We start from the raw sequence: 57,671 nt of genomic DNA, 5'->3' as shown, positions 1-57,671 counted from the left end.
TATCAATGTAAACAATCATATATTTCCTAATTTTAAAATCAAGCATGCAAATTTACTACACGTGATAACTATTTTTTTATTATAAAAAGTATTAAAAATACTAAGACATTTAATGCTATAGAGCATGTACTTAACAACAAGCCATTTATTACATGTTCATTATGTATTTGGCTAATAGACTTTACAGGAGACTCCCTTTCAAACTTTATGCGCTCAGTAAATGAATCGTCCATACGAATATAACGAAAAAGAACATAACCCATACCGCTCACAGTAAAAATTAAGCCTAACCAACCTGATGCCACCCATGGCATAAAGGCAATAAAACCAAATAAGTAGCACAAAAAATATAAACGGTTACCCATGTAGTCTGTGGCTACTTTTAGAATTATTTGTTCTCGTTTATTTTTGGGGATTCGTTTTGTAAAAAGCAGCCTTTGTTGGGCATCTAAGCTCATATGCGCGTAATCATCCGGATGACGACTCGATATGTCTTTTTTATTTTTTGCATTCATTCATATATTATCCATTAAAAAACCAATAATAAACCAATAATAAACCAATAAAAAAATCCATATTACGAGCAGCCTTCAAGTTGACCTACTTGATTGTTATTCACTCAATTTCATTTTCAGTTAAATTTACTATTTGTATAAATACGATTTAATATTTCATAAACAATACGGGAATATAAATGATAATGCGTTGAATCGTTGGGGATATAACTGACCGTTTTGATAAAATAAATTTCACCTGTTTTATTAAAAAATGATTGTAGAGCGAGTTCAACCGACTCTTTTATTTTATCAACAGACACCGCACTACTCAAACCAACATTCATTGCTTTTAACTTAATAAACTGGATACTTTTAACTTCGATGTCAGATAGTTCAATTTGCAAATAAGCATCAAACCCGCCACCGCATTGGAGCGCGCCAGTATAGATATTATCGCCATTATTATAAATTCTCAAAATAGCCCTTACCGCTTAAATATTTTTTAAACAAACCAGAAAAATATAATAATTAACGTGATTATAACTACTTTAATTCGCATTTTATTTTTGTTTAAACCATAAAAAAATGCAGGGTAATATAACGCAGCTAATGGAATTGATAACCAGACCAACATAGGCAATATAGAACTACTTACTTCTGAGTGAGGTTGTTTAGCCATATAGCTCACCCAAAAATAAAGAGTAATACTCTGCATAACAGCAAATACGCTATAAGTAGTGACTCGAGCACGCCTACCTTTTAAAATATCGGCTACGTAGGCTGCAATAGCCGGTATAACAAGCCAACAACTTAAAAATGAGGCAATCCATATAGGATCGTCGCCTCTTAAAGTACCAACAGGAATACCGCTTTCTATACCTCTCAATATCCACAATGCCAGTATTGATATAAATAGACAGGCTGTTGCCGAAAACCCTCTAATCAAAAAATCAATGAAGATCGCAGTACCCGACTTATTACATTGCATGTAGTGACCTTATGATAAAAATAATACCTGATTACTGATTACTGATTACTCATTACTGATTACTGATTACTGATTACCGATTACCGATTACCGATTACCGCCAAGCGTGCTGTGTAAAAACTTCCAAGCGCGATGGTATTTAGCGACTCGGCTAAGATCGTTTTCGTTAACAGTGTCTAAACGTAATATATTTATATTGTCTTCAATGTCAGCAATTTTTATTTTAGTTGCAAGGCTATTCGTTTTTACACGTTTAATAAATAAGTCGTAACTTTCACCTTTAATCTTGGAGAGGCATTGAACGGCATTAACTATATTCGATGGTATGCCTTGTGCTAGCAAGTCGTCAGCTGTGTAATCAGAATCCTCAATCACGTCGTGAAGTAATGCAACCGCCCTTTCTTCATCTGTGTCCATTTTTGCCATTAAACGCAGCGGGTGTAGAATATACGTTTGACCCGCTTTATCTTTTTGCCCCGAATAAGCTTTAAGCGCTATAGCTAATGACTTTTCAATTATATCCATTTTTTATTCAACCCTATTCCAACATAAAGTGAGCGTAATAAATGCAATGCAACGGGGATATCACCTTACTTATTAACTGTATTACTCGGTAAAGTTAACTGTTGCAGGGCATTTATAAGTAGCCACGCTGTATTGTAAGCCTATCTCAAAATTATTGTATGCGTATTGCACCAAAACTAAGTTATCTTTTACTGCATCATTTTTTGCTTTTTTTAATAAACAAAGCGGCTTACCATTTATACCCGAAGGTATGTAATCAGCAATAATAGGCCCTTGTGAATAGCTATAACGAGAACGTTCTAAACAGGATTCTAATTTAAGGCTGTCATCATCATTAAATGTATTTAAGTTGTATACTTTTAAATTTGCAGAGCCTGGTTCTTCATCGACTAGGCACACTGAAGAACAGCCTCCAAGTATGACTAAGGTTAACAATCCAAACAACTTTTGCATTTTAAGACCTATATATTTAATAAATAATTGGTTTATTTGAATACGAAATAAAACGGATTTATTATTTTATTAGGTGTTTTGCGCAATATTATCCCAGTCAGAATCATTATCAAGGCACCACGTTAAACCGCGTCTACGTTCCATAATAAGGCTCATATTAAAGTTGTCGTTAGATTTAGCGTTTAAATTAAAGTGCCTAGCGCACCACATGGCTCTGTAATATAAATCTCTCATTGAATAAACTTCTTCAAAAGGACGTAGTTGAATATTTTGGTTAAATTTTTCAGGGCCTTCTTCATTTTGTAAATTTGGGCAGTAATCAATCATATCATCAGGGATTGGCTTATTAATACTCAGCTCATCAAATTTACTCATAACCCAAATTAATGACCAAAGAGACTCCAAATACCAATGTAAGTTAACTTTGTCTTGCTCCTCTATAGTGTCTTGCGATAACGCTAAAATAGCTATTTCAGCGTCAGACAATGTGCTTGTTAAGTTATTATCATTAATATATTTTTTTATATCTTCGATAGGCGCATTAAAAGCAATATTAATCATCGCATTCATAATAAGTGCACGGTCTATAATTTCTTGCGGACTCCTCATGGTGGTTAATTCGCAAGAGGGCAACCAATCACACACTTCGCCATTTAAACTCAAAATTATTTTTTCGTTTTCGGTCTTTATTTTATTTAAATCCACGTCTATTAATCCTTATTAAACTTAACTGTAAGTAATGCTGAATAATTAAATCCAGCGATGCAATTTTATATTCACCTTATCACTTTTAAAGCTAACACCTTCTGATAAAAGCTTTTCACGTTGCTCTTGGTATTTATCGCTTCCCTCAGGGAACGATATTTTACCTTGGCTATTTACAACGCGATGCCATGGAATACTCGAATCTTTAGGCATCATTTTTAATAAACGACCAACCAAACGTGAATTTTGAGGATAACCTGCAAGCGCAGCTACCTGTCCGTAGCTTGCCACAGAGCCTGCTGGTATTGAGCCAATGACAGTAAAAATAAGTGTTTCTTTATCAATATCCATTGTTAACTGGTCCTGGAGTATTCCTTACTTAATTGTTTAAATTGATCCCAAATAGTACGCGCTACAGGACCATGATGAATTGCATGTTGCCGAAACGCTCTAATTTGCGCACTAAACTTATGCTCTCTATCTGTTATATGTATTTCTTGTAGTAAGCCCGCTTTAATTTCGGGAGCGCAATGCGCTAAACTCATCATTGCCCATCCAGCACCCGAAAGTAAAAATGATTTTAAAGTTGATACGTCGTCTATTTTCATCATTGCAGAGCCTTTTGAGTACGATAACCTATCGCTATCTATACTCAAATCGCTTTCAAACATGGCTAAACAGGGATATGTTTGTAGCTCGGTATAGGTGAGTTTTTGAGGGAGCACACCTTTAGCACTTACAATACCTATATCAAGCCTGCCTATTGGCACACTTTCTAAATCGCCTGTTGCATGAAATAAGTCAAACCATGGACCAATGCCTAGCTCGGCTTGACCACTATTAACTTGCTCTAATGAGATAAAGCGCTTTCCGCTCGTTAAACTAAATTCAGTGCTAGTAAATAATCCAAAAGTATTACTTATGATCTCATTATAACTTTGCATATGACAAAGCTGTTCATAACAAATTCTAAACTGCGGTTCATTTCCTAATGATAATTCCTCAGCAAGTTTGCCCAACTCGTCGTTAGCATGCAGTAAGTGCAAAGCCTCTCGGTGAAAAATTCGCCCTTTTTCAGTAAGCTGTAATCTGTACTTACTTCTATCTAGTAACTCAAAGCCTATTTTAGATTCTAAATTTTTGATTGCTAAAGTGAGCGCTGGTTGTGTTTTATGTAGCTTTAAAGCTGCTCCGCTCAGGCTTGCGCTTTGTACTATCGCATCTAAAATTATTAATTGATTCAGCTTCATACACTGCCCCACAACATTATAAATAAAACTTATTGAGTTTCTAAAATTTAATGATTTTTATTTTATATGTTTGCAGCGTATGCTGCACTTAATTATTTTGCCACCATTGCCACGGAGAAACATGAAACTCTTTCGCCTATGTTTATTAACAACGACCTTACTTAGCTTAATAGCCTGTTCTGAGCCTGAAAAACAAGTTAAAGAAGAGCCCATTCGCCCTGTTAAATTATTTAACATAGGTCATGATTCGCAAATAAACATTCGTAGTTTTCCTGCTGAAGTAGTTGCAAACCAAGGCTCATACCTTGCCTTTAGGGTAAATGGCGAACTTATTAAGTTTCCTGTACTTGCTGGCGAGCACGTTGAGAAAGGCGATTTGTTGGCAAAACTTGACCCTGAAGATTTTCAGTTACAATTTGACGAACGTAAAGCGCGCTTTGAGCTGGCAAAATCTCAACTTGGGCGTATTGAACAATTGTTTGAGAAAAAAATCACAAGCCAATCAGAATTAGATGAAGCCACTGCCAATATGCAAATTGCTGAGTCTGCATTTAGAATTGCCGAAACAAACCTTGAGTACAGTGAACTTCGCGCGCCATTTTCAGGTACGGTTGCTAAAGTATTTGTTAAAAACTTTGAAAACATTCAAGCTAAGCAAAATATATTACGCCTAGAAACACGCGATTTAATGGATGTAGAAATTCAGGTACCAGAGAAAATAGTCGCTCGCTTACAAAAAGGAACCGACTACCACCCAACCGTAAAATTTGATGGCTTTGACGATAAAGAATACACACTTGATATTAAAGAGTGGGATACCCAAGCAGACCCAGCAACACTTACTTACCAAGTTGTTTTTTCGCTTCCTTTACCCAAGGACTTTAATTTACTTGCCGGCATGACGGGTCGTGTACTAATTGACTTAAGCAAAGTTACTAGCTCACAAGTTGCCTATACTATTTTACCGATTGAATCAGTTTTTTCTGAGCCACAAGAGTCAATTAAAGATAATGCTTATGTATGGATATTTAATCCTCAAACAAGTGAAGTTCGCAAACAAGCGGTAAAAGTAGGTCAACTACATCGCGATGGTATTGAAGTGTTAAGTGGTATTGAAGAAGGTCAAATTGTGGTTTCTGCAGGTGTTCATTCATTAAAAGAAGGCATGAAAGTAAGAGCATGGAATAAAGAGCGAGGCTTATAATTATGAGTTTTGCACAACTCTCTATTGAGAAAAAAGTAATTAGTTGGATGTTTACGCTACTGTTATTAATTGGCGGTAGTGTTTCGTACTTTGATTTAGGGCAATTAGAAGACCCTGAATTTACACTTAAAAAAGCCATGGTTATTACTATGTACCCTGGCGCGTCACCACAACAAGTTGAAGAAGAAGTTACTTTTCCAATCGAAAATGCAATACAACAACTTCCCTATGTAGATTACGTAACGTCTATTTCATCGAATGGTAAATCGCAAATTTCTGTCGAAATGAAAAGCACTTATCGAAAAGAGCAGCTTCGCCAAATTTGGGATGAAATGCGTCGTAAAATTAATGACCTTTCCCCTTCATTACCTAGTGGTGTTTATCCTAGTACTATTTTGGATGACTTTGCTGACGTGTACGGTGTTATGTATTCGGTAACTGGCGATGGCTATTCGTATGACGAACTTAAAGATTACGTAGACTTTTTAAAGCGTGAACTAGTCCTTGTTAAAGGTGTAAGTAAAGTAACAATTGCTGGAGAGCAACAAGCGCAAGTAATGGTAGAAGTTTCTACCCGTAAATTAGCTCAATTAGGCATTGCGCCAAGCCATATATTTCAGTTATTACAATCACAAAATACAGTTTCAAATGCCGGTAAAATTCGTGTAGGCGATGAATCAATTCGCTTGCACCCTACCGGTGAATTTAAAGATGTAAAAGAACTCGAAACGTTACTCATTTCAAAGTCTGGTGCAAGTGAGCTTATCTATTTAGGTGATGTAGCAACGGTTTTTAGAGAATACGCCGAAGTCCCTAGTAACATTATTCGTTTTAATGATAAGCAAGCACTTTTAATCGGTATTTCGTTTACCTCGGGCGTTAACGTAGTTGATATTGGTAGACATATAGATGAGCATTTAGCATCACTTGAATACCAACGCCCACATGGTATTGATATAAGTTCGGTGTATAACCAACCTAAAGAAGTCGAAAAATCAGTTGATGGGTTTATTGTCAGCCTGCTCGAAGCTATTGCAATTGTTATTGTGGTACTGCTGTTATTTATGGGTTTAAAAAGCGGTATTTTAATTGGTGGGATTTTACTTCTTACCGTATTAGGTACGTTTATATTTATGAAATTGTTTGCCATCGATTTACAACGTATATCGTTAGGCGCCCTTATTATTGCCCTCGGTATGCTAGTAGATAACGCAATTGTGGTCACCGAAGGCATACTTATAAACCTTAAACGGGGTCAAACAAAGTTAAAAGCAGCAATTAACATTGTAGAACAAACTAAATGGCCATTATTAGGTGCCACTGTTATTGCCGTTACTGCTTTTGCGCCAATTGGTTTGAGTTCTGATGCCAGTGGTGAATTTGCTGGTAGCTTGTTTTGGGTATTGTTTATCTCACTTTTATTAAGCTGGATAACGGCAATAACACTAACGCCATTTTTTGCTAATTTAATGTTTAAAGAAAACGAGTTTAAAAACGAAAAAGGCCAAGAAGACGAAGACCCATATCAAGGTATTATTTTTAACACCTATAAGACTATTTTAGACCTATCTTTACGCTTTAGAAAAACGACGCTTATTTTAATGGTTGTTTTACTTTGTAGCGCAGTTGTTGGCTTTGGCTCTGTTAAACAGTCGTTTTTTCCAGCTTCTAACACTCCTATGTTTTATGTTGATTACTGGCAACAACAAGGGTCTGATATTCGCTCAACACTTGACGGTGTTAAGCAACTTGAAACCTATTTACAAAATGAAGATTTAGTTGAAGAAGTAACCAGTACCATAGGTCAAGGCGCACCGCGTTTTATGCTTACTTACGCGCCAGAAAAATCATACCCTGCATACGGACAATTAATAATACGTGTTGCTGATAGAGAAGCCGTTGCTGTTATTATGCAAAAAGTACGCGACTACTCGATAAACCATGCGCTATCAGCTCAATTAAAAATTAAACCGATGGAAATTGGTCCCTCTACTGATGCAAAAATAGAAGCACGTTTTTCGGGTCCTGATCCTGTTATTTTAAGGCAGTTAGCAGCTAAAGCTGAAGAATTGTTAGGTAATGACGATGGGGCATTTAATATACGTAATGATTGGCGTGCTCGTACTAAAATGATTCGTCCACAATTTAATGAGCAAAAAGCGCGGCGCTTAGGTATTAGTAAATCAGATCTTGATGATGTTTTACTAACAAGCCTTTCAGGTAAACAAGTTGGCGTGTATCGCGATGGTACGCAGTTATTACCTATCATTACCCGTTCACCTGAAAACGAGCGCTTAAATGTAGAAAGCGTACACGATCTACAAATATATAGCCCTGTACTGGCTGTGTTCGTTCCCGTAACACAAGTAGTTGATGAGTTTGTTGTTGAGTGGGAAGACAGCCTTATAATGCGCCGAGATCGTAAACGAACAATCACGGTAATGGCTGACAACAATGTATTAGGCGACGAAACACCAGCAAAACTATTTGCTCGTATTCGTGCTCCTATAGAAAACATTGAACTACCACACGGATATGAACTTGAATGGGGCGGCGAATTTGAATCATCAAGCAAAGCACAAAAAGCAATTTTTGGCTCACTACCGCTAGGTTATTTAGCCATGTTTGCAGTAACCGTATTACTGTTTAACTCTGTAAAACAACCTCTCGTTATTTGGGCAACTGTGCCACTTGCCATTATTGGCGTGAGTGCTGGGTTACTGGTGATGAACACACCATTTAGCTTTATGGGTCTATTGGGGCTATTAAGCTTAAGTGGTATGTTAATTAAAAATGGTATTGTGTTGGTTGACCAAATAAATCTAGAGCTTCGTGAAGGAAAGCAACCATATCAAGCCGTATTTGACTCCGGTGTGAGCCGAGTGCGCCCTGTAGCTATGGCAGCTATAACCACTATATTGGGGATGATACCACTGTTATTTGATGTGTTTTTTCAATCAATGGCAGTAACTATTATGTTTGGGCTAGGTTTTGCCACCATACTTACATTAATTGTAGTACCGGTGCTTTATACCGTTATATTTAGAATAGATTATGAACCACGTAAATAGTTAGCCCTATAATTAAAAAGCATTAAAAAATGCCACTGACTTAAGGTCAGTGGCATTTTTATTTAATACCAATCTGCTTATATATGGGGTCTATTTAACAATAAGAAAATTGCGCTAGAACTAGGCAAAAACTTTTTGTATCTAGTGTTCTAAATAAAAAATTTTAACAACGTTGTAGAGTGATTTAATTCGATAAATTGTTCAAATATTTATGCAGGTTGGTATAAATCATGTGAAATAAGAAAGGCTACTTATTTAGTGGTCAATTAAATTAACCGCAACACTTTTTGTACTTTTTAGCGCTACCACATAAACAGGGGGCATTGCGCTCTGGTACTTTATCAAATACTTGTGGCGTTGACTTACTAAGTGCAAAGTCTAGTTCACGAATATCTTCTGGTTCTTGTTCTTTAACTTCAATTGAAGCAAAGAGCGAATGCTCTGCTAATAAGGCTTCTATTTCTGAGCATCGTTCTGCCGAGTTTACAATTAACGTTAACGGGTGCAGCTCTGTGCCAACCTTTGCGGTACGTTTTGGTGCAAATCCATTACTGTTATTTTTACCCATTATGTCGGGCTTACCCATAAAGAAAAATTTTGACATGTTACTTCTATAACCTTTCTACATTATTAAGACGGCGCATCTTAACAGTTTATCCAACATATAACTAAGCCGTACTGGTAATGCGCAATATAAAACAGGCTTTAAGAGAGATAAGAGCAATTTAACAACACAACCACGATTTTTAGTGCCTTTCCCTACTAGTTGAACTTAGTATGGTTTGCTAGACAAACATGAAATTCATAATATAGTTAGGTTTATATACGGGTTAAAAATCTATCGTATTGTGTTTATTATCTCAACATTTAGGAAAAGCGTTGGAAAATTTTAAAATTGCGATACTAATAGCAGGCAGTATTTTTATACTTTTTGGCTATCTACGCTTTATAAGCGACGATAATGGTAACGTAAACTTGAACAACTACCGATTTACAGGTGGTATAGGGCTAGTGTTTTTAGGTATGATTAACGGGACACGCGACATAGTTAAACGCTTGCGCTCAAAAAACGCACTATCAGCATTTGCTATCTATTTTGGTATGCTTTTACTTTATATTGGCTTTTATATTTAAGCCGTAACCAATGCAACATTTAATAAGTGATCACCTTTGACTGCAAAAAAATTTCTCTATGAATCACTTATATTCTTCCTTTTCTTACCACCGTATATTTTAATGAAATGGGATGAAAAGGTCGATCCTTCTTTTATTGCTAGCGGTACTTATGATTTCTTTTTAAAAACGTTATTTCCAATACTTACAATTATTTTAAGTATTATTACATTTATTTTTTTAAATAAAAAATACAACGACAGTTATATTTTAAGAGGTAATATTAAAGATCTTATTTCTGAATACGGAAAATTACGTAGTTTACGCGAAGCACTAGGAGTCCCTCTGTTACTTTATTTATGGATGTCGGCTTCGATTTGCCTCTTACCGAAAATTTTTACTCACTACCAAGGTGGTGATTCATGGCAGCGAGAATATCAACTAATAAAAGTAGATAAATGCCCAAGGTTTTATGAATATGAATGTTCAGAATTGACGGTTCTAGATTTAACAACGTACAGAAAACGTTCATTTAGGTGGTATGCAGATAAGCATAAACTGGTTAGCTTACAAAACAAAAAACTAACCTTTGTGGGCGTTAAAAGCCCACTCGGATTTGTTGTTGATGAAATACAGTGGTAATTTTTCAGGATAAACTATTTTTTTAGAGTTAATATTTTTCGCGTATTCGTTTTAGAGTCTACCGGCTTATCGTTTTTAATACTTTTAGGTTTACCAACATACGTGGTTGAGCGCTTTTGATAAGGTGCGTTACTGCGCTCATTTTTACGTTCGCTATTAGCGTTACCACGCTCAGAGTTACGATTTGTATTTCGCTCAGTACTACGATCACTATTTCGGTCGCTATTATTAAAGCGTCGTGGGTTTTCTCCCTGAAAATCACGCTTTTTAGGTGCTGAAGCTACATTAACTTCTGATTGCTTATTAGTATCAAGCGAGTGCTCTTGGGTTTTACCAGAATCAGAAATTGAATCGTTTATTTGCGCCATTTCAATATCTGATAAATGACGCCACTGCCCTACTTTTAAACCTTTAAGTGTTACGTTCATTATGCGCGTACGTTTTAAGGTTACAACTTCGTAGCCTAAGTATTCGCACATACGGCGTATTTGACGGTTTAAACCTTGAGTAAGGACTATTTTAAATTCTTTAGGGCCACTTTGCGTAACTTTACATTCTTTAGTGACTGTATCTAAAATAGGCACACCATTCGCCATTTTTGTAACAAATTGACGATTAAGCGGTTTATCTACCGTAACAACGTATTCTTTTTCGTGATTATTGCCCGCACGCAAAATTTTATTAACAATGTCGCCTTCATTGGTTAAAAATATAAGCCCTTCAGACGGTCTATCTAAACGCCCTATTGGGAATATACGCGTAGGATAATTTACCGCTCGTATAATATTACTTTGAATTTTACTCTCGGTAGTACACGTTATGCCAACCGGTTTATTGTAGGCAATGTAAACGCGCTTCGGCGTGGCTTTAAGAGGCTTACCATCAATTAATACAACATCGGTAGCGGCTACTTTTACACCCATTTCTGGTGAGTAGCCATTAACGCTGACACGACCTTGCTCAATATATTTATCGGCTTCGCGGCGTGAACAAAATCCTGTTTCACTAATAAATTTATTTAAACGTTTTAATTCAGTCATGGCACTTATAGCGTAGTAATTTTTAAGGCGAGTAGTGTAAACCACCCACACTATTTTTTCGCCCCTAATTTAATATTTATAGGTGTTTAAGCATTAATTTTTGCTTTAGTTAATTTTCGCCATACAAATTCAAGCGGACCTTGGCTAAAATAGCGGCTGTATATAAATGTAAATAGCAATTGCAGTGCAACTAAAGCCGTTGCTACTAACCAGTAATCTATTCGATTAAAGCTAAGTACCCAGTGGGTAAATAGCACTTTATATAACAATAATTGCATGAGTGTTTGGCTAATATATAAAGTAAATGCTAGGCGCCCTGCTTGTTGAATAAGCTTACCTACGTGTGCGCTGTTATTGCAAAACTTAACAACTAAATGAATATAAAGTGCAGCCATACCAAGGGCCGCAAACATATTTATTAACTCTTGAATTGCATACATAAAGCCACTGTTGTATTGCGAAATACAGAGCCTAAATACACTAAAAATAATACTCACAATTACAGCAACGGTTAACTGCTGCGAGTTCAATCCTTTACTAAATACGTCTTGTTTATATAAATAAATACCAATAAGCATAATACCTACGCACATCCACATAGTCATTATTGGCACTATAAATATCATTAATGCATTCATACTAATGTTCGAAATAAAGTAATCAATGTAGTGAGGGTTATATAAAGAGATGAAATCTTCAGAGTTACGGTAAATAATATCAGCAGGGGCGCTATACATAACAAGCCCTGTAGTTACTCCTCCCAATAAAATAAACGCTGTTCCACGTTTTAAGAGTAGTTCGTTGTCGCTTTCTAAATATTTAAGGGCATACCAACCAGACACACCATAAACGAATAAAATATCACCAGCCCAAAGTAAAAAACCATGCGCTAAACCAAATAATATTAACCAGTAAAGCCTGCTTTTTAATTGCACATCAGACTTATAACGTTGCCATTGAATATAAAGCCCCGCTCCAAAAAGCAAACTAAATAAGGTTCTAAAACGACCATCTACAAACAAAGTGCTAAAGATGTGAATAATTGAGTCGCTAACAGGAGGATTAGTTAAAGAGGTATACCCGTATTCAAAAAAGCCGAAGGCGTAAGCATTCATGTAAACCAAGCCGAGCACGGCAACGCCGCGAATAAAGTCCATATTATAATTGCGCATTAAAGCTATTATCCGTTAAATATTATTCTTATAACTGTCAGCCCAATCGACTGCATCTTGGTAAAGTTGAGGTAATGTATCACTGTCTATATTTAATAAGAGCATGGCTTGTTCTAGTGCCCACCAACTTCCACTTTCATATGCTTTAACAACATTTAAAATGTAGTAAAGTTTATTTTTATCATTAAGCAATGCCGCTTTTATTTCATCAGGAAAAGGTAACTTTTCTACTAATAGGCTCATTGGTTGATCAAGTATTGCATCGAGTAACGAAAAAAGCCCGGTTAAAAACGCTTCTCCAACGAGATGTTTAGCTACCCTTTTGGCTATTAATTCGCAAAAACGTGCTCGGACTACACAAACTTGCATTAATTCTGCAGGCTTTTTACCCGCAGTATGCGCAGTTACAATTAAGCTTACAAACTTCTTTATACGGTCGTGTCCTAAGTAAACCAAGGCTTGCTTTAATGACGATATTTCACTTTGAATAGGGAAAACACCGCTGTTAATTAGGCGTAATAATTTATAAGCAAGTGCAGCATCGAGTTCAAACAAACCAGAAATAACTTTTATATCAGGGCTTTGTTTCATTATTTCAGCATAAATAGCCACAACCAACCCATAATTATAATCAATATCGTTTTGCGTTATCATGGTTGGTTTTGCAAAAAAATAACCTTGGAAGTAATCAAACCCCATATCGTAGGCAAGTTGGTAATCTTCTTGAGTTTCTAATTTTTCAGCAAGTAATTTAATTTTTTTATTTTTCTGAAGGCTTTTAACGATTGTAGTTATTTCATTTAGAGGCGTTATTTTTATATCAAATTTAATTAATTTGATTAACTTTAAAAAACGATCCCACTGTGGTTTATACACAAAATCGTCTAGTGCTAGTTTGTAATTACTATTAAAAAGATCGCAGCATAAAGCATAATTATCGTCGCTTGGCTCTATTGTTTCTAGCAGTTCTATTACAACATCTTGGCTGGGTAAAAAAGCGCATAAGTCTAGTTTTAAAGACTCTGGTCCAATATTGATCAATGCTTTTTTACCCGACGTTATATGCCGAGTACCTAAATTGAGCTGGTTTTCCATAATAAGTCGAGCTGTTGCTTGACCTTCGGCTATATCAGGGAAATAGTTTTTAGGGCTATCACGAAAAAGTAGCTCATAGGCTACTACTTTTTGACGACGATTGAATATTGCTTGCCTTGCAACAAATACAGACACATTACCTACTTCTTAGATTTTATATAATACTAAGTAATTAAACCTTAAATCGATAAAATTGTCACTCAACTTTCTAACTTACGTAACAATTTACTGGTATAAGGTTGTTATATAATCAGCAGCCACTTGTGGCCATGAAAAACGCGCTTGTTCTGCGCTTTCCTTTATTTTAAGCCATTTTTTAGGATCCTGCTTTTTAATTAAGAGTGTTTCGTTTAAACAAGTAAGTAGGTTACTCGTTTGAGTTGCTAAGGTGCCGCCAATAAAACTAAAACCATTTTCATTATGCTTTACGGTATCTTTTAACCCGCCAACACTATGAACTAGGCAAGGTTGCCCTGCACGCATTGCCAACATTTGGCTAATACCACAAGGTTCAAACGAGCTTGGCATTAAAAATAAATCACCTAATTGATACATCAAGTCACCAACGCCCTGACCATAACCTTTTAAAAATAAAAGATTTGGATTACGCGCCATTGCTTTTGTAAAAATTAATTCAAGTTCACTATCCCCTGAACCCAATATAATAAGTCGCCCATTAAAGCTATTAATAACCTTACACACGTTATCTATGGCTAACTTACCATCGACTGGTTGACATAATAGCAATACTTTTTGATCTGTGAGTCGCCCAACACTGGTTACTAATGGTCCATTGCTAGGTAAAGCTTTAAATTGCTGTAACCGTTGATGAGCAATATAGTAACTACTTTGTAGTTGCTCATTATTCGCCATCCAGTTAAATAAGGTATTTTCGATACTTTGATATAAAGTATTTAAATCAGCTTTTTCTTCATTACGTTCAGGGTATTCACAGCCATTTAAAATACCAATTAACTTACCTTGCTTGGCTGCATTTTGTAGGTCTTGTTCGAGCCCTTCACCACCAAAAAAACCATGTTCATAATTACTGGGGTTAAGCACTTCTTGGCTATATGTTGGTGATACAACATGTACTTTATCGCATAAATTAATGGCACTTCGCATTGGGTTAAAACAATTAGGATAGCGAGGGTCACATAAATACTGACCATTATAACTAAGTGAAGGAAACCATGCTTCTAAGCTAGAATCATCATGCTTAAAAGGTCTTATGCCTTGTAATGCAATATTGTGCACTGTGTAGGCAATATGTAAATTAATAAGTGAGCTATAGCGAGCTTCAAACTTGAGTAAAACAGCTACACATGCGCTGTGCCAATCGTGTAAATGTAAGGCATTAGGTCGCGTAAGTAAGCCTTGCAATAAAGCTTCACAAACGCCAGCATTAAATAAAGCAAATTTAGTTGCATCAGTCGCAAACGGTCTACCTGGTGCGTCGTTGCAGTACACACTACCAGAGTCACTAAACAATGGATGGCTAATAACAATTTGGCTTACATTATTTTGTGTTTGTTCTATTTTATAAAGTTTTAAAATATGTGATTGTGCATGAAATGCAACAGTTACTTCACCAATATAAACACGCTTAAGGTGGACAAAGCCATAATCGGGAATAACTACATCAACTGTTATACCTTGTTCTGCAAGTGCTTTTGGCGCATCACGTACTACATCTGCCACTCCGCCTACTTTTGCGCCTGGTAACGCGTCGTTTTCTGCTGCAACCATTAATACATGCATTAATTTACTTCTTCCTTTATTTCTGTGTGGGCTTGCTCAATTAAGAGCAAGCCTTATTGCCGTGCTTATTTTTTAGCTTATTGTTTAAGCTAGCTTTTTATTCTCACGCGATTGACGTTCTAGCTTTTTAGCAAGCTCGATGAGCATATCACGGGTAACAAGTACTATGCCTTTTTTAGATACTCTAAAGCCATTTTCTTGATCTGCTTGGCGGTCGTAACCTATTTCAAGCCCTGCTGGTATTTCACAGCTTCTATCTATTATAGCGCGCTTGATTTTGCAACCTCGGTTTATAACAGCACCTGGTAAAATAACTGACTGCTCTATAGTACAAAAAGAACGTACATGTACGTTAGAAAACAATAATGACTTTCTAACTAACGAACCCGAAACAATACACCCACCAGATACAGTAGAGTCAACAGCCATACCACGTCTATCGTCATCATCAAAAATAAATTTAGCTGGTGGCAGTTGTTCTTGGTAAGTCCAAATTGGCCATCGTGGGTCGTATAAATCAAGCTGAGGTTCTGGCATTACTAATTCCATATTCGCTTCCCAAAACGAATCTAGCGTTCCGACATCACGCCAATAAGGTTGCCCTTCTTGCTCTGGATCTCTAAATGGGAATGCAAACACATTATGCTCTTCAATAATGGCTGGAATAATATCGTGCCCAAAGTCACGACCTGAACCTTCAGTTTCGGCATCTTTTTTAAGTTGTTCAAATAAAAACTCTGTATTAAATACATAGTTTCCCATTGAAGCTAAACATATACCTGGCTTTCCTGGTACTGAGCTTGGGATTGCCGGCTTTTCGTCAAAACGTCGAACGCGGCTTTCTTCATCTACGGTCATAACACCAAAAGTATCAGCGGCCTCTTCTACTGGCACTTCTAAACAACATACCGTCATATCAGCACCATTTTCGACATGTTTAGCTAATAAAGCACCATAATCCATTCTATAAACATGATCACCTGACAAAATCATCACATACTTAGGTAACTCATGACGAATAATATCTATATTTTGAAAAACCGCATCGGCTGTCCCACAATACCAATCATCACCTTGACGCTGTGAAGCAGGTAATATTTCAACCGACTCACCCAACTCCTTTTTAAAATGCCCCCATGCTCTATTTACATGACGTATAAGCGAGTGAGATTTGTATTGTGTAGCAATACCCACGCGCCTTACACCTGAGTTAATACAGTTTGATAACGGAAAGTCGATAATTCGATGTTTACCACCAAAATATACTGCAGGTTTTGCACGCCAATCTGTTAATTCGTGTAATCGTGAACCACGACCACCAGCAAGTATTAACGCATAAGTTTCTCTTGTTAGGCTACTTATGTAGCGGTTTTCATAATTAGGCATAATACTCTCTCCATTTAGTCTAGGCTTTTAGTGGCATGGCTTTTAGTTGTCGTTAAGTCTGTTTCACTAATATTGAGTGGTTCTAAGTGCCAAATATCGTCACTGTATTGGCTTATAGTTCTATCACTTGAAAACATCCCACTTGCGGCTGTATTCAAAATACTCATTTGTGTCCAATAAGTTTGATCTGCGTAAGCTTTATCAACCTCTTTTTGGGCTGCCACATAACTTTCAAAATCGTGCGCTACAAGCCATGGATCGTGTGGGCTCTTAATTGCATTTGTTATATCGTCAAATAAGCATGGTTCGAATAAGTTAAAATGGCCGCTTTCGAGTAGTTGCATTACATTATTTAAATCACTATTTTGAGCAATTAAGTGCTCTGGATTGTAGCGCGATTTAATATCGTCGATTTGATGTGCTTCTGCGCCAAACAAAAAGAAGTTATCAGCGCCTACAGCATCTCTAATTTCTATGTTTGCCCCATCAAGCGTACCAATGGTCAGGGCTCCATTCATCATGAACTTCATGTTACCTGTGCCCGAAGCTTCTTTACCCGCTGTTGAAACTTGCTCTGATAAATCGGTTGCAGGGCAAATAACTTCCATAGCAGTTACATTATAATTAGGTAAAAATGCAACACGTAAATAAGGTGCAGCAAGCGGATCTTTATTAATAACCTCGGCTACATTATTAATTAACTTAATAATTTTTTTAGCCATGTAATAGCCTGGTGCTGCTTTACCACCTAAAAGTACACAACGTGGCACTAGCCCTTTTGTATCGCCACGGCGAATACGGTCGTATAAATGAATTACATGCAACACGTTTAATAACTGGCGTTTATATTCGTGAATACGTTTTACCTGTACGTCAAACATCATCGACACATCAAACTCGATACCACACCGTGCTTTAACTAAATCAACTAAGCGTTGTTTGTTTTCACGTTTAGCAGATTGCCACTGTGCATGAAATGCTTTGTCATCAAAAAAACGTCGTAGTTGGCTAATTTGAGCAAAATCACCCACCCAATCATTACCAATTTTATCGCCAATAAGTTTACTTAAAATAGGGTTACAATGTGCAAGCCAACGACGTGGTGTTACACCATTTGTTTTGTTATTAAATTTATCAGGCCATAATGCGTAAAATTCTTTAAACAAACCTGCTTTTAATAACTCGGTATGCAATGCTGCTACGCCATTTACAGAATAGCTGCCTACTATAGCTAAATACGCCATGCGTATTTGTGGCTCATCGCCTTCTTCAATAAGTGACAACGCACGCTGTTTATTTACATCCCCAGGCCAATGTTGTGCAACTTGTGCTAAAAAGCGGGCATTTATTTCGTAAACTATTTCTAAAATACGCGGTAATAGTTTTGAAAATAACGATACAGACCATTTTTCGAGTGCTTCGGGTAATAATGTATGGTTTGTGTATGCCATTGTTTTGGTCGTTATTTGCCAAGCATCATCCCAATCAAGTTCGTAATCATCAATTAAAATACGCATAAGCTCAGCAACAGCAATGCTTGGGTGCGTATCATTTAACTGAAAAACATGAAAATCAGAAAAATCGCTGAAGCTCTCGCCATGTTGTGCAACCCATTGATCAACTATGTCTTGAATACTCGCAGATGATAAAAAGTATTGCTGGCGTAACCTAAGCTCTTTACCATTTTCGCTGCTATCATTTGGGTAAAGCACCATCGTTATTTGCTCAGCCAGGTTTTTTTGCGCAACCGCTTCTGAATAACTACCTGCGTTAAACTCTGTTAAGTTAAATTCATCTGTCGCCTCTGACTTCCACAAACGCAGTGTATTAACAATATTGTTTTTATATCCAGGAATTGGAACATCGTAAGGCACTGCTAATACATCGTGTGAGCTCATCCATTGACGATGCTCACGACCATACTTATCAGTATAGCTTTGCACGTAACCACCAAATTTAACGCGTTTAGCATGCTCTGGGGCGCTAAGCTCCCACGGATGCCCTTCACGTAACCAGTTATCTGGTTGCTCAATTTGATTCCCATCTTTTATAGATTGGTTAAACATACCGTATTCATAACGTAAGCCATAACCAATAACGGGTAATGCTAAACTTGCACAACTATCTAAAAAGCATGCTGCTAAACGCCCAAGTCCACCATTACCAAGACCAGCATCGTGCTCTGCATCTTCTAATGTTTCTATTGTTGTACAATATTCTTGTAACGCAGCCGCTACTTGGTCGTCTAAATCTAGGTTTAATATTGCATTGCCAAGTGCACGACCCATTAAAAACTCTAGAGATAAATAAGCTGTTTTTCGGCGCTTTTCTTGTTTAATTTGCTGATTAGTTTCTCTGCATCGTGCAACGAGCCGATCGCGAATAGTCAGTGCTAAAGCGTGGTATAAATATAACCTTGATTCGCCAACCTTATCGCGCCCAAGTGTGTAATAAAAATGCCGTGTTAAGTCGTCCTTTAGCGTGTTTTCATCAATAACTGGACCTTCTTGCCAACCCTTTACTACACACACTTGTTCATCTTGTTTAGCCATGACCTACTTCCTCTAAGTTTGCACTGAATACCCAGCTACTTTGTGCAGAAATTTCAACCATCGCATCGTTGTTACTACTCACAGATGCATTATTTACACTTGATAAAACCATTTGCCAAGGCGCGCTAATTGGTGACGGCGGCAATTGACACAAAACTGTTTTGTTACTTGCGTTAAAAACGATTAATAGCGCGTGTTTATTTTGCTTATCTAGTAAGCTATACATTAAAAACTGCCTAGCATCTTCATGCCAATGTTCATCAGTCATGGTAGTACCTTTTTCGGTAAACCATTTAACGGTAAAGCGCTCGTCTATATCATCTAAAAACACACTATGTTTAAACGCGCTATGGGCACGTCTAATTTTTAGAGCATCGTCTATAAAACGAGTTAAAGCGTGGTTTAATTGCGAATCCTTCCATGCAAGCCAACTAGTACGATTATTTTGGCAATAAGCATTGTTATTTCCACCTTGAGAATGCGCCATTTCACTTCCAGCCGAGAGCATTGGCACGCCTTTGGATAGAATAAGCGTGAGCAGAAAGTTTTTTTGCTGCTGCAGGCGAAGTGCTGTTATTTTAGGATCGTTAGTAAACCCTTCTACACCACAGTTAAAAGAATGGTTGCCACTGTGACCATCACGATTTTGTTCACCATTTGCCTCATTATGTTTTTCTTCGTAACTCACTAAATCGGCAAGCGTAAAACCATCATGACTCGTTATAAAGTTAATACTATTTAGCGGACCTCGTTCACTGTGCTCAAAAATATCAAACGAGCCATGCAAACGCTTAGCTACGTTAGCAATAATACCTTGTTCACTTTTCCAAAAGCGTTTTATTACATCACGATACTGATCGTTCCATTCTCGCCAAGGCGAAGGAAAAGCGCCTAATTGATAACCGCCAGGCCCTATATCCCATGGTTCACTAATTAGTTTAACTTTGTTTAAAATTGGATCTTGAGCAACCGCTTGTAAAAAGGTGTGAGACGCACTAAACCCTGATTGCGAACGACCTAAAATAGTTGCTAAATCAAACCTAAAACCATCAACCCCCATTACTTCAACCCAGTAACGTAAACTGTCGAGCACAAGTTGCAGCGTTTTAGGGTGATCGATATTAATTGTATTGCCACAGCCTGTATCGTTTATATAAACATTTGGCTTATCTGTTACTGTGCGGTAATACGCTAAATTATCAAAGCCTCTTAGCGATAAAATAGGACCATCAGTGCCCGCTTCTGCGGTATGGTTATAAACAACGTCTAAAATTACTTCTATGTCTGCATCATGAAGTTCTTTAACCATTTGTTTAAATTCGTTTATATCGTCGTTTATCAAATAGTCTTTGTGCGGAGTAAAAAAGTTAAGCGTGTTATATCCCCAATAATTTTGCAGCCCCTTGCCAGTCAAAAATTGCTCACTAATAAATGCATGCACCGGTAATAATTCAACAGCAGTAACACCAAAGCTATGTAAGTGCTCAATAAAAGTAGGATGACTCAAACCTAAAAACTTACCTTGTAGCGATTTAGGTATTTTAGGGTGGCGACACGTTGTGCCTTTAACATGGCATTCGTAAATAACAGTATTAGACCATCTGTGGTTTGGTTTTTTATGAGCATATAATGTAGGCGCCGCTACTTTAGATTTTGGTATATCAATGGCATTATTTACATTACTTTTAGTGCCTATTGGCATTTGTCCGTAATGGCGTTCACTCCAAGTAAACTCGCCAAATAAGTCTTTAGCGTATGGGTCTATGAGCAGTTTATTTTCGTTAAATAATAACCCTTTTTGAGGGTTATATTCTCCTTCAACTCTAAAACCATATAGCGCACCAGCATTTAAAGGCGCTATATGAATACTCCAAATACCACCTTCATTAATGTTCATCGCCATTTTTAATATTTCAGAATGACCACTTTTATCAAATAAACACACATAAGCTTGCGTAGCCTTTGGTGCATATAGCGCAAAGTTAACGCCGTTACTTTTAACGCTTGAACCTAACGGTTCAACATGACCATGAGTTGCTTCAAATTGATTACTCATCATCGACCTTATGTAAATAAATAGTAGTTAATCCGCCAATGGCTATATTAATGCTTTGATCAAAACCATGACTTGGAATATTTGACGCTTCAATAAGTTGGGAAGAGTTTTGGGTAACCTCTATTCCCGATCCAAAGAACAATGTTTGGTCTGTGTTTAAAATAACGTTATAACGACCTTTAGCTGGCACACCTATTACGTAACTTTGATACGACATTGGCGTAAAGTTAGCAATAACAACAATAAAGTCGTGGGCATTTTTAGCAAAGCGAACAAAGCTTAATATGCTTTGTTCATTATTATTATTGTCTATCCAATTAAACCCTGCAGCACTCGTATCTAGTTCGTATAGTGCGGGCTGGTTTTTATAAACTAAATTAAGTTGTTTAATTGTTTGTTGAATCCCGCTGTGACTTTGATGATCCAGTAAATGCCAATCAATAGAATGATCGTGCCCCCACTCTTTACGCTGAGCAATTTCGCAGCCCATAAACAATAACTTTTTACCCGGGTGAGCCCACATAAAAGCGTAATAAGCACGCAAGTTTGCAAACTTCTGCCAATCATCGCCTGGCATTTTTTCAATTAAAGACCCTTTACCATGAACAACTTCATCGTGGCTCAGTGGCAAAATATAATTTTCACTGAATGCATACACCATCGAAAATGTTATTTCGTGATGATGATGCTTTTTATAAAGTGGGTCGTGTTGCATGTAACGTAAACTGTCATTCATCCATCCCATATTCCACTTATAACCGAAGCCTAAACCATTATGATCAACACTTTGCGTAACACCCGGCCATGCTGTTGACTCCTCAGCCACCATCATTATTCCGGGGTTATTTTTGTAACTGCGTAAATTAACCTGCTTTAAACATTCAATAGCGCCGAGGTTTTCACGACCTCCATAGCAATTAGCAACCCATTCACCTTCTTTTCGGCTGTAATCTAAATACAACATTGACGCCACAGCATCTACTCGTAAACCATCAAGTCCAAATTGGTGTAACCAATACATAGCATTAGAAATTAAAAAGCTTTTAACCTCTGGGCGATCATAGTTGTAAATATAAGTATTCCAATCGGGATGAAAGCCTTGGCGCATGTCAGCATGTTCATATAAATGAGTGCCATCAAATCGGTGTAAACCATGCGGATCACTAGGGAAGTGACCTGGCACCCAATCAAGTAAAATACCTAAATTAGCTTTATGACACTGCTCTACAAAATATTTGAAGCTACTGTAGTCACCAAAACGACTCGTTGGCGCAAATAAACCAACTGGCTGATACCCCCACGAGCCATCAAAAGGGTATTCACTTATAGGCATAAGCTGTAAATGCGTAAAATTCATTTCAAGCGCATAGTTAACTAGCTTGTCTGCAAGCTCTGTATAGCTTAAATAACGATTGTTTTCGGCGCGTTGCCACGAACCTAAATGTACTTCATAAATACTAATTGGCGCATCAATATGGTTACGTTTTTGTCTGTTTTGTAGAGCGTATTCATCTAGTTTTATAGGTTCTGGTTTATATTGCAATACACTTGCAGTACCGGGTGCTTGCTGCATTTTAAAGGCAAAAGGGTCTGCTTTTTCAAGTACTTCTCCACTTTGAGCTGTAATCGAAAATTTATAGCACATGTCGGCTTTAAGGCCTGGTATAAATAATTCCCATACACCACTCGCTGGATGAAAACGCATAAAATGACGATTAGTTTGCCAATAATTAAACTCACCAATAATAGACACACTTGCTGCATTGGGCGCCCATACACAAAAACGTACCCCATCAACATTTTGCTGCGTTGAAAAGTGTGCGCCAAAATGAGAGTAAGCATGCTCTAAACTGCCCTCATTAAATAAATACATAGCATCTGTATCAAGCGCGCTGTCAAAGCTATATTCATCATCAAAAGTAATTAGCGCATCTTCGTATTTAACTTCGCATTGATACGGCAATACGGGTAATTCACTTAAACAAGCAATAAACAAATCACTTTGTTTGTAACGTTCCGTTTTTATAAGTTGGTTATTAATTGTTACATTAACGCTAAGCGCTTTAGGTAAATATAAACGTATTTCAACACCGTTACCTTTTACTTTGTGCGCGCCTAAAAAACTAAATGGATCCTTAAAACGCCCTATATTTAAAGCGCTTACTTGCGCGTCGTAATCGGTTCCTTGTTTAGAGGTGTCTAATTTAGCGTTTTCTACTTTTTCGTTATTTGTTTTTAAATTATTGGTAATAGAACTGCTCATTTAATCTTTCCTTATAGAATCGATAGCAGCTAATAGCGATGCATTTTTACTAAAAATCTCTTCGCATGTGTGCGTTAATACACGACGCCAATTAGGATATTCTGTATCTGTACCAGGAATATTTACAGGGTACTGCTGCTCATCTAAATCATCTATTTGTAGCGCAAACAAGCGCGACTGTGAACGTGCCAAACATATGCCTAACGCGCTATACACATCTATCGCATTACTTTGCAGTGTGAGTTGTTTATTTTCAGTTTGATTAATAAAACGCAGTAAGCGTGCTTGTTCTTGTGCTCGTACTTCTGTTAGTTCTGCATGTTGTTGCTCATCTATTAGCGCATATTGTTGCTTTATATTTAAATCATCATGCTGCCACCAGCCAGTAAAAGGTGGAACATCATGATTAGCAATCATTAATAAGCAATGTGGTGCTAAGTTGTCCAACGATAAAAACTCACCATTATGCTGCTTTTCAAAATAGAACAAACTGTTAGAAAAAATACCGCTACTCGCCAACGCTTCTCTCACCTCAGGCGGAACTATGCCTAGGTCTTCACCTATAACAATGCTTTGATTTATATGAGATTCAATTTTTAAAATCGCGAGTAAATGCTCAAACGGGTAATAAACATAACAACCATCTTGTTGACTATTATTGTCAAAACACCACCATAAGCGCCGAATTGCCATTACATGATCAATTCTGAGCCCACCAACATTTTGCATATTGGCGCGAATAAGTGCGCGATAAAATTCATAATGATTATTGCTCAAGCTATGTGGATTAAGTGCAGGTAATCCCCAATTTTGACCCGCTTCTGCCCATGGATCTGGCGGTGCACCAACATTAGCACCTTGGCTAAATAAGGACTGTTGGCTTTTAAATTCTGCGCCATCACCAGCACAGCCAACAGCTAAGTCATTAATTAAACCTATTGCCATTCCTTTAACTTCACAATTTTGTTGGCACAGTGCTAATTGAGTATGAGCTTGCCATTGTAAGTAATAGTCAAATGATGGGTTAAGTGACTCAAGCGTATTTAATGTGCTTGTGTTTGTTTTACAAAAATCAGTAAATGCTTGTTGGCGCTCTTTACTTGCTGTTAATTCAAACTGATTATAGAGCGCTGTAAATAACGTGTACTTAATACGGCTTACTTTTTCATAATCTATAAACTGATCATTGCTTTGTGTAAGTGATACAACGTCATCACTTTGCATTAAAGTGCTCAGCTGTGCGTTATTATTAGCGTCTTCACATAAGTCGATTGATATATAGAGAGGATTTAAAAGTGCACGGCTATTGGGGCTATACGGGCTTGCTCGTTCTGGCATATTTGCAAACAATAAATGCAATGGATTAAGTAAAATATAATCCATATTTTGTTCACTACACAAATTTGTTAATGTAAATAAATCACTAAAATCACCGATACCAAGCTTAGCGTTATTTTTTAAGGTATATAACTGTATAGATAAACCCGTGCGTTTTTTATCTACGGTTTGATAAACTTGTTCAGGCACAAACCAGATTTGAGTATGAGATAAATTATCGCCTACCTGCACCGTCGCATCATAATAACCAGATGGCATATCGGGCAATAAAAGACTGAGCTCAACATAACGTACCCCATGTAAATTATATTCGCCTGTAACGGAATAATCATTAAGTGTATCGAATGTTAAATTACAATTAAGTGATTCAATATTTACATGGGCAGTAAAATGACGTTGGCGCTCATCAATGCGTATTTTTAACGTATTTTTAGGTGATTCAACCAAGCTAACACTTGGCACTAATTGTAACCAACCAGCGGCGTCTAGCTCATAGTTAAGATGTGCAACCTGATTGCTGTCTTCGGTGTTTACACCACAGCACTGCAAAGCACGCTTTCGCGTTTCTTCGCTAAAAAAAACCTGTTCACCAGTATATTTAGTGAATTCATAGCCAATACCATGCAGGTAAAACAACTGCGAAAGAGCGTCCATTACCCTACCTTAATTTATACGTTGCGTATTTACTATGCTGTTTTCTGTTCCAAATGTATTGCCAATATAACCATCAGCTTGATGGTCATTATCCCAAATATCGCCATTTATTAAGTAACGAAAATGAAATTGCTTATCAACGGGAAGTCGTTGCTTGTATTTAAACACACCTTGCTTTTTATTAAGTTTCATTGGCACAGGTTGCCAATCATTAAATTCACCTAATAAACAGACTTGCTCTGCTTCTGGGTGAGAAAATTCAAAAGTAACTTCAGCTTCATCTTTTGTTTTAAAAAAACGTTTATTCAACATAGCAGGCTCCAACTAAACCATAAAGGGTAATTAATCTTTGCCACAGGCCATACAACTAAACAAAAAGGCGATGTGGATTCCATTCAAAATCATTAAACATGTATAAGTTAAACAAAACTTTATTTACGCATTATTACAGTGCAGTAGTTTCTTTTAACGCACTCATTAAGTGCAATTTAATGCTCAATAGTGCGTTTTAAAAACCACCGTTATATAGAGCAATTTTTAAACCAACTAAATATAAAGCTGGTACTTATTTATTAAAGACACAATTAGCCTTAACTATAATACTAATTTTATAAAACGCTTTTGTTATATACTTTCATCAGCGATAATACACACATCTTAATACTCTGAAATATATATAATTTCATGTTGAAAAAAAGCATTTTTATTACTATAGCGCTCATTTTTATTATTATTACTAGCTTCATTGGATCTTCAATTTATACCCTTTATAGTAAAAAAGAAATATCAGTAGACCCTAAATTAAAAGAAATATCAGGCATCGAATTTGATAAGCATAAACGCTTGTGGGCTATTAACGACAGTGGCGACGATCCTAAGCTATACAGACTAAATAAAGACGGTTCAATTGCTAAAGAGATATTAGTAACTAATGCTAAAAATATTGACTGGGAAGACATGACTCAAAACAAATTTGGGCATTTCTTTTTAGGGGACTTTGGAAATAACAAAAACGATCGTAAATGGTTAACAATTTACAAAATAGAAAACCCAATCGATATAAAAACAAATACAACCGAAGCCGAAATAATAAAATTTACCTATCCAGAAATGGATGGCACACCTATTAAACCAAACAACCGTAATTTTGATTTAGAAGCTTTTGTAGCGCTAGGGCGTCACTTGTATCTATTTACTAAAAATCGTACTGAACCTTTTGATGGCATTACAAAAGTTTATAAAGTGGGAGATCATGCTGCCAATTTTAACGCCGAGCTCATCGACTCATTTAAAACCTGCACAACCATGGAAAAACTATGTTGGATAACATCAGCTGCATTAAGTCCTGATCGTAAAAAATTAGTATTACTCGATTCAACCAGTATTTGGCTATTCGAGAACTTTAAAGGCGACAAGTTTTTCTCAGGGGATGTATCAAGAATTGACTTAGGTATTGTTACGCAAAAAGAAGCCATTACTTTTTACGACGATAATACAATTGTATTTACTGATGAAGAATTTAATGGAATTGGCGGTAATGCCTATTTTATAAAGCTTGATAAAGCTAAAAAAATAGTCGTAAAAAGAGCGCTTCATCCAGAGAGCTCAGAAAAAAAGCAAATACAAACTAAATAATAACGGTAGAATTAATAAAAAAGTTATCATTATTAAACCGACTTATTTTTATTGATTACCAATCTTTAGCTAAGCTTTAAAACAACCGCTTGCAAAACAGAGCTTATAAAAACGTGCACAACTTAAATCTAGTATTAATCTTTATATAATATTAAATAATAGAACGTTTAATTATTAAAACGTTTCATAATGCTTATATTTTTAAAATACTATACAGCTTTAACGCTTGAATTTTGTTTCTAAAATAACAGAAGATGTTGTGCGCTCTACCCCATCAAGATTTCCAATATCATCGAGCAAGTGACTCAGCTTTTCTAAGTTTTGCGCTTGTACTACAGCAATTAAATCAAATTCACCACTTATGGCATACAGCTGTGAAATAGCATCAATTTGTTTTAATTCTAAATTAGTTTTTGTTGTTAGCTTTTGTCTTACCTTAATAGATACATGCGCCGACACCATTTTGCTTAAATAATCATCTCCATAATCTACGCTATACCCTTTAATTACACCGGTTTCCTCAAGCTTTAACATTCTACTTTGTACGGTAGAGCGCGAAAGATTGAGATGCCTTGCTAAGTCTGAAATACTCGCTCTAGCATTTGTTTTTAATATAGATAATAGCTTTTCGTCTTGTGGAGTTATCATAATGCACATTACTTTCGTTATTTTGCCTTTTATTCTAATCATTTTTCACAAAATAGCACTGCAAATTTAACCTCTAACGTTCGATAATGACACTCTATACAAAATAATATCAAGCTTGCTGAAGAATACAGGCTATATTCTTCTTTGTTTTAGCAACAATTCTTTTTAAACAGCCACAAAATTTAGGTGTAAAAATGCAAGTAACAAGAGACTTATTTAACGACGTAATGGTACCAAACTATAATCCATCAGCAATTATTCCAGTTCGTGGTGAAGGTTCGCGCGTTTGGGATCAAAATAATAACGAGTTTATCGATTTTGCTGGTGGTATTGCCGTTAACTGTTTGGGTCACTGTCATCCTGCATTAGTAAAAGCATTAAAAGAGCAAGGCGAAAAAATTTGGCATTTATCAAATGTTATGACCAATGAGCCAGCACTTCGTTTAGCTCAAAAAATGGTTGAAGCAACATTTGCTGATAAAGTTTACTTTGCAAACTCAGGCGCAGAAGCCAATGAAGCAGCGCTTAAGTTAGCTCGTCGTTATGCATTGGACGTATATGGCGCTGAAAAAACGCAAATAATTGCATTTAATAAAGGTTTCCATGGTCGAACATTTTTCACAGTCACTGTGGGCGGGCAAGCTGCTTATTCAGATGGCTTTGGTCCAAAACCAGCTGACATAGTACATTGTGATTTTAACGATATAGCGGCATTTGAAGCGCTGATCAGCGATAAAACATGTGCTGTTATGATGGAACCATTACAAGGTGAAGGCGGTATTATTTCACCAACAGATGAATTTGCTAAAAAAGTACGTGAACTTTGTACTAAACATAACGCGTTACTTATTTTTGATGAAGTACAAACGGGTGTTGGTCGCACAGGCGATTTATACGCTTATGAAGGTTTAGGTGTTGTTCCTGACATTTTAACAACGGCAAAAGCATTGGGTGGTGGTTTTCCAATTGGCGCTATGATCACTCGTACACCAATTGCTGAGCATTTAAAAATTGGTACTCACGGTTCTACTTATGGCGGAAACGCACTTGCTTGTGCTGTTGCTGAAGCGGCATTTGATACAGTAAATACACCAGACGTACTAAACGGTGTTAAAGAGCGCGAGCAATTATTCCGTGACGGATTAAACGCAATTAACGAAAAATACAACGTATTTAGCGAAGTACGTGGTAAAGGCTTATTAATTGGCGCAGTACTAAATGACAAATTTGAAGGACGTGCACGCGACTTTTTAGTAGCCAGTGCTAATAATGGTTTAATGAACCTTGTAGCTGGCATGAATGTAATTCGCTTTACACCGTCTTTAGTTATTCCGTTTGAAGATATTAAAGAAGGCTTAGCGCGCTTTGAAAAAGCCGTTAGCGATGTAGTAAACGGTTAATATAGTTTAAATTAGCACGCCTACAGGCGTGCTATTGGAGCAAGCAATAAATGCAAGTATTACGTCCTATTACTGCCAATGATTTTGACGCGCTTAAACAAATAGCGATTGAATCCGGTCATGGGTTTACCTCTTTACCTGTGGACGATGCACAGCTTAAAGAAAAAATTGAACGTGCTGAAAAAAGCTTTGCCAAAAACATTAACCAGCCACTTGATGAAAGCTATTTATTTGTTTTAGAAGACAGTGAAACAGGTGACGTTATTGGCACAACCGCTATAGAAGCTGCGGTAGGTTTATCGGTGCCTTTATATCATTATCATTTAGGTAAAACAGTACACCACTCGCCTACTTTAAATGTATATAACACCGTTGATATTTTAAGCATGTGTAACGACTACACAGGTTGCTCTGAAATATGCACATTATTTTTGCGCGAAAATAGCCGCAAAGGTTTAACGGGGCGATTTTTATCGCGTTCACGCTTTTTGTTTATGGCTCAGCATAGCGAGCGTTTTGCCGATACTGTTATCGCAGAAATGCGCGGTGTTAGCGACGAAGACGGCCATTCTCCTTTTTGGCAATGGCTGCAAGAGCACTTTTTTAGTATCGAATTTCCAGAGGCGGATCACTTAGTTGGCTTAGGCGATAAGGTATTTATTAGCGAGTTAATGCCTAAATACCCTATTTATGTGAACTTGCTTAGCAAAAAAGCCCAAGCAGTTATTGGGCATGTGCATGAAAAAACAAAACCTGCGCTAAAATTATTAGAAAAAGAAGGTTTTGAGCACAGAGGCTACGTTGACTTATTTGACGCAGGTCCAACGGTTGAAGCAAAGCTTGGTAATATTCGCAGCATTCGCGACTCTCAAGTTTGCCCTATTACTATTGGTGAGCTTGATCACATATCACAAAATAGCTCTGATACGCTGGCTGTATGTAATCAAGGCGTAAGTGGCTTTAGAGCAACATTTACCAAAGACGCACATTACAATCATGCAAAACATACCCTCGTCATTAGCCAAGATGTAGCTAAGGCGCTTAATTTAAGCCAAGGAGATGCAGCGCGATTTTTCCGCCTGTAAATTATTTATGAATACACACCTAATTAATAACCAGTGGCATGTGGGCCTTGGTCCAGCATTTGAGTCAATCAATCCAAGTAATGGCGATGTGGTATGGCAAGGTAATGGCGCAAACGCTGATCAAGTAGATTCAGCTATCAAAGCAGCCAGAGCTGCGCAATTACAATGGGCAGACAAGCCACTTGGAGAGCGTATAGCCATTCTTGAAAACTTCGCAGCACAATTAAAAGAACACAGTGAAGAATTTGCGACCATAATTGCACGCGAAACAGGTAAGCCATTATGGGAAACCCGCACCGAAGTGGGCGCAATGACAGGCAAAGTAGCTATTTCAGTTAAAGCGTATCATGAGCGTACTGGTACAACCGAAAACCCAATGCCCGGTGCTAAAGCGTTTATTAGACACAAACCGCATGGTGTTGTGGCTATTTTTGGCCCGTATAACTTTCCGGGACATTTACCAAACGGGCATATTGTTCCTGCAATTTTAGCAGGCAACACCGTGGTATTTAAGCCATCAGAACTGACGCCGCACGTTGCAGAATTTACGCTCTCACTTTGGCTAAAAGCGGGCTTACCAGCAGGTGTTATTAACCTTGTGCAAGGTGAAATTGAAACAGGTAAAGCACTTGCCTCTCATCAAGACATAGATGGCTTATTTTTTACTGGTAGCTCAAACACAGGTCACTTATTACATAAACAGTTTGCTGGACACCCCGGTAAGATTTTAGCGCTTGAAATGGGCGGTAATAACCCCCTTATTGTAAAAGATGTGAGTGATGTAAGCGCTGCTGTGCACGATATTATTCAATCAGGCTTTATTACCTCAGGTCAGCGCTGTACGTGTGCACGCCGCTTATTTATTGAAAAATCGCTCAATGGCGATGCTATTTTAGAAAAGCTAATAAGCGCGACTAAAAACATAGTTGTAGACGACAGCTTTGCTACAGTGCAGCCTTTTATGGGTGCAATGATAAGCGAAAAAGCAGCACTGGGTATGGTCGCTGCGCAAAGTGAATTAGTCTCAAAAGGCGCACAAATCCTTGTTGAACTTAAGCAATTAAAATCAGGCACCGGTTTTGTAAGCCCAGGCATTATTGATGTAACAAACATTACCGACATGCCCGATGAAGAACATTTTGGACCGCTAATTAAAGTGTATCGCTTTGATGACTTTGACAGCGCAATCATTGAAGCCAATAACACAAGCTTTGGCTTATCTGCAGGTTTACTAGCTGATAACGAAGATGATTACACTCACTTTTTAAAGCGCATTCGTGCAGGTATTGTTAACTGGAACCACCCTATTACGGGTGCCTCTAGCGCAGCTCCATTTGGCGGCATAGGCGCCAGTGGTAATCACAGAGCAAGTGCCTATTACGCCGCTGATTACTGTGCATACCCTGTAGCATCTGTTGAGTCAGACAAAGTGAGCTTACCGCAAACCCTAGCGCCAGGCTTGGTAATTGAATAAGCAATAAAACCAAAATTTTAGATTTAAGGATTTAAGGATTTAACATGCATACTGATGTAAACACATTATTTGAGAGTCTTTGGAAAAACTACTTAAACGTAACACCATCGGCAGACAAAATTCATGACCTTTTAGGGTCAACGCAAAAAGATGACATTATTAACGATCATATTGCGCTGCGTACATTTAATATCGAAAAAGTAGGTCTTGAAAAGCTCGCAGCTCATTTTTTAGCTATTGGTTACAAAGAATGTGGTGAGTACCATTTTGAAGCTAAAAAACTCTATGCAAAGCACTACGAGCATAGCGATCCGAATCAGCCAAAAGTATTTATTTCTGAGCTACTAGTAGAAAAATGCTCGCCAGAGTTACAAGCTATCGTAACCGACATGGTTGATAAAATTGATGAAAGTGCTGTTACTGCTGATAACTTTTTGTATTCAGGCACGCATTGGCAAGTAAGCACCGATACTTATAAGCAGCTGCTAGCTGAAAGCGAATATGCAGCGTGGATGTCGGCGTGGGGCTACCGCGCTAACCACTTTACTGTAAATATTAATACGCTTGCTAAGTTTGATAACATTGAAGATGTTAACCAAGCCCTTAAAGATGCTGGCTTTTCGCTCAATACATCAGGCGGCGAAGTTAAAGGCTCACCAGAGGTGTTACTAGAGCAATCGTCAACACTGGCTGATGAATATTCAGTGACCTTTAGTGACGGTGATATGAGTATTCCTAGCTGTTTTTATGAGTTTGCTATTCGTTATCCTAAAGCAGATGGCGAGCTTTATACTGGTTTTGTTGCAGCCTCAGCTGACAAAATATTTGAAAGCACTAACGCTCGATAGCAAAACCTAAAGTACTTTATTTTAAAAGCCCGTTATGGGCTTTTTTTATGTCGATAAGTATATTGATTAATTATAAAAATAGCGGCTTATAGTCGTTTTCTAACTTTTCAAACGATAAGTCACCAATAAAACGACCGAAGCTCAACCAGGTTGCCAAACCACGCAAATCTTTAAAGTGAGGTGGCACAAACTTAGGGCTTTCTATTACACCTAAATCATGCAGTTGAGATATTAATCTAAAGTCATCTATCGATATTTTACCCACGAGTAATAAAGGCAGTCTATCGATTCGACCTAACTGTATTGCTACGCGAATTAAGTTATATACCAGTACAAAGCCTTTAATGTAGGCAATATCTTTTGTAAAAGGCAGACCTGTTGGCGTACTGCCTCTAAATACACGCTGCGCTAGTGTGTAACTGTCATCTTTTGATAAACCTTGCGCTACATAGTCACGGTAAATATCTACAAATTCAGCACCGTCAATTACCTTTGTAACCGCTTGAATACGGTTAACTAATTTAGATAAGCGCCTTGGAGTCGATTTTAAAGTAATAATTTCGGTTAGTACCGCTAAGCCTTCTTGGGTAATAGTAGAGCTAGGCGTGCCTTTACTTAAACATGTTAAATACGGCTGAGCCAAACCATTTTGAGTTGTGCCTACATGTATCCACCCTTCGTGAACTTCTAAAATATCAAGTTCCCGCTGAGAAAACTTAACATCTTGATTTAGTTTTATATTATTAGCACCCGCTGCAGCATCACTGACAATGCCATCGCTAAGCATTACTTCTACATTTATACCCGTCATACTTGCATTAACTTGCTCAGACAAAATGCGCACAGCATCAACCGCATCAATGTTTTTTGGATCATCAGGCAGTATGTCTGCAACTAATAAGTTTTGTAATGGCTGCTCTAACATATTAGCTAGTTCAGATAGTGATGGCTCACCCGCATGAAATAAATCTTTAGGGTGACCAAATAACTCCACCGATAAGTCATGAAACTCAGGCGTGCCACGATATTCAAGCATACTTAATACCGTTTTATACTCGGTGCACATTTTTCCCATATATTGAGCAATCGGATTCAACTGCCCCAATTGATTAATAATGTTGCGGTGCAAAGTAGAAAACGCTTGGCGTAACTCGCTAGGTACAAATCCAAGATCGCGCTGTTGGTAATATGCGCGGTCTATAAGTGGATTTTTTTGACATTTTTGTCTAAAAAATTCCTCTTTAGTTTGCTTATCCCAATTAATAGCATCAAGTATTCTAATGGGTGTTTGCAGAGCAATTAATTGATCTGATAACTCTCGAGTTTTAAGTAGTAACGCCTTGTCTATCATGGTGTAAGCTCAAAAATAAATGAGTTTTGAGCATAATTTAAAAAAGCTAAATTACAAAGTAATATCACAATTTTTTAGCTATTGTTTTTAAGATGATCGACCCTCATATCTATATCGTATGAGTTACTAAAGGAAGGGCATAAAACATGAAAAACGAAATCGACAATAAACAGATTTTAGCCGTATATGAACGTATAATTCAAAAAGGTGAAATGACTGATGAAGGCAAGCATTATCAAGGTGTTACTGCTTATTCAGACGTAGATGGCTACACAGTATATCTACAAGGTAGCGGCGTTGAACTGCGCTTTGGTTTTCATAATACTTACCACCTTGACTACGAACATGAAAAGCATAAAGACGACTTTTTAAAAAAATTATATAACATTGCAAACGAGAGCTAATGCACCCACGAAAACGCAGACACCGCCCTACCAGTAAGCTCAATACTACTTTTATAAATCAAGTAGTAGAAGAGCTTAGAGCTAATCCTAGCAAAGTTTCTATTATTAAAAGCAATTTGGAGCAGTATCGCTCCCAAGCCCATTTAAAGCGTGGCTTTTTACTCGCCATAGAGCGCTTTGATTGGGTTTTTGAAGCAAGCGAAGATATTGATTTTATTTGCCAACAAATATTGGCTGATGACTATATAGGAAACAGATTAAGACGCTACCCTCTGCTTTTTAAAGGGTTAATAAATACAATAGATCATTAAATTGGCGTATTGCTTACATTTAGTTTTAACAGCAACTTTAGCTAGATGTGCATGGTCTAATTAGGTTGCTTTTAGCAATCATTCCTTCTTTCAAAGTTTATTAGTGTACTAAGTAATTGTTCCATTATTGACCCATTGTATTAAAATAATACTATTAGTACTCTAATCATTACCGTACTAACATTATTTTTAATCGTTTTATTAATGCGAACAAGTAAAGAATACGTTACAACCATCCCCCTCGTCAAAGCAAAGCCTAACCATTTGTTTTTTAATGAATTATAAGCACCTCCTTTAAGCACTAACTTTACGGGCTTTCGTGTGTTTTTGTTAATAATCTATCTACATTTTAGCATCTAGTAATTTACTTTAGCCTTGAATTATTAGAGCTATTACCTTAAGCTTATGTTTATTGAACGTTCAATTAATAATAATTATGCCTAAAGTTGGAATGGAACCTGTCAGGCGTCAGCAGTTAATTGACGCGACAATAGAGTCGGTTGCAATGCGTGGATTGCAAGGAACAACGATAAATAGCATTAGTAAAAATGCAGGTTTATCGTCTGGCATAATTAGTCATTATTTTGGTGGCAAACAAGGGCTCATTGAAGCCACTGTTAGATACCTACTCTCAAATCTTAATAAAGAGTTAATTGGGAAAGTTGATAGTAATACAAGCCCAGTACAGAGGTTGATGTTTATAGTTGAAGCCAACTTTGCACTTGTTCAGCAACGCGGTGACACCACTAGAACATGGTTGAGCTTTTGGGCTCAATCAATGCACGACCCTGAACTACACAGATTACAAAATGTAAACAGTAACCGCTTGCAAAGTAATTTAGCATTCTCTTTTAAGCAATTAATGCCTACAGAGCAAGCCAAACAAGCTGCTGAACTTAGCGCCGCAATGATCGATGGCCTATGGTTAAGAGCAGTACTTAGTAAATCAGATAATAACCAGTTTAAACACAGTGAAGATTTAGCAAAAAGCTATGTACATTCACTCATAAAGCAATATGGAGCCTAGCGTGACTACACCTGTCTATCAAAATTTTATTAACGGCCATTTCCTTGCAAACCAAAGCGGCAAAACATTTGATGTAACAAATCCGGCAACGGGTGAGGTTATTTACGCAGTAGAAATTGCTGATGAATTTATTCAAAACGCAGCTATTGAAAGCGCAAAACAAGGTTTTGCTCAATGGTCAGCAATGGCGCCAATTGAACGTAGTCGTATTTTATTAAAAGCCGTTGCTTTGTTACGCGAACGCAACGATGAGTTAGCACTAATAGAAGTACTCGATACTGGTAAACCAATGCAAGAAGCAAATTGTGTTGATATAGAAACTGGCGCTGATGTAATTGAATACTTTGCTGGTTTAGCTCCTGCACAAGTAGGCCAGCAACAAATGGTTGGCAACGATTTTTATTACACACGCAAAGAACCATTAGGTATATGTGCTGGTATTGGTGCATGGAACTACCCTTTGCAAATTGCATGTTGGAAGTCGGGCCCTGCTCTCGCTGCTGGTAATGCGTTTATATTCAAACCATCAGAGGAAACGCCACTAGGTGCACTAAAACTTGCAGAAGTATTTGTTGAAGCTGGTGTACCGGCTGGTGTGTTTAATATTGTTCAAGGTGCGGGCGATGTAGGTCAGTGGCTAACACAGCACAGTGAGATTGATAAGGTATCGTTCACTGGTGAAGTAGGCACAGGTAAAAAAGTAGTGGCAAGCGCTGCGGGTACTTTAAAAGATGTAACGATGGAACTTGGTGGTAAATCTCCGCTATTAGTTTTTGATGATGCCAATATTGAGCAAGCTGTTAGCGCTGCGATGTTAGGTAATTTTTATACGCAAGGCGAAATATGTACTAACTGTACACGTATTTACGTTCATAAAAATGTATATCAGCAGTTTATTGATGAGCTTAAAGCGCGCACTGAGAAAAACATTATTGCCGGTGACCCTCAAGATTTAAATACAAACTTTGGCGCACTTATCTCTAAAAAGCATCAAGATTTAGTAATGAGCTACGTTAATAAAGGCATCGAAGAAGGCGCAACGCTATTAACTGGTGGCACAACACTGTCTCCGGAATCTGCCCCTAATGGCTATTTTGTAGCACCGACTGTGTTTATTGATTGTAATGACGACATGACTATCGTTAAAGAAGAAATATTTGGTCCGGTAATGAGCGTGCTTGTTTTTGAAGACGAAGACGATGTTATTGCACGTGCTAACGGCACTCACCTTGGTTTAGCCGCAGGTGTATTTACTAGCGATATTAAACGCGCACACCGCGTTATACACCAATTACAAGCGGGTATTTGTTGGATTAATGCTTACGGTAACTCACCTGCTGAAATGCCAGTTGGCGGTTATAAGCAATCGGGTATTGGTCGTGAAAATGGCATAGAAACACTTGATCATTACACACAAACTAAGTCTATTTATGTTGGTATGACCGACATAGAAAGCCCATTTTAAGGCGCCCTACTATGAGTAATCATTACGACTATATTATTGTTGGTGCGGGTTCGGCTGGTTGTGTTTTAGCAAACCGTTTGTCTGAAGATTCAAGTAACCGTGTATTACTACTTGAAACTGGCGGTAGCGATAAAAGTATTTTTATAAAAATGCCAACCGCGTTATCTATTCCTATGAATAGTGACAAATATGCATGGCAGTTTCATACACAACCAGAACCTCATTTAGATAATCGGGAAATGCATTGTCCTCGCGGTAAAGTATTAGGCGGCTCGTCATCTATTAATGGCATGGTATATGTACGTGGCCACGCAAAAGATTTTGACGAATGGCAGCAACACGGTGCAAACGGTTGGGATTACCAATCATGTTTACCGTATTTTCAAAAAGCAGAAAGCTTTTACCTTGGTGAAAATACTTACCGTGGTGGCAAAGGCCCGCTTGGCGTTAATAACGGCAACGAAATGCAAAATCCACTTTATCGCACCTTTATAAAAGCAGGTGTTCAAGCGGGTTATGCTTCTACTGATGATTACAATGCTTCGCAGCAAGAGGGTTTTGGCCCGATGCACATGACCGTAAAAGACGGCGTGCGCAGCTCTGCTTCTCGTGAGTACTTAGACCCTGTTAAATCGCGTAGTAATTTAACTATTATTACTGGTGCACTAGCACAACGCGTGATTTTAGATGGTAAAAAAGCCACTGGCATTGAATACAAAGTAAATGGCGACGTTAAAACTGCACATGCTGCAAAAGACGTTATATTAAGTGCAGGCCCTATCGGCTCTCCACATATTTTACAACTCTCTGGTATTGGTGATACTCAAACGCTTGAAAAAGCAGGCGTTGAAGTACAGCATCATTTACCTGGTGTTGGTCAAAACTTACAAGATCATCTTGAGTTTTACTTTCAATACAAGTGTAAGCAACCTATTACACTCAATGGCAAGCTAGGTCTTATTTCAAAAGGTTTGATTGGAGCTCGTTGGTTATTAACGCGTTCAGGTTTAGGTGCAACGAATCATTTTGAATCGTGTGCGTTTATTCGCTCAAAACCAGGTGTTGAATGGCCTGATATTCAGTATCACTTTTTGCCAGCCGCTATGCGTTACGATGGCAGAAGTGCATTTGCTGGTCATGGTTTTCAGGTACATGTTGGTCATAACAAACCAAAAAGCCGTGGTAGTGTCACTATAGCTTCAGCTAACCCAGAGCAGCCACCAACCATTTTATTTAATTACCTTGAGCATCAAGACGATATTGAAGGCTTTAGAGCCTGTGTGCGCTTAACGCGCGATATAATTGAGCAAAATGCTTTTGATGAATACCGCGATGAAGAAATTCAACCAGGTAAACATATTCAAACAGATGAAGAAATAGATGCCTTTGTACGCCAAGCCGTAGAAAGCGCATACCACCCTTCTTGCTCGTGCAAAATGGGTGAAGACGATATGGCCGTTGTTAATTCTAATACCCAAGTACATGGTATTGAAGGACTACGTGTTGTTGACTCATCTATCTTCCCAACTGTTCCTAACGGAAACTTGAATGCGCCTACTATTATGGTTGCCGAAAAAGCAGCTGACATAATCTTAGGTAAAAACCCATTACAGAAATCGGATGTGAATGTTGCCATAAATTCTAATTGGCAAGAAACACAACGTAGTACGGAGATCTAACTTTAGCCACTCGCTTGGTTTAGTCTCGTCGGGCTAAACCAAAGGGCGCCTTGCAGTGGCACACGATGTAAATAGGTTACGTTGTGTTAATGCAAGAATAAAACAATAAAATACGGAGTGCTTATGAATTATTTTTATTCATTACTGGAGGGTAACAATGACTATTTGGCTTAATGCAGGCATCATTTTTACTTTACTAGCGGTTATTATTATCTTACTTAAATGGGGTAATGTTCGAGTAGTAGGTGTAACACCGGTAAAAACGTTTACTTTTATCGCTATACTATTTACGTCAGGCCTTGATGTAGGTCTTATAATGTTTCCTTTAACCGAGTTTGCAGGTTATGCAGACATAAAAGCAAGCCCAGAATACGCGTTTGCAAATCCACTGGCTATTGAGTTTGGCTACTGGGGATTTTTAATCTGGGGATTTTACTTTCTTACGTGCTTTTATTTCTGTGTAATAGAACCTAAAGTTAAATTTTTCGAAATTCCTTGGGTTAAATTTATCAATAATGTTGTAATTATTGGTACATGCGCATTCACCGCTTATTTATTATTGAACAATTTATCTTGGTATTTACCTGGATTGGCTGATGATTCAAGTGTAGCTCCTGAGTTTTATCTAATCGTATTCGCTGCTATTTGTTTTGCTGTGTACTCGAGTACAGATATTAAATATGTTCGTATTTTAAGTATTTCTACTACGTGGCTGTTTTTAGCATTGATTGCCTTTATGTGGGTTGGCGCTTTTGCAATGGGCGACAATGAGATGTCAGCATTTACAGATAACCTAGGATCAATCGGAACGTATTTCGCTAATATTAATGAATTTGTTTTACCGCTTAATGACTATCATGAGTTTTATTTATTCTGGTGGTTCGCATGGAGCATAATGATTGGTCAATTTACATCACGTTTTGTCGGGGGTCTTAAAACATACCAAGTACTTGGTGCAATGTTAATCTTTCCTTCAATTCCAATTGCAATCTGGTTTAGCGTGTTATACCAATACCACGAAGCAGGCATTTCGACTCAGGGTATTAAAAACTTTGCGATGGTGTTTGTAGGTATTGTATTTGTAATTAACTCACTTGATTCGTTAGTGCGCTTATATACAGATAACCTTAATTTAACTGTAAAACGTTTTGGTAAAACAAAGTACATGGCGATGAACGTTATTGCCCTATCGTTATTGACGCTATTATTTAAATTAGAATTTTTACAAATTCAATGGGTAGGTGCATTAGTAATTGGTTTGTTCTTTATTTGTGCCGCATTTATTGGCTATAACAAATTTAAAACAGTAACTAATATTGATAGCTCACCAAAAGAAAATAAAATTGATTACACAAAAATAGACACTGTACACTAGGGATAAACAATGAATAACAAACTAAAACAACTTGTAGTAGCACTACCATTTGCACTTTTATCAACAACCGCAGCAGCTGATTGGTCAACAACAATCACAGCAGCGTCTGATTATACGTTTAACGGTGTAAGCCAAACGGATAGCGACCCAGCAATTCAAGGCAGCTTAGACTATGCTTTTGATAGCGGCGTATATGCTGGCGTATGGGCTTCAAATGTTGATTTTGGTGATGACACTGATTTTGAACTTGATGCTTATGTAGGTAAATATGTACAACTAAATGAGCAATTTAGTGCAGATTACGGTATCGCTTATTATACTTACCAAGGTAACAACAGCGATTTTAATTACGCAGAAACATACACTAAATTTGGTTATGCGAGTGAGTATGGTCAAACTGAACTTAACTTTTGGTACAGCTGGGACTACTTTGGAACCGGTGCGGGTCATGTAATATCAATGATTGCACACACGTACGAGCTAGCACCAAACCACGCTCTACGTGCCAGCTTTGATATATCAAACTCACTTGATGGCGACAAATGGGAGTGGGATGTAAACCAGAAAAAATCATACAGACATTACCGCCTAGCTTATCAAACTAGTTACGAAGGTTTTAATATTGAAGTAGCGGCTGAAGATACCAGCTTAGATTACGATTATTCTGATGAGCGTATTGTTTTAGCTATTTCACGTACATTTGATTTATAAGTAATACTCATTTAAAAGAGCCACTTTTGTGGCTCTTTTTTATATTTTATTTACACCTTCACCAATTAATATTATGAGAATAACAACTACACCCCTTATCTTTAAGTAAAAAGCACACGTAATTTACACAATGTTATCCACTCTACTTAACTTCTATTCATTAAAATTTTAAACAACATTTAATAAAGAATGACCTACTCTAAATTTTTAGCTGCAATTGTTACCTTAGTTCATATAACGATGAACGAAAGGGATTTAACTACGCACAAAAATTTAAAAGGTAATTGAAGAAGTGTGATTTTTAGCAGGTTGTATTTAGCATTTATAATTTTAGTTATAGGTTTTACAAGATATTTAAATCATCCTACTTAATCTATTACGCCAATATATTTAGTCATTAAACCTCTTAATGCTAAGAGCACTGGCTTATAACAAAGTTAAATTTAAAGTGGTATAGGAGTTTTTAAATTAAGCCGTGGTTATGTAACGTGTATTTATATTTAGTAGATTTACTAATACAAAGATGTAATGTCATATAAAGATATTTTAAGCTCTTACATTACTAAAAGTATGCTTAATGCTTTTTAATAAAGCATTATTTATAAAATACTTATTATGATGAAGGTATTTCCCAAGCACTTGAACCCGAAGCTGAAAGGTTACTTGTGTTATTACGTAACACTTTATTACCTACGTTTACAGATGACTCTGGTCGACTCACCAAATAACCTTGTACTGAACTAACACCTATTTTTTTAACTAATTCAAATTGTGCTATGTCCTCTACCCCTTCAGCTACAATTTTGAGACCTAACTTTTGACCAAGCTCACTTATTGTATTTAATATATCGTTATATTTTTGGCTCTTATTAGCTTGAGTTATGAAAGAACGGTCTATTTTAATAACATCTATTGGTAAATCAGCAAGTGTACTAAGAGAACTAAAACCCGTGCCAAAATCATCAATAGCAATAGTCACCCCCTCTTTTCTTAATCTTTCAAGATCTTTAATCATCAGTGGATTTGCTTTTATAAATGTCGACTCTGTAATTTCTAACATAAGTGACTTAGCAGGTAGACCTGTTTTCTTAAGCTTTTTCATTATCCAATCATAAACATCACGATGCTTTAATTGTACCCCTGAAACATTAACTGATATTTTAACTTTTCGCATACCGGCATTATGCCAAGCAGCCATCTGCCTACACGATTCAAGCATTATCCAATCGCCCAACTCTAAAATTAAATTAGACTCTTCTGCTATAGGTATAAATTCAGAAGGAGGGATCATTCCCTCTATAGGGTGATCCCAACGAGTAAGCGCTTCAAAGTAATCAATCATGCAATCTTCAACATGCACAATTGGTTGAAAAGCTAAGTAAAAATCTTTACAGGCTACTGCTAATCGTAATTCTTCGAGTAAATAGTGGTAACGTCGCATTTTGTTACCCATTTCAGGAGAGTAAACTTTAAAAATACCTTTACCATCACTTTTAGCACGGTACATTGCAACATCAGCTAACTGCAATAATGCTTGAGGGGTAGATGCACTCTCTGGATAAGCGGCAATACCAATACTTGCACTAATTTTTACAATTTTATTACCAAGTACAAAATCTTTTTCAAGCTCACTAAGGACGTGCTTTGCTATATCAACAACTTTTTCATCTGTCTCTAACGATTCAATAAATATTGAAAACTCATCACCACCTAAACGCGATAAATTTTGCTCAAGCTGGTTAGCACTGTTGATATGACTTAATTTATGATGGCGCAATACATTGGTTAAACGAGTAGCTACTTGAACCAAAATTTCATCACCAAAGCTGTGCCCAAACGAGTCATTTACTTGTTTAAAACCATCTAAGTCTATAAACAGTAATGCGCATTTAAGAGTGTCATTTTCGGTGTGATTAATTTGTCTATCTATATGCTCTATGTATGCATGTCGGTCAATTAAAAGTGTTAGCTTATCTTGGCATATACTGGTTTGTGTTTGTTTAACGTAATTTGCAACGTGTGTATTTAAAGTATTTATAGATTGGCCAAGGTTTGTTATTCCGTTGGGATTTTCTGAAAGTTTACTTTTTAAGTTAAATGCATTTAATAAACTATTGGTTTGGGTATTTAATTGTTTAATTTTATTTTTATAAAAGCTTTTTCTTCGCTCTTTTTTTACATACACAGCAAAACCAAAAAATGCGATAAATACCATTAAAAAGTTAAAAGGAGAACTTAAAGCCATCATGATTAAGCTGTTAGCATTTGCAGCTACAAATTCAGTGTCAGTTGTTTTTATTAACAAATAATCCATGTTGGGCTGATGGATTATATAATGACCATTAAGTACAGGGTTGTACCAAGGTGCCATATCAAGATCTGTACTGCTAATATTAAAAGTGCGTATATCTATTTTCGATTGAAATAAATTTATACGATTAATTTGACTCGTTAATTCTATATTTAGACAAAAGCCAAATAAAATAACAATAACAAATAGAGCAACCATCGGCTTAAATTTATTCATTATGAAAATCCATCTACGTTTTCTTTCCTATTAAACCCAAACTAAAGAGAGATTATATCGCCTACTTTTAGTACCACGCAAGTAATAATGTACTACATAGTAATTAGTTACAATAATATGACTGATAAAAACTGCTGGTAAGACCTCAGTTTTTAAGCTAATTAATATAAATAGCGTAAATATCAATCAACCTATTACTAATTATTAAAGTTGCCATGCATAACTAACTTTTGTAAAAAACGTACGCTGATCTCGCTCAACACTCTTAAGTGAATCATCTTGATAGCCTTTATCTGAATAACCTAAATAAAATAGCGTTTGTGCGTTAATTTTATATGAGTAAACAAGTTGGCTGCCGTAGTCTTTATTAATTTGACTTACCTGATAAAAATAAGCATCTTCATTTCGGTCAATATCTTCAAACTGTAATATTAACTTAAGCATAGAGCGCATACTAAATTTATAATAAAGTCTAAAATCTATAAGGTTCGCGGTAAAAATACGTTCACCATCTGGCGCATCTAACTGGCTGTAATTGTGTTTTAGGTCCATTTGCCAATGATCGTTAATATCCCACACTACTTGCGTTTGTGTATCAAAAGCATCGCCTAACTGCTCGTTTGCATAGTCAATTCGGCTAGCGTATTCAATATATAGTGATAACTTTAAATCTTTAGTGGGTTTAAACCCAGTGTAAATATAACCAATATTTTGATTATAAAAATTGTCGTTATAATTTTCATAACGGTGCACTAAACCAATTTCAAAAATAGATTGTTTTTGACCTTTAAAACTTAAAAAACCCTCGTATTCTTCTTCAAGTAAGTCACCATTTTGTGCCCATGTTTTATCCCATTCTGCTTCGTACGACCATGAAGTTAGCAAATCAGCTTCGTCTCTATACCATGTTTGTCCGCCACCAAACCCCACTTTTTCGTAATCTACTTTAGCCTGATAGCCTAAGTCAGTCCGATAGTCTTGACCAATATTTTCATAATATGAAAATAATTTATAGTCACGTTTATCACGAGTTAATTCCAACGCATACGCTTGGTCTGACTGTGTTTCAGACGTATTATAATTTTCAATTAAAAATTCAGAGTTACGGGTGTCAGCTGTCGATGCTTGATATAAAAGAGTATCTGATTGATTAAACCAATAGCTCCCATCAATCGAAAAAACAGTATTATGATAATCATCACTTTCTCGGTGCGTACTTGTAAGACCAATTATACCCTGTTCACCCATATCAAATTGATATCTTGCTGCAGCTGCATTTGTTTTATCGTTAAGACTTGCAAAGCCAGAACCTTGGTTTGTTGGAAGTAAAATATTACTATTATCATCATCAGCTAACATCAATGCATAACTATGATCTCCCGTTTTACCTGTTAACTTTGCACCTAACGTGGGTTCTGCAATAGTTCGCGTATATAAAAGTTCAAATAAACTACTTTTGAAATACGATGCTCCATCTAAAAAGAATGGACGTTTTTCAGCATAATAAATAGAAAATGTAGTGTTAACATCAAGCTCTAAAGAATCTGTTTCGATTTGAGAAAAATCAGGGTTGATTGTTGCATTAATAACGGCGTCGTTTGTTAAACCCCATCGTAAATCTAAGCCAATTTCGGTGTCTAAATCACCATTGTCCCAATCACCTGGTACTTGAGGTTTTGAATCATTACGAAGCGCAGTTAACGTAGGCGTTATTTGAACATTTTTACTTGATTCAATATCGTTGAAACCAATTAATTTATCAAATTGGCATAGGCTGCATTTTATATTTCTATCAAAGCCCATGTTTGATAACTGATAAAATACGTCACGTTGATAATTTCTCATTACTGAAAAACCCCACGTTAATTCTTTTTTATTTTCAGGGAAACGCAGCGCTTTAAAAGGGATCCGCATTTCAACAACATAACCTTGATCGGTAATTTGTCCGGCACTATCCCAAATAGCATCCCATGAGGTATCAGAACTCCAGCCATCAGTATCTGTCATTCGTATATCGCCTTGTGCACCAAGCGGATTTACGTGAAACTCATAACCTGTTCGCTCATCGTTAAAAGTATCAATAACAAGAATAACAGCGTCATCTTCCCAAAGTGTATCTCTGTCACGAAGAGAGGCGCGCATTTGTGATGGGTCTGGATCTTGGGCAATAAAAGCAACATATAAGCTGCTGCCATCTTCGTATAAATAAGCATCCGTTTTTACTGGAGGTGTGCCCTTTTCATTTGGCTCATCTTGATAAACTATAGGAATGTATGTGGCATTGATCCAATGAGGTTCATCCATAACCCCGTCAACAGTAATACTTTGATCAAGTCGAGTAAGTGAAAAGTGTTGTTTGTCAGCAAAAGTGTTAAAGCTAGAAAGTAATAAAGTGCTACTTAGAAAAAAGAGGTAAATTTGTTTTTTTATAGTTATAAAGTACTGCATAAACATCCATTTAGACTACATTCATTCAATAAGAATGATTTCTAAGCTGGATTGTAATTTAACTGGATAGATTTGTTAATACTTTGAAAAACTAAATACGCAATTTATTAACTAATTAATAATAAAGGATTAATTAAACGAAGTATAAAGGTTAAGTTTCAATAAGTTTTAGTTTATCTGTAACACCATTCCACATATCAGCATCGTCCGGTGCTGGTTTTACTTCTGTAATACGTGGCCATACGAGCGCAAGCTCTGCATTTAACTCTGTAAATTCTTTTTGTGATTCAGGTAATTCGTCTTCTTGAAATATAGCATCGGCTGAGCACTCAGGTACACATAAGCCACAATCAATACAATCAATAGGGCTAATGGCTAAAAAATTAGGACCTTCAAAAAATGCATCTGCAGGGCACACTGATACACAATCAGTATACTTACATTTTATACAATTTTCGGTGACTACAAACGCCATAATAGTTTAATACCTAATATTTAAAACAACAGGTGCGGATCATACCCATCCATCCCAAAAATACAATAAATAAGTGCCATATGGCACTATTTTAACGTAAAATACGCGGCTTATGTTTGCACACACTTTGTGCCCTGCATCCCCCTTATTGTGAGCGGTAAATTAAATCCCGCTATGACACCTAAAAGAGATATAAATGATACGTTTAACCGAAATAAAGCTGCCACTTGATCATGACGAAAATGCAATTGGACAAGCAATTGTAAATAAACTTAAAATCCAACCTGAACAACTGCATAGCTTTAATGTATTTAAACGTGGTTACGATGCACGTAAAAAAACAGCAATTTTACTTATCTATACACTCGATATAGAAGTTGATAACGAAACTGATTTATTAGCTGCGTTTGAAAAAGATCAGCACGTAAAAACAGCACCCGATACAAACTATAAATTTGTAGCACAAGCCGGAGAAAACATTACAGAGCGCCCTGTTGTTATTGGCTTTGGTCCTTGTGGTTTGTTTGCTGGTTTACTGCTTGCTCAAATGGGCTTTAATCCCATTATATTAGAACGTGGAAAAGAAGTACGTGAACGTACAAAAGACACGTTTGGATTTTGGCGTAAACGTACACTTAATACAGAATCAAACGTACAGTTTGGTGAAGGTGGCGCAGGTACTTTCTCAGATGGTAAATTATACAGCCAAGTAAAAGATCCAAAACATTATGGTCGTAAAGTCATAACTGAGTTTGTAGAAGCTGGCGCACCGGATGAAATTTTATACGTAAGTAAGCCACATATTGGTACATTTAAACTTGTTACCATGATTGAAAAAATGCGTGCCCGCATAATAGAACTCGGTGGTGAAATTCGCTTTAGTACACGTGTTGACGACATTCATTTAGATGATGGGCAAGTAACAGGCTTAACGCTTTCAAATGGTGAGCAGTTAAATACTCGCCATGTTGTATTAGCTGTAGGTCACAGTGCTCGTGACACGTTTGACATGATCCACAAAAAAGGCATTTACGTTGAAGCAAAGCCATTCTCAGTCGGTTTTAGAATCGAACATAAACAATCAATGATCGATGAATGCCGTTTTGGTACAAATGCAGGTAACCCTATTTTAGGCTCTGCCGATTATAAACTTGTTCACCATTGTGATAATGGTCGCACAGTTTACAGCTTTTGTATGTGCCCAGGCGGTACTGTTGTAGCGGCAACCTCTGAAGAAGGACGTGTTGTAACCAATGGCATGAGCCAATATTCGCGAAGTGAGCGCAATGCTAACAGCGCTATTGTTGTAGGTATTTCTCCAGAGCAGGATTTTCCTGGTGATCCGCTTGCAGGTATAGACTTACAACGTAAACTTGAAGAGCAAGCTTACGAGCTTGGTGGTAGCAACTACGATGCACCAGCACAATTAATTGGTGACTTCTTAAAAGGTAAATCATCTGCAGAGTTAGGTGAAGTACAACCATCTTACACCCCTGGTATTAAGTTAACTGATTTAAGTAAGGTACTACCGCAATTTGCTATTGATGCTCTTCGCGAAGCTATACCTGCGTTTAATAAACAAATCCGTGGTTTTTCTACTAACGACGGTTTACTAACCGGTGTCGAAACACGTACTTCGTCGCCAATCAGTATTAAACGCGATAAAACGTTCCAAAGCATTAATACTAAAGGGCTTTACCCTGCAGGTGAAGGTGCAGGTTACGCTGGCGGTATTTTATCAGCTGGCATTGATGGTATTAAAGCAGCTGAGGCGGTTGCGCTGTCTATGCTAGAAAACGCTTAAACTTACTTAATACCCTCTTTGTAGAAAAGCCTCACATTGTGAGGCTTTTTTTATGTAAAATATGTAAAACACTAAGTTACTTTTAATAATGACTAAAAAACAAATTAGCCTTCTAATATTTATAAGCATATTCGTAACATTTAATATAAAAGCACAAGAGCTAAAAACAATTGGCGAAATTCATAACGCTTACAAAAATAAAATCATTAATGCTGAACAACTTACGCTGCTATATATTAAGCGTATTAAAGAGCTTAACCCACAATATAATGCTGTAATTAGCATCGAACCTACAGCATTAAAACAAGCTAGGGTTCTTGATAATCTGGCTGAAAGAGGTTTATGGGCAGGACCTTTACATGGTATTCCCGTTCTACTTAAAGATAATATAGAAACTATAGGTACTCTTCCCACAACAGCTGGTTCTTTAGCACTTAAAAATAACGTTACAAATAATGATGCCTTTGTAGTTAAAAAATTACGCAGTGCCGGCGCTATTATCTTAGGGAAAACCAACTTAAGTGAATGGGCTAACTTTCGGTCGTCTTTCTCATCTTCAGGTTGGAGTGGCATAGCAGGGCAAACTAATAACGCACACGATATAACGCGAAGTCCTTGGGGTTCTAGTTCCGGTTCAGCCGTTGCAATAGCGCTTAATTTAGCCCCTGTAGCACTTGGCACTGAAACAGATGGTTCTATTACAAGCCCTGCCTCTGTTAACGGTATATATGCTATAAAACCAAGTATGGGTCAAGTATCTAGGTCAGGCAGTATACCTCTTTCAAGTAGTCAAGATTCTATTGGTCCAATGACTCACTCTTTAAATGATGCTCTAACAGTTTTATCTGTAATACAAGGCATAGATAGGCTTGACCCTTCAACGACCAATTTTAAACTAAAGCCGGCAATCATAAAGAATAAACAACCCCTCATTATTGGCGTATTACCAAGTGATAAGTTCACAGTTGAAACACAAAAAGTCTATGCTAAACAAATTCAAGCTTTAAAAGCTGCAGGGCATATACTTGTCAACATTATCATAACCGATAATTTAGACACATTATTAGCTGATGAATACTACATTCTACTTTATGACTTTAAGAATGAAATTAATCAATACCTTAAAAACACGCCAAAAGAAGTCACCGTAAAAAGTTTGAGCAATTTAATTGATTTTAATGAAAAGAATAAAGAAATTGAAATGCCTCATTTTGGGCAGAATATTTTAATTCAATCTAATGCTATTAACTTAGATGAAAAACGTAAATATCGTCAAATTAAATCACGTTATCGTTCTGTTGCAACAAAAGCAATTACTAATCTATACAGTAATAAAATATTGGATATAGTTATTGCACCCACAACATCCCCAGCCTGGAAAACTGATTTGATTAATGGCGATAGTACTAAAAACAATAGCAGTTCATTACCTGCCATTGCTGGAACAACACACATTACCTTGCCTGTTGGTAGAGTAGAACATTTACCTGTTGGGTTATCAATTATCGCAGATATAAATGGTGAGTATGCAGCTTACGCTTATGCTCAAATTATTGATAAAGTACTTTCTAAAGACATAAAAAAACCTGAGTAAACTCAGGTTTTTAAAAACTTAACTGCGTTAACTGTTACTTTTTAAGTGACAATTTTTCGCCTTTTAAGTTTTTACGAATGCTTGAGATGCGTGAGCGATTAACCGCACGTGCTTCACCCGTCGCTTGTCCAGATAATTTATTAGAACGTGTACGACGTAAATGTGCTGGCTTTTTACCAATTTTATCAATTAGCACTTCGCGATTACTTACTTCATAACCTTCTAAATATACACGTTTGATTTTTTGACCGATTAACGTTTCAATTTCAAATAATGTATTTTCTTCTTCGCGGCTAACAAATGAGATTGCTTGACCTTGTCTACCAGCACGACCAGTACGACCTATACGGTGAACATAATCCTCTGCAAGCCAAGGTAGATCAATATTGATTACACGAGGCAAGCCATCAATATCAATACCACGAGCAGCAACTTCAGTAGCTACTAATACGCGTACTTTGCCTTCTTTAAATTCACGTAAGGCACGACGGCGATTACCCTGAGACTTATCACCATGACAAACGCTAGCAGGAATACCATCAAGGTTAAGCTCTTTAACAAGCTCGTCAGCTGTTTCTTTCATGTTTACGAATACAAGCACTTGTTGCCAGTTTTTCTTACCAATCAGCTCAGAAAGTAACTCTTGCTTACGGCGCTCTTCAACTGGGTAAACAACATGCTCAACTGTACTTGCTGTACTGTTAGTTTGATCAACACGAACTATTTCAGCTTGTTTCAATACTTTAGATGCAAATTGTTTAATTGCTGCAGGGAAAGTAGCTGAGAAAAGTAAAATCTGGCGCTCTTCTGCACAGCTTTTAATCACGTTTTGCATATCTTCAATAAAGCCCATATCGAGCATACGGTCAGCTTCATCAAGAACAAGATGCTTAACATTCGCGAGGCTTAAGTTACCTAAACGAATATGGTCAAATAAACGACCTGGTGTAGCAACAACTACATCTACGCCTTCTTTAAGTGAATTAGCTTGACCAGCGGTACTAACACCACCAAATAAACTAACTACTTTAAGTGAAGTATGCTTTGCAAAGTCTCTAAAATTATTAGCAATTTGCTCTGCAAGCTCACGAGTAGGGGCAAGAACTAATGCATGAGGAGCATTAGTAGTGCTGAGTTCAGACTCAACCAATTTTTGGATGATAGGTAAAGCAAACGCGGCAGTTTTACCGGTACCAGTTTGTGCACTGGCTAAAACGTCTTTACCTTTACGAACAGCTGGAATTGCTGCGCGCTGAATGGGCGTAAGAGTGTGATAGTTAAGTTCGTCCAACGCCTGGATGATTTCAGGAGCGAAACTAAAAGATTTAAAATTCATGCTGTATAACCTACGGCCACATTATCAAGGGTCGCAAATTATACAGCAAAAAAGTAGTAACAGTTAGTTATAACTTAACTAAAGTGCCTTTTAATGCAACACCGGCCATAATAGTACCCGCACCGCATTCAAATTCAGTACTACTAACAAACTCACGTTTTTTGTAATATGACTGAATATTAACAACTGCATTCATGCCTTCTTTTACTGCACGCTCTTGTAATGCTTTAAGTGCACTTAACATTACCCACTCACATGCCTCAGTATCAGACTTACCAAATGCATTGGTTTTTTTATTAGTGATTACTTCACCGTATTTGCTGCTTTCTTTTGAATAACTTTGGTCAGCAAAGTAAAGTGGAATATCCAATAATGCATTTTTTGCTTTAGTTGTTTCTAACAATTTTTGAATTGGGTATTTACTAATATCATCTCGGGCTTGAGCAGCCGATGTCATTAATGCTGTGGCAATAAGCAACGTACTTATAATCGTTTTCATTTTATCTTCCTTCTCGTGTATAAAATTTCCATGCAACGCCAAAGCCAAGCGATATATTACTATTTTGCTTAACTAAAGGACTCTGTTGCTGCTTTGTATTTGCTAGGTAATCATATTTTACAAAACCACCTAACCAATATTTTTTAGTATCAAGATTTATCCCAATGGATAAATCTGATCCTGAATATCCAGAACGGTTATTAAACTCAGCTCGTTCAGTACTACTATCAAGTAATGAAATACCATAATAATAATTTAAATAACGATCGTCAGCAAAATTAGCATTTGCTCTAATACTGGTGCTTAACTCATAATCATTCGTTATTAAAAGTGGCGTCTCGAAATACACACTCGGTCCATAATGCCAACCTACATTCGTAATAGACCCAAAATCGGTAGCCATAGCTTTTCGAGTAAAAAGCCCAAAATATAGGTGGTGTTTTGTTTGTGGAGTTCCTATTAAATAATAATTTAATGATGGTCCCAGTTCAAATACCCAATCTAAATCATCTAAGCCTTCACGTGCTGTGTTATCTTTACTGTCAACGGCAATACTTACACCTGCCGAAATGTCTAAATGCAGGTTCCCCTGCTGCCACAAGTAGCCTGTAAAGCTATTGCGGTCGATATCTAAATCATCACTTTGATAACGGATATAAGGTACGGGGAGTACATACTGTTCACTTTGATCAGAACCTAGGTAATGTGGGATGTCAGCCATAAAAATACCGCCACCCACTTCAAGCTTTGATGCACTAAACGAAAATGTACTAAATAAAATTAATAATAGGTATAACCACTTAACTTTATTCACCTTGAAACCGTTTAAAAATAAGAGATGTATTAATACCACCAAAAGCAAAGTTGTTACTCATTACAAAATTTGTATGAATCTCTCGACCTTCCTCAGTAATGTAATCAAGAGGTGCGCATTCACTGTCGATTGCTGTTAAATTAATAGTAGGTGCAAACCAGTCATCATTCATCATGTTTATACTTGCCCATGCTTCTATAGCACCACACGCACCAAGAGTGTGCCCTAGATAACTTTTTAGAGAGCTAATAGGCTTAGCACCTAATGCATTAAATGTTGCATGAGATTCTGCAATGTCACCTCTATCGGTTGATGTACCATGTGCATTAATATAACCAATTTGATCCGCTGAGATATTAGCGTCTTGCAGTGCCATTTCGATTGCAACTTGCATTGTTTCAGAAGTTGGCTGCGTTACGTGTTGCCCATCAGAGTTACAACCAAAACCAACAACTTCAGCTAATATGGTTGCACCACGTGCTTTAGCGTGTTCATACTCTTCTAAAATGAGGGTACCTGCGCCCTCACCGATAACTAATCCATCACGGTTTTTGTCAAACGGTCTAGGTGTATTTTTAGGCGTTTCATTTTTTGTACTCGTTGCATACAAAGTATCAAAAACAGCCGCTTCTGTAACACATAACTCTTCAGCACCACCTGCGACCATCAACTTTTGGCGACCGAATTTTATGGCTTCATAAGCATAACCAATTCCTTGTGAACCAGAAGTACACGCTGAACTTGTCGTGATCACGCGACCTTTTAAACCAAAAAAAACGCCAACGTTAACCGGTGCAGTATGAGCCATCATTTGAATATAACTCGTCGCGGTTACGCCGTTCATAGAACCACTTTCCATCATACGACCAAAAGAGACTAAAGGCTCTGTTGAACCTATTGAAGAGCCGTATGACACACCGGTAGAACCATCAGTTAAAGCTGGGTGATCCAACAATTGTGCTTGCTCTAAGGCACGCTCAGTCGCAACTGTCGACATTAGAGAAACACGCCCCATAGAACGAACCTTCTTTCGCGTATAGTTTGCTGGGCGACTAAAGCCTTCAACGGGGGCTGCTAAATTGGTATTTAAGCCATCAATATAATCCCAGCTAGGCATACGTTTAACCGCATTTTCACCTTTTATTAAAGCCGCTTTGAATACATTCCAATCATCACCTAGCGCAGTGATAGACGCCATTCCCGTTACTACTACACGTTTCATTACGCCATTCCACCATTAACTTGAATTACCTGACGGGTAATATAACTTGCACCATCAGACATTAAAAAAGCGACAGTTGCTGCCACTTCATCTACATTTCCCATACGGTTAGCGGGGATCATTTTTTTCATTTCAGCTATTGGTAAATCATCAGTCATACCGGTATCAATAAGACCAGGTGCCACGCAATTAACTGTAATCTTTCGTTTTGCAAGTTCAACAGCAAGAGCTTTCGAAGCTCCAATAATACCCGCTTTTGATGCACTATAATTAACTTGCCCGCGATTACCAGCAACACCCGAGACTGATGACATAGCGACAATACGCCCACCTTTACGATTACTTACCATTGGCATAACTAAAGGATGTAACACATTATAAAAGCCATCTAGGTTTGTGTGTATTACACTATCCCACTCTTCATCTGTCATTGCTGGAAATGCAGTGTCAGCTGTTATACCGGCATTGCATACCACGCCATAAAATGCACCATGTTGCTCTACATACCCACCTAAAATTGTTTTAGCTGATTTTCTATCTGCAACATCAAATTGCAAAATATCAACATTGACACCTAGAGCAATAATTTCAGATTTAACCTGTTGTGCCGCCTCTATCCCTGATCGACAATGCAAACTAATATCAAAGCCATCTTTAGCTAGCTGTAAAGCAATGGCTTTACCAATACCTTTACTCGAACCGGTTACTAGTACACGTCTTGACATTAAATTTGCTCCGCTAAAAATTGGCTAGGGTTTTCTGGTTGAAATACATTAATTTTGGCATCCACTAATAGCGCGTCGCCTTCTTTAATTTTGCACTCAAATGCACTTAAACCACTTTCTTCACTATATAATTTTTCAACTTCAATGGTTAAAGTGCTATTGAGAGAAAAACCAGTGCAATGCATTTTATACTTACGGCTGCTTACTAAAAATCCTACCTCTACTTTAGCACCGCTATCTACTTGGTTTGCGTTAGCATAAGCGGCAATGGTTTGTGCCATATATTCTATTCCAACATGACTTGGTACCCGCTTTAACTCAGGATCATAAAAATTACTTTGTGCAGTAATCGTAACAAGACAGCGTCCACTAATTTCGTCATAACTTTCTAAGCTATCGATTAAAATCATTGGTGCAGTGTGTGGTAATACACTTTCGATTGGGTGATGAGGGTGATTCATAGCTTATAGTCCGATTAATACACTGACGTTATTACCGCCAAATGCAAATGAGTTTGATAAACAGGTAGTTATTATAGAAGGGTGTTTAGCACCAACTGAAACAAGGTTTATTTTGGGTAAATTGGTATCTCGTTCACCATCCCATACATGAGGCGCATAATCATTGCCCCCTAATAATAACCAACATAAACCTACTTCAGTCGCGCCAGCGGCACCTAATGTATGACCAATCATACCTTTAGATGAGCTACATGGTGTTTCAATACCAAAAACATTCATTACAGCAATGGCTTCCATTTCATCATTTTTAGGCGTTGCAGTACCATGCAAATTTACATAGTCGACTTCATTTATATTGATATTGGCGGCAGCTAACGCACTTTGCATTGCCATTGCAGCTCCTTCACCTTGTGGATGAGGTGCCGACATATGATGCGCATCACTGGATTCACCAACGCCTAATAATTTAACTTTTCCCTGCTTTTGCACAATACATAAAGCAGCGGCTTCACCTATGTTTATTCCATCACGATTTTTGCTTGATGGGTTTGATATACCTGCAGATGTTGATGCTAAAGCATGAAAACCATTTACCGTCATCCCACACAGGCTATCTACACCACCTACAATTGCAGCATCGGCTAATTCACAAGCTATCATTTCTTGCGCTGTCGCAAATGCTTTAGAGCTTGATGAACATGCTGTAGATAACGTAAAAGCAACGCCTTCTAAACCCAGCTCACTTTGAATAAATTGCGCTAGGTTATCCATCTCTTGTTGCTGGTAATGATACTCACTCGGAAAAAGACCATCCCGCTGTTGAGTTTTCATTGCTTGTTCACCTTGGGCAATACCTGATGTACTTGTACCAACAATAACTGCAATTCGCTGTGCACCATATTGTTTTTTAAGCTCAGTAACGGGCTCTCTTAATTGCTCAAGTGCATGTGCTGCCAATTGATTATTTCGAGTTTGAAACTCAAGAGGTCGGTCAGTTAACTCGGGTAACTCTGCATCCACAGCGCCAACATAAATAGGACCTTCGTCAAATAAAGTATTGTTGATAACAATACCCTCTTGACTGCCTGCAAGTAAGTTACGTTTTATACTTTGATTATCACACCCTAGTGCATTTATCATGGCGTAATGGCTAATAAATAGCGGTTGTTGCATATTAATATTCTTCTAATCTTTCTATAGTTAAGCGATAATTCTGCTCGTTCTCAATAAGTTGAGTCTGTGAGGCATTATATATAACTTCACGAATTAATGTATCGCCTCGATAAAAACGACGTGTTAGTTGCCCTGCAATAGCAGCTTGTGTTACTTGGCAGTTTTTACACATATGTTGTTTAAGTAGTGCTAATGGCCAAAATGCACTTTGCATATCATAAATAATTTTTTTCCCGTCAAGGTCAACTTCTAACGAATTAGTCGTTGTTAACTGCTCCGTGAGGGTATTAAATTGCAACTGAGATAGTGGAACACCTTCAAAACTCAATGCTGCAACGTTGATCATTTCCTCAGAAAATTCAGTAGACACTAGCATTGACTGCTCAACAACACCTGAAAATTGAAATTTCTCAAGCCAGCCTTTGCCAACCATTTCATTAGGTATTGGCATTAACTCAAACAATGCAGTATCAAATTTTGGTTTATGAGTAATCTGGCAAGCATTTAAAAACACTATAAAAATGATAATAAATACCGCTTTAATACTTTTATTAAGCAACATACTTATACAACAGCAGCATCGTTATCAGCCATTTCAGAGTCACATATTTTTTCTAAAATATTGAGACCTCGTTTAGTGTTTTTAACGAACGGATTTTTTTTATCCCATGCATAACCCGCTAAAATGGAGCAGACCATTGCTTTTACATCAGGCTGACCATCTGCAAAAAAGATAACTGATTGTAAACTCGTATCATACCAAGAGTTCACAAAGTATTTGAATACAGTGATCCCTTCACGCAGTGGTATTTCATATTCATTTTTCCAATCAACAGTCTCACCTTGTAATTGTTTAACCACAAGTTCAGATGCCTGTACCGCAGAACGAAGTGCAATTGTTACCCCAGAAGAAAATACGGGATCTAAAAATTCACCTGCATTGCCCAATAACGCAAATTTATCACCATGTAACTGTTTTACATTTGCTGAGTAACCGCCAATAGTGCGAACAGGAGCAATTATTTCAGCATCAGCTAACAATGATGATAAGTTATCATCTTCATTAATAAACTTAAGTAATATTTGCTCAAGGCTCATATCTGGATTTTCTATCTGTGCGGTTTCACCCACAACGCCTACGCTCACCGTACTGTCACTAAATGGGATAAGCCAATACCACACGTCAGGAATATCTGGGTGAACTGTAATAAGTATTTTATTACGATCAAATTTAGGACAATCTATATTATCTTTAAAATGTGTAAATACGGCTTTACGAGGTGATAACTCACTCGCTTCTTCTAAATCTAATAAACGAGGAAGAACTCGACCAAATCCACTACCATCTAAAGTGAAGCGGGCTGTTATTTTACTTTGTTGCTCCGTTTTTAAATTAGTAATGTCAATGCACGTAC

Annotated in this window: 52 protein-coding genes (2 of these 52 cut by a window edge); 18 read left to right on the top strand and 34 right to left on the bottom strand. The window is 37.2% G+C overall.

What is annotated here, in order from left to right:
• From GQR56_RS06390 to GQR56_RS06350, 9 genes are all read right to left on the bottom strand, one after another.
• Positions 1-19, bottom strand: partial view of a hypothetical protein gene (locus GQR56_RS06390; RefSeq protein ID WP_166109613.1) — the 5' end (the start) only. Its footprint begins 422 nt before the window's first position; the window shows 19 of its 441 coding nt (coding positions 1-19); its start codon is at positions 17-19; its stop codon lies off the left edge, out of view.
• A 49-nt stretch (positions 20-68) separates the two neighbouring features.
• Positions 69-515, bottom strand: coding sequence for a hypothetical protein (locus GQR56_RS06385; RefSeq protein ID WP_166109611.1), 447 nt, complete (start codon positions 513-515; stop codon positions 69-71).
• A gap of 116 nt (positions 516-631) precedes the next feature.
• The gene (locus GQR56_RS06380; protein WP_166109609.1) at positions 632-973 is read right to left on the bottom strand and encodes a hypothetical protein; all 342 of its coding nucleotides are present in this window, start codon (positions 971-973) and stop codon (positions 632-634) included.
• Between the two features lie 26 nt (positions 974-999).
• Positions 1,000-1,485, bottom strand: a complete 486-nt coding sequence (locus GQR56_RS06375) for a hypothetical protein (protein WP_166109607.1) — start codon at positions 1,483-1,485, stop codon at positions 1,000-1,002.
• Between the two features lie 87 nt (positions 1,486-1,572).
• Positions 1,573-2,010, bottom strand: a complete 438-nt coding sequence (locus tag GQR56_RS06370) for a GTP pyrophosphokinase (RefSeq protein WP_166109605.1) — start codon at positions 2,008-2,010, stop codon at positions 1,573-1,575.
• Positions 2,011-2,091: 81 nt separating this feature from the next.
• Positions 2,092-2,463, bottom strand: coding sequence for a hypothetical protein (locus GQR56_RS06365; protein ID WP_166109603.1), 372 nt, complete (start codon positions 2,461-2,463; stop codon positions 2,092-2,094).
• 69 nt (positions 2,464-2,532) lie between these two features.
• Positions 2,533-3,168, bottom strand: coding sequence for a DUF4272 domain-containing protein (locus tag GQR56_RS06360; RefSeq protein ID WP_166109601.1), 636 nt, complete (start codon positions 3,166-3,168; stop codon positions 2,533-2,535).
• A gap of 45 nt (positions 3,169-3,213) precedes the next feature.
• Positions 3,214-3,519 carry an MGMT family protein gene (locus GQR56_RS06355; protein WP_024611350.1) on the bottom strand — a complete coding sequence of 102 codons (306 nt, stop codon included), beginning with the start codon at positions 3,517-3,519 and terminating at the stop codon, positions 3,214-3,216.
• 2 nt (positions 3,520-3,521) lie between these two features.
• Complete coding sequence (locus GQR56_RS06350; protein WP_024611351.1) at positions 3,522-4,418, bottom strand: LysR family transcriptional regulator; 897 nt, start codon at positions 4,416-4,418, stop codon at positions 3,522-3,524.
• A gap of 121 nt (positions 4,419-4,539) precedes the next feature.
• Here GQR56_RS06350 and GQR56_RS06345 point away from each other — a divergent pair, with 121 nt between their 5' ends.
• Both GQR56_RS06345 and GQR56_RS06340 read left to right on the top strand, forming a co-directional pair.
• Positions 4,540-5,622, top strand: coding sequence for an efflux RND transporter periplasmic adaptor subunit (locus GQR56_RS06345; RefSeq protein ID WP_166109599.1), 1,083 nt, complete (start codon positions 4,540-4,542; stop codon positions 5,620-5,622).
• A 2-nt stretch (positions 5,623-5,624) separates the two neighbouring features.
• Complete coding sequence (locus tag GQR56_RS06340) at positions 5,625-8,693, top strand: efflux RND transporter permease subunit (protein WP_166109597.1); 3,069 nt, start codon at positions 5,625-5,627, stop codon at positions 8,691-8,693.
• A gap of 271 nt (positions 8,694-8,964) precedes the next feature.
• On the opposite strand, the gene GQR56_RS06335 is transcribed toward GQR56_RS06340, so the two are convergent.
• A complete protein-coding gene (locus GQR56_RS06335; RefSeq protein WP_166109595.1) occupies positions 8,965-9,297 on the bottom strand; it encodes a PBPRA1643 family SWIM/SEC-C metal-binding motif protein in 333 nt (110 codons plus the stop codon).
• A 275-nt stretch (positions 9,298-9,572) separates the two neighbouring features.
• Here GQR56_RS06335 and GQR56_RS06330 point away from each other — a divergent pair, with 275 nt between their 5' ends.
• Positions 9,573-9,827: a MetJ regulator of methionine regulon gene (locus GQR56_RS06330; RefSeq protein ID WP_166109593.1), complete on the top strand. Its 255-nt coding sequence runs from the start codon at positions 9,573-9,575 to the stop codon at positions 9,825-9,827.
• 102 nt (positions 9,828-9,929) lie between these two features.
• Positions 9,930-10,448 (top strand): hypothetical protein, encoded by a 519-nt coding sequence (locus GQR56_RS06325; RefSeq protein WP_206018110.1) that lies wholly within the window; start codon positions 9,930-9,932, stop codon positions 10,446-10,448.
• A gap of 14 nt (positions 10,449-10,462) precedes the next feature.
• Here GQR56_RS06325 and rluF read toward each other — a convergent pair whose 3' ends face one another.
• The 10 genes from rluF to GQR56_RS06275 form a co-directional block, all read right to left on the bottom strand.
• On the bottom strand, positions 10,463-11,488 hold the full coding sequence (gene rluF / locus GQR56_RS06320) for a 23S rRNA pseudouridine(2604) synthase RluF (protein WP_166109589.1): 1,026 nt from the start codon (positions 11,486-11,488) through the stop codon (positions 10,463-10,465).
• 86 nt (positions 11,489-11,574) lie between these two features.
• A complete protein-coding gene (locus GQR56_RS06315) occupies positions 11,575-12,645 on the bottom strand; it encodes a DUF418 domain-containing protein (RefSeq protein WP_166109615.1) in 1,071 nt (356 codons plus the stop codon).
• A 30-nt stretch (positions 12,646-12,675) separates the two neighbouring features.
• Complete coding sequence (locus GQR56_RS06310) at positions 12,676-13,890, bottom strand: HDOD domain-containing protein (protein ID WP_024611358.1); 1,215 nt, start codon at positions 13,888-13,890, stop codon at positions 12,676-12,678.
• Positions 13,891-13,980: 90 nt separating this feature from the next.
• Positions 13,981-15,516, bottom strand: coding sequence for a glycogen/starch synthase (locus GQR56_RS06305; protein ID WP_166109587.1), 1,536 nt, complete (start codon positions 15,514-15,516; stop codon positions 13,981-13,983).
• A gap of 84 nt (positions 15,517-15,600) precedes the next feature.
• On the bottom strand, positions 15,601-16,902 hold the full coding sequence (gene glgC, locus GQR56_RS06300) for a glucose-1-phosphate adenylyltransferase (protein WP_024611360.1): 1,302 nt from the start codon (positions 16,900-16,902) through the stop codon (positions 15,601-15,603).
• 14 nt (positions 16,903-16,916) lie between these two features.
• Positions 16,917-19,454 carry a glycogen/starch/alpha-glucan phosphorylase gene (locus GQR56_RS06295; protein WP_166109585.1) on the bottom strand — a complete coding sequence of 846 codons (2,538 nt, stop codon included), beginning with the start codon at positions 19,452-19,454 and terminating at the stop codon, positions 16,917-16,919.
• Positions 19,447-21,510 carry a glycogen debranching protein GlgX gene (gene glgX, locus GQR56_RS06290; protein WP_166109583.1) on the bottom strand — a complete coding sequence of 688 codons (2,064 nt, stop codon included), beginning with the start codon at positions 21,508-21,510 and terminating at the stop codon, positions 19,447-19,449. Before glgX ends, GQR56_RS06295 begins: the two co-directional genes overlap by 8 nt.
• Entirely contained in the window at positions 21,503-23,773 is a 2,271-nt protein-coding gene (gene glgB, locus GQR56_RS06285; protein ID WP_166109581.1) for a 1,4-alpha-glucan branching protein GlgB, read from the bottom strand. Before glgB ends, glgX begins: the two co-directional genes overlap by 8 nt.
• On the bottom strand, positions 23,774-25,765 hold the full coding sequence (gene malQ, locus GQR56_RS06280; protein ID WP_166109579.1) for a 4-alpha-glucanotransferase: 1,992 nt from the start codon (positions 25,763-25,765) through the stop codon (positions 23,774-23,776).
• 9 nt (positions 25,766-25,774) lie between these two features.
• Entirely contained in the window at positions 25,775-26,077 is a 303-nt protein-coding gene (locus GQR56_RS06275) for an isoamylase early set domain-containing protein (RefSeq protein ID WP_166109577.1), read from the bottom strand.
• A gap of 372 nt (positions 26,078-26,449) precedes the next feature.
• On the opposite strand from GQR56_RS06275, the gene GQR56_RS06270 reads away from it, so the two are divergent.
• Positions 26,450-27,400 carry a hypothetical protein gene (locus GQR56_RS06270; protein ID WP_166109575.1) on the top strand — a complete coding sequence of 317 codons (951 nt, stop codon included), beginning with the start codon at positions 26,450-26,452 and terminating at the stop codon, positions 27,398-27,400.
• Between the two features lie 219 nt (positions 27,401-27,619).
• On the opposite strand, the gene GQR56_RS06265 is transcribed toward GQR56_RS06270, so the two are convergent.
• A complete protein-coding gene (locus tag GQR56_RS06265) occupies positions 27,620-28,048 on the bottom strand; it encodes an Lrp/AsnC family transcriptional regulator (protein WP_166109573.1) in 429 nt (142 codons plus the stop codon).
• 194 nt (positions 28,049-28,242) lie between these two features.
• Here GQR56_RS06265 and GQR56_RS06260 point away from each other — a divergent pair, with 194 nt between their 5' ends.
• From GQR56_RS06260 to GQR56_RS06245, 4 genes are read left to right on the top strand one after another with little or no spacing between them, the layout of a single operon-like run.
• Positions 28,243-29,448: an aspartate aminotransferase family protein gene (locus GQR56_RS06260; RefSeq protein ID WP_166109571.1), complete on the top strand. Its 1,206-nt coding sequence runs from the start codon at positions 28,243-28,245 to the stop codon at positions 29,446-29,448.
• A 50-nt stretch (positions 29,449-29,498) separates the two neighbouring features.
• A complete protein-coding gene (gene astA / locus GQR56_RS06255; protein ID WP_007580762.1) occupies positions 29,499-30,533 on the top strand; it encodes an arginine N-succinyltransferase in 1,035 nt (344 codons plus the stop codon).
• 7 nt (positions 30,534-30,540) lie between these two features.
• Positions 30,541-32,007: a succinylglutamate-semialdehyde dehydrogenase gene (astD, locus tag GQR56_RS06250; RefSeq protein WP_166109569.1), complete on the top strand. Its 1,467-nt coding sequence runs from the start codon at positions 30,541-30,543 to the stop codon at positions 32,005-32,007.
• A 44-nt stretch (positions 32,008-32,051) separates the two neighbouring features.
• A complete protein-coding gene (locus tag GQR56_RS06245) occupies positions 32,052-32,855 on the top strand; it encodes a DUF1338 domain-containing protein (protein WP_166109567.1) in 804 nt (267 codons plus the stop codon).
• Positions 32,856-32,925: 70 nt separating this feature from the next.
• Here GQR56_RS06245 and GQR56_RS06240 read toward each other — a convergent pair whose 3' ends face one another.
• On the bottom strand, positions 32,926-34,206 hold the full coding sequence (locus GQR56_RS06240; protein WP_024611372.1) for a flavohemoglobin expression-modulating QEGLA motif protein: 1,281 nt from the start codon (positions 34,204-34,206) through the stop codon (positions 32,926-32,928).
• 146 nt (positions 34,207-34,352) lie between these two features.
• On the opposite strand from GQR56_RS06240, the gene GQR56_RS06235 reads away from it, so the two are divergent.
• The 7 genes from GQR56_RS06235 to GQR56_RS06205 all read left to right on the top strand — a co-directional run bounded on the left by GQR56_RS06235 (position 34,353) and on the right by GQR56_RS06205 (position 41,178).
• Positions 34,353-34,610 carry a DUF3081 domain-containing protein gene (locus tag GQR56_RS06235; protein WP_002958616.1) on the top strand — a complete coding sequence of 86 codons (258 nt, stop codon included), beginning with the start codon at positions 34,353-34,355 and terminating at the stop codon, positions 34,608-34,610.
• Entirely contained in the window at positions 34,610-34,921 is a 312-nt protein-coding gene (locus GQR56_RS06230) for a hypothetical protein (protein ID WP_024611374.1), read from the top strand. Before GQR56_RS06235 ends, GQR56_RS06230 begins: the two co-directional genes overlap by 1 nt.
• Positions 34,922-35,372: 451 nt before the next feature.
• On the top strand, positions 35,373-35,948 hold the full coding sequence (gene betI / locus GQR56_RS06225) for a transcriptional regulator BetI (protein WP_024611375.1): 576 nt from the start codon (positions 35,373-35,375) through the stop codon (positions 35,946-35,948).
• Between the two features lies 1 nt (position 35,949).
• Positions 35,950-37,413 (top strand): betaine-aldehyde dehydrogenase, encoded by a 1,464-nt coding sequence (gene betB / locus GQR56_RS06220; RefSeq protein WP_024611376.1) that lies wholly within the window; start codon positions 35,950-35,952, stop codon positions 37,411-37,413.
• Positions 37,414-37,424: 11 nt separating this feature from the next.
• Positions 37,425-39,092: a choline dehydrogenase gene (gene betA, locus GQR56_RS06215; RefSeq protein WP_024611377.1), complete on the top strand. Its 1,668-nt coding sequence runs from the start codon at positions 37,425-37,427 to the stop codon at positions 39,090-39,092.
• A gap of 157 nt (positions 39,093-39,249) precedes the next feature.
• Entirely contained in the window at positions 39,250-40,467 is a 1,218-nt protein-coding gene (locus tag GQR56_RS06210) for a BCCT family transporter (RefSeq protein WP_166109565.1), read from the top strand.
• Between the two features lie 9 nt (positions 40,468-40,476).
• On the top strand, positions 40,477-41,178 hold the full coding sequence (locus GQR56_RS06205) for a TorF family putative porin (protein ID WP_024611379.1): 702 nt from the start codon (positions 40,477-40,479) through the stop codon (positions 41,176-41,178).
• Positions 41,179-41,791: 613 nt separating this feature from the next.
• Here the strand turns inward: GQR56_RS06205 and GQR56_RS06200 are convergent.
• The 3 genes from GQR56_RS06200 to fdxA form a co-directional block, all read right to left on the bottom strand.
• Entirely contained in the window at positions 41,792-43,705 is a 1,914-nt protein-coding gene (locus GQR56_RS06200; RefSeq protein WP_024611380.1) for a bifunctional diguanylate cyclase/phosphodiesterase, read from the bottom strand.
• A 204-nt stretch (positions 43,706-43,909) separates the two neighbouring features.
• Positions 43,910-46,153, bottom strand: a complete 2,244-nt coding sequence (locus GQR56_RS06195) for a carbohydrate binding family 9 domain-containing protein (RefSeq protein ID WP_166109563.1) — start codon at positions 46,151-46,153, stop codon at positions 43,910-43,912.
• A gap of 151 nt (positions 46,154-46,304) precedes the next feature.
• Positions 46,305-46,628, bottom strand: a complete 324-nt coding sequence (fdxA, locus tag GQR56_RS06190; protein WP_024611382.1) for a ferredoxin FdxA — start codon at positions 46,626-46,628, stop codon at positions 46,305-46,307.
• Positions 46,629-46,824: 196 nt separating this feature from the next.
• On the opposite strand from fdxA, the gene GQR56_RS06185 reads away from it, so the two are divergent.
• Together GQR56_RS06185 and GQR56_RS06180 are read left to right on the top strand one after the other, a co-directional pair.
• Positions 46,825-48,432, top strand: coding sequence for an NAD(P)/FAD-dependent oxidoreductase (locus GQR56_RS06185; RefSeq protein WP_024611383.1), 1,608 nt, complete (start codon positions 46,825-46,827; stop codon positions 48,430-48,432).
• A gap of 88 nt (positions 48,433-48,520) precedes the next feature.
• Positions 48,521-50,026 (top strand): amidase family protein, encoded by a 1,506-nt coding sequence (locus tag GQR56_RS06180; protein WP_166109561.1) that lies wholly within the window; start codon positions 48,521-48,523, stop codon positions 50,024-50,026.
• 34 nt (positions 50,027-50,060) lie between these two features.
• Here GQR56_RS06180 and GQR56_RS06175 read toward each other — a convergent pair whose 3' ends face one another.
• The 9 genes from GQR56_RS06175 to GQR56_RS06135 form a co-directional block, all read right to left on the bottom strand.
• Positions 50,061-51,362, bottom strand: coding sequence for a DEAD/DEAH box helicase (locus GQR56_RS06175; RefSeq protein WP_166109559.1), 1,302 nt, complete (start codon positions 51,360-51,362; stop codon positions 50,061-50,063).
• Between the two features lie 67 nt (positions 51,363-51,429).
• Positions 51,430-51,861: a hypothetical protein gene (locus tag GQR56_RS06170; RefSeq protein WP_024611386.1), complete on the bottom strand. Its 432-nt coding sequence runs from the start codon at positions 51,859-51,861 to the stop codon at positions 51,430-51,432.
• 1 nt (position 51,862) lies between these two features.
• Positions 51,863-52,675, bottom strand: coding sequence for a MipA/OmpV family protein (locus GQR56_RS06165; RefSeq protein ID WP_024611387.1), 813 nt, complete (start codon positions 52,673-52,675; stop codon positions 51,863-51,865).
• Complete coding sequence (locus GQR56_RS06160; protein ID WP_166109557.1) at positions 52,668-53,897, bottom strand: beta-ketoacyl-ACP synthase; 1,230 nt, start codon at positions 53,895-53,897, stop codon at positions 52,668-52,670. The genes GQR56_RS06165 and GQR56_RS06160 overlap by 8 nt, the downstream gene beginning before the upstream one ends.
• Positions 53,897-54,622, bottom strand: coding sequence for a 3-ketoacyl-ACP reductase FabG2 (locus GQR56_RS06155; RefSeq protein WP_024611388.1), 726 nt, complete (start codon positions 54,620-54,622; stop codon positions 53,897-53,899). The genes GQR56_RS06160 and GQR56_RS06155 overlap by 1 nt, the downstream gene beginning before the upstream one ends.
• Positions 54,622-55,083, bottom strand: a complete 462-nt coding sequence (locus GQR56_RS06150) for a hotdog family protein (protein ID WP_024611389.1) — start codon at positions 55,081-55,083, stop codon at positions 54,622-54,624. Before GQR56_RS06150 ends, GQR56_RS06155 begins: the two co-directional genes overlap by 1 nt.
• 3 nt (positions 55,084-55,086) lie before the next feature.
• Positions 55,087-56,256 (bottom strand): beta-ketoacyl-[acyl-carrier-protein] synthase family protein, encoded by a 1,170-nt coding sequence (locus GQR56_RS06145; protein WP_024611390.1) that lies wholly within the window; start codon positions 56,254-56,256, stop codon positions 55,087-55,089.
• A gap of 1 nt (position 56,257) precedes the next feature.
• Positions 56,258-56,818 carry a DUF3261 domain-containing protein gene (locus tag GQR56_RS06140; protein ID WP_024611391.1) on the bottom strand — a complete coding sequence of 187 codons (561 nt, stop codon included), beginning with the start codon at positions 56,816-56,818 and terminating at the stop codon, positions 56,258-56,260.
• Between the two features lie 2 nt (positions 56,819-56,820).
• Positions 56,821-57,671, bottom strand: partial view of an NAD(P)/FAD-dependent oxidoreductase gene (locus GQR56_RS06135; protein WP_024611392.1) — the 3' portion only. Its footprint extends 424 nt past the window's final position; only the last 851 of its 1,275 coding nucleotides appear in the window; its start codon lies off the right edge, out of view; it ends in the stop codon at positions 56,821-56,823.

The sequence above is a fragment of the Pseudoalteromonas sp. Z9A5 genome (genome assembly GCF_011378875.1).
Taxonomy (GTDB): domain Bacteria; phylum Pseudomonadota; class Gammaproteobacteria; order Enterobacterales; family Alteromonadaceae; genus Pseudoalteromonas.
Note: the sequence above shows the minus strand (reverse complement) of the source record. Positions and strands in the feature narration are given on the sequence as shown.

Coding starts and splice junctions, on each gene's coding strand:
- GQR56_RS06385 (WP_166109611.1), bottom strand. CDS start 515: ATGAATGCAAAAAATAAAAAAGACATATCGAGTCGTCATCCGGATGAT.
- GQR56_RS06375 (WP_166109607.1), bottom strand. CDS start 1,485: ATGCAATGTAATAAGTCGGGTACTGCGATCTTCATTGATTTTTTGATT.
- GQR56_RS06370 (WP_166109605.1), bottom strand. CDS start 2,010: ATGGATATAATTGAAAAGTCATTAGCTATAGCGCTTAAAGCTTATTCG.
- GQR56_RS06365 (WP_166109603.1), bottom strand. CDS start 2,463: ATGCAAAAGTTGTTTGGATTGTTAACCTTAGTCATACTTGGAGGCTGT.
- GQR56_RS06355 (WP_024611350.1), bottom strand. CDS start 3,519: ATGGATATTGATAAAGAAACACTTATTTTTACTGTCATTGGCTCAATA.
- GQR56_RS06350 (WP_024611351.1), bottom strand. CDS start 4,418: ATGAAGCTGAATCAATTAATAATTTTAGATGCGATAGTACAAAGCGCA.
- GQR56_RS06345 (WP_166109599.1), top strand. CDS start 4,540: ATGAAACTCTTTCGCCTATGTTTATTAACAACGACCTTACTTAGCTTA.
- GQR56_RS06340 (WP_166109597.1), top strand. CDS start 5,625: ATGAGTTTTGCACAACTCTCTATTGAGAAAAAAGTAATTAGTTGGATG.
- GQR56_RS06335 (WP_166109595.1), bottom strand. CDS start 9,297: ATGTCAAAATTTTTCTTTATGGGTAAGCCCGACATAATGGGTAAAAAT.
- GQR56_RS06325 (WP_206018110.1), top strand. CDS start 9,930: ATGAAATGGGATGAAAAGGTCGATCCTTCTTTTATTGCTAGCGGTACT.
- rluF (WP_166109589.1), bottom strand. CDS start 11,488: ATGACTGAATTAAAACGTTTAAATAAATTTATTAGTGAAACAGGATTT.
- GQR56_RS06315 (WP_166109615.1), bottom strand. CDS start 12,645: ATGGACTTTATTCGCGGCGTTGCCGTGCTCGGCTTGGTTTACATGAAT.
- GQR56_RS06305 (WP_166109587.1), bottom strand. CDS start 15,516: ATGCATGTATTAATGGTTGCAGCAGAAAACGACGCGTTACCAGGCGCA.
- glgC (WP_024611360.1), bottom strand. CDS start 16,902: ATGCCTAATTATGAAAACCGCTACATAAGTAGCCTAACAAGAGAAACT.
- GQR56_RS06295 (WP_166109585.1), bottom strand. CDS start 19,454: ATGGCTAAACAAGATGAACAAGTGTGTGTAGTAAAGGGTTGGCAAGAA.
- glgX (WP_166109583.1), bottom strand. CDS start 21,510: ATGAGTAATCAATTTGAAGCAACTCATGGTCATGTTGAACCGTTAGGT.
- glgB (WP_166109581.1), bottom strand. CDS start 23,773: ATGAGCAGTTCTATTACCAATAATTTAAAAACAAATAACGAAAAAGTA.
- malQ (WP_166109579.1), bottom strand. CDS start 25,765: ATGGACGCTCTTTCGCAGTTGTTTTACCTGCATGGTATTGGCTATGAA.
- GQR56_RS06275 (WP_166109577.1), bottom strand. CDS start 26,077: ATGTTGAATAAACGTTTTTTTAAAACAAAAGATGAAGCTGAAGTTACT.
- GQR56_RS06270 (WP_166109575.1), top strand. CDS start 26,450: ATGTTGAAAAAAAGCATTTTTATTACTATAGCGCTCATTTTTATTATT.
- GQR56_RS06265 (WP_166109573.1), bottom strand. CDS start 28,048: ATGATAACTCCACAAGACGAAAAGCTATTATCTATATTAAAAACAAAT.
- GQR56_RS06260 (WP_166109571.1), top strand. CDS start 28,243: ATGCAAGTAACAAGAGACTTATTTAACGACGTAATGGTACCAAACTAT.
- astA (WP_007580762.1), top strand. CDS start 29,499: ATGCAAGTATTACGTCCTATTACTGCCAATGATTTTGACGCGCTTAAA.
- astD (WP_166109569.1), top strand. CDS start 30,541: ATGAATACACACCTAATTAATAACCAGTGGCATGTGGGCCTTGGTCCA.
- GQR56_RS06245 (WP_166109567.1), top strand. CDS start 32,052: ATGCATACTGATGTAAACACATTATTTGAGAGTCTTTGGAAAAACTAC.
- GQR56_RS06240 (WP_024611372.1), bottom strand. CDS start 34,206: ATGATAGACAAGGCGTTACTACTTAAAACTCGAGAGTTATCAGATCAA.
- GQR56_RS06235 (WP_002958616.1), top strand. CDS start 34,353: ATGAAAAACGAAATCGACAATAAACAGATTTTAGCCGTATATGAACGT.
- GQR56_RS06230 (WP_024611374.1), top strand. CDS start 34,610: ATGCACCCACGAAAACGCAGACACCGCCCTACCAGTAAGCTCAATACT.
- betI (WP_024611375.1), top strand. CDS start 35,373: ATGGAACCTGTCAGGCGTCAGCAGTTAATTGACGCGACAATAGAGTCG.
- betA (WP_024611377.1), top strand. CDS start 37,425: ATGAGTAATCATTACGACTATATTATTGTTGGTGCGGGTTCGGCTGGT.
- GQR56_RS06210 (WP_166109565.1), top strand. CDS start 39,250: ATGACTATTTGGCTTAATGCAGGCATCATTTTTACTTTACTAGCGGTT.
- GQR56_RS06205 (WP_024611379.1), top strand. CDS start 40,477: ATGAATAACAAACTAAAACAACTTGTAGTAGCACTACCATTTGCACTT.
- GQR56_RS06200 (WP_024611380.1), bottom strand. CDS start 43,705: ATGAATAAATTTAAGCCGATGGTTGCTCTATTTGTTATTGTTATTTTA.
- GQR56_RS06195 (WP_166109563.1), bottom strand. CDS start 46,153: ATGCAGTACTTTATAACTATAAAAAAACAAATTTACCTCTTTTTTCTA.
- fdxA (WP_024611382.1), bottom strand. CDS start 46,628: ATGGCGTTTGTAGTCACCGAAAATTGTATAAAATGTAAGTATACTGAT.
- GQR56_RS06185 (WP_024611383.1), top strand. CDS start 46,825: ATGATACGTTTAACCGAAATAAAGCTGCCACTTGATCATGACGAAAAT.
- GQR56_RS06180 (WP_166109561.1), top strand. CDS start 48,521: ATGACTAAAAAACAAATTAGCCTTCTAATATTTATAAGCATATTCGTA.
- GQR56_RS06175 (WP_166109559.1), bottom strand. CDS start 51,362: ATGAATTTTAAATCTTTTAGTTTCGCTCCTGAAATCATCCAGGCGTTG.
- GQR56_RS06170 (WP_024611386.1), bottom strand. CDS start 51,861: ATGAAAACGATTATAAGTACGTTGCTTATTGCCACAGCATTAATGACA.
- GQR56_RS06160 (WP_166109557.1), bottom strand. CDS start 53,897: ATGAAACGTGTAGTAGTAACGGGAATGGCGTCTATCACTGCGCTAGGT.
- GQR56_RS06155 (WP_024611388.1), bottom strand. CDS start 54,622: ATGTCAAGACGTGTACTAGTAACCGGTTCGAGTAAAGGTATTGGTAAA.
- GQR56_RS06150 (WP_024611389.1), bottom strand. CDS start 55,083: ATGAATCACCCTCATCACCCAATCGAAAGTGTATTACCACACACTGCA.
- GQR56_RS06145 (WP_024611390.1), bottom strand. CDS start 56,256: ATGCAACAACCGCTATTTATTAGCCATTACGCCATGATAAATGCACTA.
- GQR56_RS06140 (WP_024611391.1), bottom strand. CDS start 56,818: ATGTTGCTTAATAAAAGTATTAAAGCGGTATTTATTATCATTTTTATA.